This is a genomic window from Actinobacillus lignieresii, assembly GCF_900444945.1.
Taxonomy (GTDB): Bacteria; Pseudomonadota; Gammaproteobacteria; order Enterobacterales; family Pasteurellaceae; genus Actinobacillus; species Actinobacillus lignieresii.
The window spans coordinates 995,240-1,052,910 of the sequence record NZ_UFRM01000001.1; the positions used below are offsets into that span (position 1 = coordinate 995,240).

At 41.8% G+C, this 57,671-nt stretch carries 50 protein-coding genes and 1 pseudogene (2 of these 51 running past the window's edge); 33 read left to right on the forward strand and 18 right to left on the reverse strand.

The window, feature by feature from the left end:
• Positions 1-602, reverse strand: the 5' portion of a protein-coding gene (locus DY200_RS04485; RefSeq protein WP_115587072.1) for an extracellular solute-binding protein. The gene continues 481 nt to the left of window position 1, outside the view; only the first 602 of its 1,083 coding nucleotides appear in the window; its start codon is at positions 600-602; its stop codon lies beyond the left edge, outside the window.
• 245 nt (positions 603-847) lie between these two features.
• Between DY200_RS04485 and grpE the strand changes: the two genes are divergently transcribed.
• The 5 genes from grpE (at position 848) to DY200_RS04510 (ending at position 10,112) form a co-directional block, all read left to right on the forward strand.
• Positions 848-1,444, forward strand: coding sequence for a nucleotide exchange factor GrpE (gene grpE, locus DY200_RS04490; protein WP_115587073.1), 597 nt, complete (start codon positions 848-850; stop codon positions 1,442-1,444).
• A 195-nt stretch (positions 1,445-1,639) separates the two neighbouring features.
• Positions 1,640-2,092 carry a DUF441 domain-containing protein gene (locus tag DY200_RS04495; protein ID WP_115587074.1) on the forward strand — a complete coding sequence of 151 codons (453 nt, stop codon included), beginning with the start codon at positions 1,640-1,642 and terminating at the stop codon, positions 2,090-2,092.
• A gap of 137 nt (positions 2,093-2,229) precedes the next feature.
• On the forward strand, positions 2,230-6,129 hold the full coding sequence (hrpA, locus tag DY200_RS04500) for an ATP-dependent RNA helicase HrpA (RefSeq protein WP_115587075.1): 3,900 nt from the start codon (positions 2,230-2,232) through the stop codon (positions 6,127-6,129).
• Between the two features lie 220 nt (positions 6,130-6,349).
• Positions 6,350-9,148, forward strand: coding sequence for a S8 family serine peptidase (locus DY200_RS04505; RefSeq protein WP_115587076.1), 2,799 nt, complete (start codon positions 6,350-6,352; stop codon positions 9,146-9,148).
• Positions 9,149-9,242: 94 nt separating this feature from the next.
• Positions 9,243-10,112, forward strand: coding sequence for a VirK/YbjX family protein (locus DY200_RS04510; protein WP_115587077.1), 870 nt, complete (start codon positions 9,243-9,245; stop codon positions 10,110-10,112).
• A 101-nt stretch (positions 10,113-10,213) separates the two neighbouring features.
• Here the strand turns inward: DY200_RS04510 and ung are convergent, their stop codons facing one another.
• Positions 10,214-10,891, reverse strand: coding sequence for a uracil-DNA glycosylase (gene ung, locus DY200_RS04515; RefSeq protein ID WP_115587078.1), 678 nt, complete (start codon positions 10,889-10,891; stop codon positions 10,214-10,216).
• A gap of 173 nt (positions 10,892-11,064) precedes the next feature.
• Here ung and grcA point away from each other — a divergent pair, with 173 nt between their 5' ends.
• Together grcA and DY200_RS04525 are read left to right on the forward strand one after the other, a co-directional pair.
• Positions 11,065-11,448, forward strand: a complete 384-nt coding sequence (gene grcA, locus DY200_RS04520; RefSeq protein WP_027074339.1) for an autonomous glycyl radical cofactor GrcA — start codon at positions 11,065-11,067, stop codon at positions 11,446-11,448.
• Between the two features lie 224 nt (positions 11,449-11,672).
• The gene (locus DY200_RS04525; RefSeq protein ID WP_005596354.1) at positions 11,673-12,128 is read left to right on the forward strand and encodes a LexA family protein; all 456 of its coding nucleotides are present in this window, start codon (positions 11,673-11,675) and stop codon (positions 12,126-12,128) included.
• Between the two features lie 48 nt (positions 12,129-12,176).
• On the opposite strand, the gene DY200_RS04530 is transcribed toward DY200_RS04525, so the two are convergent.
• Positions 12,177-12,773: an NlpC/P60 family protein gene (locus DY200_RS04530; RefSeq protein WP_115587079.1), complete on the reverse strand. Its 597-nt coding sequence runs from the start codon at positions 12,771-12,773 to the stop codon at positions 12,177-12,179.
• Between the two features lie 120 nt (positions 12,774-12,893).
• Positions 12,894-13,736, reverse strand: coding sequence for a deoxyribonuclease IV (gene nfo, locus DY200_RS04535; protein ID WP_115587080.1), 843 nt, complete (start codon positions 13,734-13,736; stop codon positions 12,894-12,896).
• Between the two features lie 57 nt (positions 13,737-13,793).
• On the opposite strand from nfo, the gene DY200_RS04540 reads away from it, so the two are divergent.
• Both DY200_RS04540 and DY200_RS04545 read left to right on the forward strand, forming a co-directional pair.
• On the forward strand, positions 13,794-14,363 hold the full coding sequence (locus DY200_RS04540) for a TorD/DmsD family molecular chaperone (RefSeq protein WP_115587081.1): 570 nt from the start codon (positions 13,794-13,796) through the stop codon (positions 14,361-14,363).
• Positions 14,364-14,433: 70 nt separating this feature from the next.
• The gene (locus DY200_RS04545) at positions 14,434-14,820 is read left to right on the forward strand and encodes a hypothetical protein (RefSeq protein WP_115587082.1); all 387 of its coding nucleotides are present in this window, start codon (positions 14,434-14,436) and stop codon (positions 14,818-14,820) included.
• 45 nt (positions 14,821-14,865) lie between these two features.
• On the opposite strand, the gene DY200_RS04550 is transcribed toward DY200_RS04545, so the two are convergent.
• Both DY200_RS04550 and rsuA read right to left on the reverse strand, forming a co-directional pair.
• Entirely contained in the window at positions 14,866-16,062 is a 1,197-nt protein-coding gene (locus DY200_RS04550; protein ID WP_115587083.1) for a Bcr/CflA family multidrug efflux MFS transporter, read from the reverse strand.
• Positions 16,062-16,754 carry a 16S rRNA pseudouridine(516) synthase RsuA gene (rsuA, locus tag DY200_RS04555; protein WP_115587084.1) on the reverse strand — a complete coding sequence of 231 codons (693 nt, stop codon included), beginning with the start codon at positions 16,752-16,754 and terminating at the stop codon, positions 16,062-16,064. Before rsuA ends, DY200_RS04550 begins: the two co-directional genes overlap by 1 nt.
• 116 nt (positions 16,755-16,870) lie before the next feature.
• On the opposite strand from rsuA, the gene DY200_RS04560 reads away from it, so the two are divergent.
• Positions 16,871-17,032: a DUF1232 domain-containing protein gene (locus tag DY200_RS04560; RefSeq protein ID WP_005596340.1), complete on the forward strand. Its 162-nt coding sequence runs from the start codon at positions 16,871-16,873 to the stop codon at positions 17,030-17,032.
• Between the two features lie 35 nt (positions 17,033-17,067).
• Here DY200_RS04560 and menC read toward each other — a convergent pair whose 3' ends face one another.
• Entirely contained in the window at positions 17,068-18,078 is a 1,011-nt protein-coding gene (gene menC / locus DY200_RS04565) for an o-succinylbenzoate synthase (protein WP_115587085.1), read from the reverse strand.
• Positions 18,079-18,196: 118 nt separating this feature from the next.
• On the opposite strand from menC, the gene metG reads away from it, so the two are divergent.
• Together metG and ndk are read left to right on the forward strand one after the other, a co-directional pair.
• The gene (gene metG, locus DY200_RS04570; protein WP_115587086.1) at positions 18,197-20,233 is read left to right on the forward strand and encodes a methionine--tRNA ligase; all 2,037 of its coding nucleotides are present in this window, start codon (positions 18,197-18,199) and stop codon (positions 20,231-20,233) included.
• A gap of 58 nt (positions 20,234-20,291) precedes the next feature.
• On the forward strand, positions 20,292-20,708 hold the full coding sequence (gene ndk, locus DY200_RS04575) for a nucleoside-diphosphate kinase (protein ID WP_115587087.1): 417 nt from the start codon (positions 20,292-20,294) through the stop codon (positions 20,706-20,708).
• A 111-nt stretch (positions 20,709-20,819) separates the two neighbouring features.
• Here the strand turns inward: ndk and DY200_RS04580 are convergent, their stop codons facing one another.
• The 5 genes from DY200_RS04580 to glgB all read right to left on the reverse strand — a co-directional run bounded on the left by DY200_RS04580 (position 20,820) and on the right by glgB (position 30,550).
• Positions 20,820-23,324 carry a glycogen/starch/alpha-glucan phosphorylase gene (locus DY200_RS04580; protein ID WP_115587088.1) on the reverse strand — a complete coding sequence of 835 codons (2,505 nt, stop codon included), beginning with the start codon at positions 23,322-23,324 and terminating at the stop codon, positions 20,820-20,822.
• Positions 23,325-23,353: 29 nt separating this feature from the next.
• On the reverse strand, positions 23,354-24,790 hold the full coding sequence (gene glgA, locus DY200_RS04585; protein ID WP_115587089.1) for a glycogen synthase GlgA: 1,437 nt from the start codon (positions 24,788-24,790) through the stop codon (positions 23,354-23,356).
• A gap of 102 nt (positions 24,791-24,892) precedes the next feature.
• The gene (gene glgC / locus DY200_RS04590; protein ID WP_115587090.1) at positions 24,893-26,209 is read right to left on the reverse strand and encodes a glucose-1-phosphate adenylyltransferase; all 1,317 of its coding nucleotides are present in this window, start codon (positions 26,207-26,209) and stop codon (positions 24,893-24,895) included.
• Positions 26,210-26,224: 15 nt separating this feature from the next.
• Positions 26,225-28,210 carry a glycogen debranching protein GlgX gene (gene glgX / locus DY200_RS04595; protein WP_115587091.1) on the reverse strand — a complete coding sequence of 662 codons (1,986 nt, stop codon included), beginning with the start codon at positions 28,208-28,210 and terminating at the stop codon, positions 26,225-26,227.
• Between the two features lie 6 nt (positions 28,211-28,216).
• On the reverse strand, positions 28,217-30,550 hold the full coding sequence (gene glgB / locus DY200_RS04600) for a 1,4-alpha-glucan branching protein GlgB (protein WP_115587092.1): 2,334 nt from the start codon (positions 30,548-30,550) through the stop codon (positions 28,217-28,219).
• A 260-nt stretch (positions 30,551-30,810) separates the two neighbouring features.
• Between glgB and fruB the strand changes: the two genes are divergently transcribed.
• The 16 genes from fruB (at position 30,811) to DY200_RS04680 (ending at position 46,564) form a co-directional block, all read left to right on the forward strand.
• Positions 30,811-32,319 (forward strand): fused PTS fructose transporter subunit IIA/HPr protein, encoded by a 1,509-nt coding sequence (gene fruB, locus DY200_RS04605; protein WP_115587093.1) that lies wholly within the window; start codon positions 30,811-30,813, stop codon positions 32,317-32,319.
• A gap of 14 nt (positions 32,320-32,333) precedes the next feature.
• Entirely contained in the window at positions 32,334-33,281 is a 948-nt protein-coding gene (gene fruK, locus DY200_RS04610; protein WP_115587094.1) for a 1-phosphofructokinase, read from the forward strand.
• 81 nt (positions 33,282-33,362) lie between these two features.
• Positions 33,363-35,024, forward strand: a complete 1,662-nt coding sequence (locus DY200_RS04615; protein ID WP_115587095.1) for a fructose-specific PTS transporter subunit EIIC — start codon at positions 33,363-33,365, stop codon at positions 35,022-35,024.
• Between the two features lie 153 nt (positions 35,025-35,177).
• On the forward strand, positions 35,178-35,762 hold the full coding sequence (locus tag DY200_RS04620; protein ID WP_115587096.1) for a LemA family protein: 585 nt from the start codon (positions 35,178-35,180) through the stop codon (positions 35,760-35,762).
• Positions 35,763-35,828: 66 nt separating this feature from the next.
• A complete protein-coding gene (locus DY200_RS04625; protein WP_115587097.1) occupies positions 35,829-36,278 on the forward strand; it encodes a TPM domain-containing protein in 450 nt (149 codons plus the stop codon).
• Positions 36,275-37,114 (forward strand): TPM domain-containing protein, encoded by an 840-nt coding sequence (locus tag DY200_RS04630; RefSeq protein WP_115587098.1) that lies wholly within the window; start codon positions 36,275-36,277, stop codon positions 37,112-37,114. The genes DY200_RS04625 and DY200_RS04630 overlap by 4 nt, the downstream gene beginning before the upstream one ends.
• A gap of 214 nt (positions 37,115-37,328) precedes the next feature.
• Entirely contained in the window at positions 37,329-39,968 is a 2,640-nt protein-coding gene (gene ppc, locus DY200_RS04635; RefSeq protein ID WP_115587099.1) for a phosphoenolpyruvate carboxylase, read from the forward strand.
• A gap of 159 nt (positions 39,969-40,127) precedes the next feature.
• Positions 40,128-40,724, forward strand: a complete 597-nt coding sequence (gene lptC / locus DY200_RS04640) for an LPS export ABC transporter periplasmic protein LptC (RefSeq protein ID WP_005596294.1) — start codon at positions 40,128-40,130, stop codon at positions 40,722-40,724.
• A gap of 24 nt (positions 40,725-40,748) precedes the next feature.
• Complete coding sequence (gene lptA, locus DY200_RS04645; RefSeq protein ID WP_005596292.1) at positions 40,749-41,252, forward strand: lipopolysaccharide transport periplasmic protein LptA; 504 nt, start codon at positions 40,749-40,751, stop codon at positions 41,250-41,252.
• Positions 41,253-41,261: 9 nt separating this feature from the next.
• Positions 41,262-41,987 carry an LPS export ABC transporter ATP-binding protein gene (gene lptB / locus DY200_RS04650; protein ID WP_009874654.1) on the forward strand — a complete coding sequence of 242 codons (726 nt, stop codon included), beginning with the start codon at positions 41,262-41,264 and terminating at the stop codon, positions 41,985-41,987.
• Between the two features lie 49 nt (positions 41,988-42,036).
• The gene (locus DY200_RS04655; protein WP_043993273.1) at positions 42,037-42,552 is read left to right on the forward strand and encodes a PTS sugar transporter subunit IIA; all 516 of its coding nucleotides are present in this window, start codon (positions 42,037-42,039) and stop codon (positions 42,550-42,552) included.
• Positions 42,553-42,570: 18 nt separating this feature from the next.
• Entirely contained in the window at positions 42,571-43,431 is an 861-nt protein-coding gene (gene rapZ, locus DY200_RS04660; protein WP_005607088.1) for an RNase adapter RapZ, read from the forward strand.
• Between the two features lie 87 nt (positions 43,432-43,518).
• On the forward strand, positions 43,519-44,700 hold the full coding sequence (locus DY200_RS04665; protein ID WP_115587100.1) for an FAD-dependent monooxygenase: 1,182 nt from the start codon (positions 43,519-43,521) through the stop codon (positions 44,698-44,700).
• 135 nt (positions 44,701-44,835) lie between these two features.
• Positions 44,836-45,315 (forward strand): PM1805 family lipoprotein, encoded by a 480-nt coding sequence (locus DY200_RS04670; RefSeq protein ID WP_005596282.1) that lies wholly within the window; start codon positions 44,836-44,838, stop codon positions 45,313-45,315.
• A gap of 80 nt (positions 45,316-45,395) precedes the next feature.
• The gene (locus tag DY200_RS10710) at positions 45,396-46,031 is read left to right on the forward strand and encodes a PM1805 family lipoprotein (RefSeq protein WP_162882209.1); all 636 of its coding nucleotides are present in this window, start codon (positions 45,396-45,398) and stop codon (positions 46,029-46,031) included.
• Between the two features lie 56 nt (positions 46,032-46,087).
• Entirely contained in the window at positions 46,088-46,564 is a 477-nt protein-coding gene (locus DY200_RS04680) for a PM1805 family lipoprotein (protein ID WP_115587101.1), read from the forward strand.
• Between the two features lie 28 nt (positions 46,565-46,592).
• Here the strand turns inward: DY200_RS04680 and ubiH are convergent, their stop codons facing one another.
• Genes ubiH through selD form a run of 3 tightly spaced genes read right to left on the reverse strand, consistent with a single transcriptional unit; the run spans position 46,593 to position 49,305 of the window.
• Entirely contained in the window at positions 46,593-47,792 is a 1,200-nt protein-coding gene (ubiH, locus tag DY200_RS04685; RefSeq protein WP_115587102.1) for a 2-octaprenyl-6-methoxyphenyl hydroxylase, read from the reverse strand.
• A 9-nt stretch (positions 47,793-47,801) separates the two neighbouring features.
• A complete protein-coding gene (locus DY200_RS04690) occupies positions 47,802-48,257 on the reverse strand; it encodes an NUDIX hydrolase (RefSeq protein ID WP_115587103.1) in 456 nt (151 codons plus the stop codon).
• 4 nt (positions 48,258-48,261) lie between these two features.
• Positions 48,262-49,305: a selenide, water dikinase SelD gene (gene selD, locus DY200_RS04695; protein WP_115587104.1), complete on the reverse strand. Its 1,044-nt coding sequence runs from the start codon at positions 49,303-49,305 to the stop codon at positions 48,262-48,264.
• Between the two features lie 140 nt (positions 49,306-49,445).
• Here selD and prfB point away from each other — a divergent pair.
• Together prfB and DY200_RS04705 are read left to right on the forward strand one after the other, a co-directional pair.
• Positions 49,446-50,544, forward strand: a protein-coding gene (gene prfB, locus DY200_RS04700) for a peptide chain release factor 2 (RefSeq protein ID WP_115587105.1) whose coding sequence is annotated in 2 segments (ribosomal slippage) — positions 49,446-49,520 and positions 49,522-50,544 — 1,098 coding nt in all. Because the reading frame shifts where the segments join, the coding sequence is not laid out codon by codon here.
• Positions 50,545-51,591, forward strand: coding sequence for an AEC family transporter (locus DY200_RS04705; protein ID WP_115587106.1), 1,047 nt, complete (start codon positions 50,545-50,547; stop codon positions 51,589-51,591). It begins immediately after the preceding gene.
• A 40-nt stretch (positions 51,592-51,631) separates the two neighbouring features.
• Here DY200_RS04705 and DY200_RS04710 read toward each other — a convergent pair whose 3' ends face one another.
• Both DY200_RS04710 and fadR read right to left on the reverse strand, forming a co-directional pair.
• Positions 51,632-52,702 (reverse strand): PhoH family protein, encoded by a 1,071-nt coding sequence (locus DY200_RS04710; RefSeq protein ID WP_115587107.1) that lies wholly within the window; start codon positions 52,700-52,702, stop codon positions 51,632-51,634.
• 8 nt (positions 52,703-52,710) lie between these two features.
• Positions 52,711-53,439, reverse strand: a complete 729-nt coding sequence (gene fadR / locus DY200_RS04715) for a fatty acid metabolism transcriptional regulator FadR (protein WP_005603595.1) — start codon at positions 53,437-53,439, stop codon at positions 52,711-52,713.
• Positions 53,440-53,602: 163 nt separating this feature from the next.
• Here fadR and nhaB point away from each other — a divergent pair, with 163 nt between their 5' ends.
• The 3 genes from nhaB to metC all read left to right on the forward strand — a co-directional run bounded on the left by nhaB (position 53,603) and on the right by metC (position 57,046).
• Positions 53,603-55,144, forward strand: a complete 1,542-nt coding sequence (gene nhaB / locus DY200_RS04720) for a sodium/proton antiporter NhaB (protein WP_115587108.1) — start codon at positions 53,603-53,605, stop codon at positions 55,142-55,144.
• A 95-nt stretch (positions 55,145-55,239) separates the two neighbouring features.
• On the forward strand, positions 55,240-55,779 hold the full coding sequence (dsbB, locus tag DY200_RS04725) for a disulfide bond formation protein DsbB (RefSeq protein WP_005596251.1): 540 nt from the start codon (positions 55,240-55,242) through the stop codon (positions 55,777-55,779).
• Between the two features lie 76 nt (positions 55,780-55,855).
• Entirely contained in the window at positions 55,856-57,046 is a 1,191-nt protein-coding gene (gene metC, locus DY200_RS04730; protein ID WP_115587109.1) for a cystathionine beta-lyase, read from the forward strand.
• Positions 57,047-57,122: 76 nt separating this feature from the next.
• Here the strand turns inward: metC and DY200_RS04735 are convergent.
• Positions 57,123-57,671, reverse strand: a pseudogene (locus DY200_RS04735) (5-methyltetrahydropteroyltriglutamate--homocysteine S-methyltransferase); it runs 539 nt beyond the window's last position.

The window sequence follows — 57,671 nt, forward strand, 5'->3', positions numbered from 1 at the left end:
GGATTGGTTGTGTTAGGGTTTTTACCTAATTTTAATAACGCAATGTTAAATACTTCACGTGCGTCATCTAATAATTGTACTTTATTGGCAAACTCAGGTTTCCATAAGTCGCCCCAAGATGTGAACGCATCACCTTGGTAATCCGCTGTATTAAATGCAATACCCGGTGCACCTAATAATTGTGGTAAAGAGTATTTGTTACCTTGGTCATAAGGTTTGTTTAACCAATCTTGGTTTAACTCTTTGATTACCGGAAGTTGTGCGTGATCTAATTCCGCTAACATACCTTCTTTCGCCATTTTTGAAACGAAGTAGTTAGAAGGTGCGATAACATCGTAACCGCCGTCTTTACCTTGTAATTTCAATTTCGCATACATGGTTTCGTTAGATTCAAGGCTTGAAACCTCTACTTTGATACCGGTTTGCTTTGTGAATTCATCTAACAAGCCTTCAGGCACATATTCAGTCCAAGTATAAAGGTGAACTGTTCCCGCTGCTGCCGGTTGAGCCGCTGCTTCAGCTGCTTTTGGCTTTTCTTCATTACACGCTGTTAATGCAACTGTTGCTAAACCTGCTGCAAATAAACCCGCTAATTTTTTCATTTAAGTTTTCTCCGTTAAAGAAAAGATGAGTAAAAAATATAGCCTTGCCTAAGGGCTTAAAAGACGAGGGCGATTTTAAGCCACCCCCTAGATTTTGCAAGGATTTTCTAATTAAAAAGGCAATTTTTTGCAAATTATTTTTTAATAATTCGCCGGTATAACCGCTTTTGCCTTGAAATCGGCAAATTTAACGCTATATTAGTAACGATTTTTCATTGATATATTTGAAACAAAGAGGATTTAAAATGACAACTCAAAACGAAAATGCACAAGCTCAAACGGAAGAAATTGAAGTTGCGCCCGAAACACAATTAGATCAAGGTACGGAGCAACCGCAAGAACAACCTGTCGAAGCTGAATTAGCAGCGGCTTATGCACGTATTAATGAGTTAGAAACTTATATTGCGGAAGCGGATAGCCGTGAAAAAGATATTCAATTACGTGCGCAAGCGGAAATCCAAAATATCCGCCGCCGTGCCGAACAAGATGTTGAAAAAGCGCATAAATTCGCACTCGAAAAATTCTCCAAAGAATTACTAACCGTGGTGGATAATCTTGAACGCGGCTTAAATGCGCTTGATACGGCAGTCACCGATGAAAAAACACAAGCATTGGTGGACGGAGTGGAAATGACCCATAAAGAATTTATCTCGACTCTGGCTAAATTCGGTGTGGAAGCGGTCGGTGTCGTCGGCGAAGCGTTCAATCCGGAAGTGCATGAAGCGATTTCAATGCAGCCGGCGGAAGGTATCGAAGCAAATCATATCAGCGTAGTTTTACAAAAAGGCTACACCTTACAAGGTCGTGTCCTTCGCCCGGCAATGGTAATGGTTGCAGGCTAAATTTTACTCTCGCCCGCTTGCGGGAAAGAGACAGCCGGTGAAGCGTTCAGCGAACCGGCAGAGAGAGGGATAGCGGTCCAAATTTGATAAAATCAGCAAATCCCTCTCTACCTGAAAATCATTGATTTTCTTCCCCTCACTTACTCACTTTTGAGAGAAACGAGGATAATATTTTAATTTCATTCATATCAAGCTATGTCCCTACAATTCAGCCCTATCTCACTTTTCCTAGTCGCCCTGATTTTCCTCGGTGTAGTCGGAAACAACAATTCTATTACTATTGCAGCAACAGTATTATTACTGGTACAACAAACGTTCCTGAGCAAATATCTGCCCTTTTTAGATAAACACGGCTTAAGTGTCGGGATTATCATTCTGACTATCGGCGTATTAAGCCCCATTGTGTCCGGCAAAATTTCCCTACCGTCCTTTTCTGAATTTTTAAATTGGAAGATGTTGCTTGCCGTAATTGCAGGCATTGCGGTGGCTTGGTTAGGTGGCAGAGGGGTAAGTTTAATGGGGGGGCAGCCGTTGCTCGTCACCGGATTACTGGTCGGGACGATTATCGGTGTGGCGTTACTTGGCGGTGTGCCGGTCGGCCCGTTAATCGCTGCTGGAATCCTATCGCTATTAATCGGCAAAGGCTAATTGGTAAAATTTATGCAAAATCAGACCGCTTGTTCCTCTCCCCTATTAAGTGAGTGTTGCAAGCGATTTCTTCTTCCTACTGTTTCCCCTCAATTTAGGCTATAATTCCTGCCAAAATAGTTAGTTAAGACAAGACAATGAAACCTTCGCAAAAAAATTTCAAAAATAGACCGCTTGATGAGAGCCAGAAAGCATTAATCGCAAATTTAAAAGAACTCACCAATACCGATTACCGCCGTTTACGTTCTCGTATTCACGGCATTTCCGCCATTAAAAAACAAGAAGCCAAAAACAATGTGATTGCGGAAATTGAACGTGAAATTCTCTCGGCACAAGCAGCCTTCCAAGCTAGAAAAGCACAACATTCTAATCTTGAGATCACTTATCCCGATTTACCGGTTTCCGCTCGTCGTGAAGAAATCTTAAAACTGATTACAGAAAATCAGGTAGTGGTGATTGCCGGTGAAACCGGTTCGGGTAAAACCACTCAGCTCCCGAAAATGTGCTTGGAACTCGGGCGTGGCGTAAAAGGCTTGATTGGACATACTCAGTCCCGCCGTTTGGCGGCGCGTTCAGTGGCGAATCGTATTGCCGAAGAATTAAAAAGCGAAATAGGGGAAACTGTCGGTTATAAAGTGCGTTTTAATGATCAAGTGGGCGAAAACACCCTAGTGAAATTAATGACGGACGGTATTTTGCTTGCCGAAATCCAAAACGACCGCTATCTCAATCAATACGATACGTTAATTATTGACGAAGCTCACGAACGCTCGCTCAACAACGATTTTATCCTCGGTTATCTGAAACAAATTCTGCATAAACGCCCGGATCTAAAAGTGATCATTACCTCGGCGACCATTGATGTCGAGCGTTTTTCTCGCCATTTCAATAATGCGCCGATTATTGAGGTTTCCGGACGAACCTTTCCGGTGGAAGTGCGTTATCGTCCAATTGTGGAAGAAGATGATCAAGACCAATTACAAGGGATTCTCAACGCTGTTGATGAACTTCAAGCCGAAGGTCGCGGCGATATTTTGGTTTTTATGAGCGGTGAACGTGAAATTCGTGATACTGCCGAAGCCCTACAAAAACAAGAGCTAAGATTCACTGAAATTCTACCGCTTTACGCACGCCTCTCGGCTGCCGAGCAGCAACGCATTTTCCAGCCAAGCGGTCTAAATCGTGTGATTTTAGCCACCAACGTAGCAGAAACCTCACTCACCATTCCGAATATCAAATATGTGATTGATACCGGTACGGCACGTATTTCTCGCTACAGCTACCGTACCAAAGTGCAACGTTTGCCTATCGAGCCGATCTCTCAAGCCTCCGCCAACCAGCGAAAAGGGCGTTGCGGACGAACCAGCGAAGGGATTTGTATCCGCCTCTATTCAGAGGAGGATTTTAACGCACGTCCGGAATTTACCGATCCGGAAATTCTGCGTACGAATCTCGCTTCGGTTATTTTACAAATGACCTCGCTCGGTTTGTCGGATATTGAGGCGTTTCCATTTGTTGATCGTCCGGATACCAGACAGGTGCAGGACGGTATTCGTTTACTAGAAGAATTAGGCGCGATTAATGGCAATAAATTAACCGCAATCGGTCGTCAACTTGCCCAATTCCCCATCGATCCTCGCTTAGGTCGTATGGCCATTTCCGCGGCACAAAACGGTTCATTACACGAAGTGATGATGATTGTCTCTGCGCTTTCGATTCAAGATCCGCGTGAACGTCCGCAAGAACGCCAACAAGCGGCGGACGAAAAACATCGCCGTTTTGCTGACAAAGACTCCGATTTCTTGGCGTTTGTGAATTTGTGGCATTACATTCAAACTCAGCAAAAAGAACTGACCAAAAACCAGTTCCGCAAGCAATGTCAAAAAGATTTTCTCAACTATTTGCGTGTCCGTGAATGGCAGGATATTTATCATCAACTACGTCTTTCTGTACGAGAAATGGGCTTGCCGATTAATAGCGAAGATGCAAATTATCAACAAATTCACACCGCTTTACTGACCGGTTTGCTGTCACATATCGGGCTGAAAGACAGCGAAAAAATGCACTACCTCGGGGCGAGAAATGCGCATTTTTATGTGTTCCCAACTTCGGTGCTTTTCAAAAAGCAACCGAAGTGGCTTGCTGCGTCCGAATTGGTGGAAACTACCAAATTGTGGGCAAGAACCGTGGCAAAAATCGAACCGGAATGGATTGAGCCACTCGCCGGACATTTAATAAAACGTAGTTACAGCGAACCACATTGGTCGAAATCCAAAGGCGCAGTGATGGCGTATGAAAAAGTCTCGCTCTACGGTATTCCGGTGGTAGCGAATCGCCTTGTCAATTACGGTTCAATTGATCCGACTGTCAGCCGTGAAATCTTTATTCGTTCGGCAATGGTTGAGGGCGACTGGCACAATAATTACAAATTTTTCAAAGAAAATAACCGCTTGATCAAAGAAGTGGAAGACCTCGAGCACAAATCTCGCCGCCGAGATATTTTAGTGGACGAACAAACCCTATTCGACTTCTACGATCAACGCATCGGAACAGAAGTGGTATCTAGCCGCCATTTTGATACATGGTGGAAAAAAGCAAGTCAGAAAGATCCTGAATTGCTCAACTTTGAAAAATCATTCTTAATGAATGAAAACGCTAATACGGTCAGCGATTTGGATTTCCCGAATTTCTGGTATCAAGGTCAGCTTAAACTAAAATTGAGTTACCAATTTGAAATCGGTAAAGATCACGACGGCGTAACCATACATATTCCATTGCCGTTGCTCAACCAAGTGGAACCGGAAGGCTTTGATTGGCAAATTCCGGGGCTTCGCCATGAGCTAGTGGTGGCGTTAATTAAATCGTTGCCGAAAGCGACTCGCCGTAATTTTGTACCGGCACCGAACTATGCGGATGCGTTTTTAGCTAGAGCCGAACCGTATCAAAAACCATTGCTAGAAAGTTTGGCTTATGAGCTTCGCCGTATGACTGGGGTAACGATTGATCCGGAACTGTGGGATTTGTCGCAACTTGCACCACATTTACGTATGACATTCCGTGTGGTGGATGAAAAAGGTAAAAAACTACAAGAAAGCGAAAACTTGGACGAACTGAAATTTGCCCTGAAAGATCAGATGCAAGAAAGCCTTTCGACGATTGCCGATGACGGTATTGAACAAAGCGGTGTACATTTGTGGAATTTCGCTAACTTACCGCAATTCTACGAGCAGAAAAAAGCCAATTTCAGCGTAAAAGCCTACCCGGCAATTGTCGATGAGCAAACCGCAGTGGGCGTAAAATTATTTGAAACCGAATTTGAGCAAACTCGTGCAATGCAAGCTGGTTTACGCCGTTTACTATTGCTCAACGTGCCTTCGCCAATCAAATACTTACACGAAAAATTACCAAACAAAGCAAAACTTGGACTTTACTTTGCCCCATTCGGTAAAGTGTTGGAATTGATCGATGACTGTATCGCTTGTGCGGTGGATAAATTGGTGGACGAATTCGGCGGCTTTGTTTGGACCGAAGAAAAATTCAATGAATTACACGAATTTGTGCGAGCAAACCTAAATGATACAACGGCTGAAATAGCGTTACAGGTTGAAAAATGTCTGACTCTCGCCTTTGAAATTAACAAGCGAATGAAAGGCAAAATGGATTTTACGATGGCGTTTGCTCTCTCAGATATTAAAGCTCAAATTCAAGGGCTAATTTACCCCGATTTTGTCACTAAAACCGGTCATCAACGCTTGGGTGATTTATATCGTTACCTTAGTGCCATTGATAAACGTTTGGATAAACTCGGTACCGACACTAACACCGATAGAGCTAAAATGCTCAGAATAGAGCAAATGCAAAATGCTTATAAGCAACTATTAGCAAAACTGCCAAAATCTAAAGCAATTCCAGATGAAATATTAGAAATTCGTTACATGATTGAAGAACTGAGAGTGAGCCTATTTGCCCAGCAAATCGGCACCAAATATCCTATTTCCGATAAGCGGATTTTGAATGTCATTTCTGCAATAAATTAACATTCCTATAGCATACAAGCGGCCAGATTTGCAAAAAATATTGCAAATCTGACCGCTTGGATCTCTTACCTTATATCAAGCATCCCACATAAATTCTTTCACTCTCAAAATATAAGTTTAATTATCCATAAAAAACTTGAGGTAAATCAAAAAAGATGAGAACTATTTGCAATAATAGACATCATAGATATAATCCCATTTTTTTATAAGGAGACTATAAATGCTTGAAAAATATTATTTTAATAAAAGCTGTATTGCAATCGCCATTTCCACTTTCTTATCTACTAGCGTAGCCTACGCAGACTCTTTGGAATCGCCTCATTCCAGCATTAACCTTTCGGATGAGCTCGGCTCTAAATACAGCGGTAAAGGTGTGAAATTAGGTGTACTCGATGGTGGTTTTGTGGTCAAACATCCATTACTGCCACAAAACCTGCATCCATCTATCTTTCAATTAACTACCCCAGATGGTGAAATCCGCACCTACGATCCGAATTATTTACAATTTGAGGTAAAATATATTGAAAAAGAAGGAAAAAAGGTACTTGTTCCACTATTTGAAACGCATGGTTTAGGTGTTTCAGGCTTAATTGTCGCAAAATCTGATACTAAGCTCGGATTTAAAGGTGGTGTGGCAAAAAATGCTGAGCTGTATATTGCCACTAATATTCATAAACAGAGCCTAGAGAAATTGCTGGCTGAGGCTCAAAAGCAAGAATCAGAGGGAAATGAAGAGAAAAAACAAGAAAATGAAAAACCTAATTTTAAGGAATTGGAAAAATCAGATCTATTGGTGAGTAAAGATAAAGGAGCCATTTTTGAACGTTTGGAATGGGCTACCACACTAAGCAAACTGATCGAGAAAAATCTGTTTGCAATTAATAATAGCTGGAATATCGATCCTATTAGTAATGATATTGCCGACTTCGATAAGCTCTATAATTCTCTCAGAAAAGACAAGCAAAATACCCTACTACGTGCTGTGTTAAGTGCAAAAGAAAAAAATACACTACTGGTTTTCGCCGCTGGCAATGAGAGTAAACAACAACCTGGTGTTATGGCAATGTTGCCACGCTATTTACCTGAGTTAGAAAAACATTATCTAGCGGTTGTATCTGTTGATAAACAAAATAAATTAACAGAGTACTCAAACTATTGCGGTATGAGTAGAAACTGGTGTGTAGCAGCTCCTGGAGATTTACATGTCTTAAATGCCGTTCCAGATAAAGCACTAAAAGCACAATATGGTTTATCCGAAAGTCAAGGTACTTCTCTCTCTGCCCCCGTAGTAACAGGCTCCTTAGCTATTCTAAAAGAACGCTTTGGCTATCTGACTCCAACCCAAATTCGTGACACGTTACTAACCACTGCAACTGATCTCGGTAAAAAAGGGATCGATGAAAAATATGGTTGGGGGCTCATTAATATCGCTAAAGCAATTAACGGCCCAAGCCAATTTTTAAATGATGAAGCGGTTAATGTGACACAAGATGATCGCTGGAAAAATGATTTCTCCAGTAAATTTAAATTTACCAAGCAAGGTGAAAAATCATTAGATTTAGCCGGTAAAAATAATATTGCCCGAATTGATGTTGAACAAGGCAGACTCAACTTAAGCGGAATTACTCAATCCAAACAAGTGAAAAATAATGCTCATTTAGGCGTAAATCAAACTGAAATTAGGCAAGGTTATATGGCTACTGAAAATAGCCAATTAACCTTATTGGATAGTAATGGTTTAATTGGTAAAGATAAAGCAATCATTCAGCTAAATGGTTCGTTAAAAATTGCTGATAAATTAACGGAAAATAGTAAACAAGGTAGTATTTCAGCTACTGTTGTAAAACTTCATGATAAGGCGAGCTATCAAGGTGGGTTCACAAAACTAATTGATAATAAAAATTTAGCCAATAAAGGCTTAATGCAAGATCTCTATTTTAAACAGTCTGAAATTATTGCGAAAGTCAATTCAAATAAAGCCTTTACTGATCCTAGTGCCAGTGATAATGCCAAGTCTGGACTGAGCCTATTAAATCAACTTAGAACCAGCTCATTTGCATATCGTCAGGGGGTATATAATGACTGGCTACAATCTGCATTAGAGCAAAAGAAATTAGGTCAGCTACATTATGCGGTTTCTAATCATATTTATGCTGATGCTTTAGCATTATTGCGTCATCAAAATGCAAAACAACTTAGCCATGTTCAGCATAATTTATTTACTGCAGCCTATTCACCACAAAAAACGTCAGTTTGGCTTGAGCATAATGGCCAAAAACATTCTAAAGTGGCAATTAAACAGAACTCATCTGCTCTCGGTTTGAGCCATAAGTTCAATGATAACGCATTATTGAGTGCAACATTAATGCGAAAAAATCATCATATGGACAAAGATTTTGCTCATGCAGACCTAAAACAGACAAGCTTAAATATTGGATTACGTTATCCTTTAGCCGATCATTGGTTTAGTGAGTTAGCACTGCAATTTGGGCAGCAGAAATACAACCAACGCCGTTGGTACAAAAAATCTCAGCTCGGCCAGGCTCAAAACAAAGGGCATCATATGGGGGGAGAAATTCGTGTAGGTTATCAATTTATGCCTCAAACTTGGATAATTGAACCTAGCCTAGGAGTTCAGTTCATTCAAACGAGAATGAAAGCTCTCAATGAAAAAGGCGAACTTGCAACAAATACCGCAGCTCTTCGCTATAACGATATTAATCTCACACCGAGTGTGAAATTAAAATACACCGTTAAATTTGAGCAAGGCAGTTTTTCGCCTTATGTTGGTTTGAACTACTTACATCGAGTAAAAGGAAAAGAAAGTAAAATTACCAGTCAACTCAATGGCTACCCATTACAAAGCTATGCGACACAAAAACGTAACCATGCTTTAAATCTTGAAGCCGGCATGCAGTTCCAATATAAAAATTGGTTCGTTTCTGCGAATGTTGATTATGATCGCATAAAATCAACGAATGCTTTTGGTTGGAAAACCAATATCGGCTTAACTTTCTAACTAATTATTCCAAACCTAAAAGTGGCACAGGCTTGCTTTGCTTGTGCCTATATCCTTTTAACTCTAATTATAGTATTTACATTCAAACAATCTTATGAAGAAGTTCTTTCATTTCCCCAAATTTAGTGAAACATTTCCAAATGAAAAAAGACCATCTAAGCTACTAAGAGAATATTTTCGTTATAGCTTCCGTAAGGTATGGTGTTCAACCCAATGTATTCAATTGACAAATTACTTAAACAATTCGCCTTTATGGGCAAAATTATTTAATCAAAACTTATATCGGGTTAATACACTTTTAGATACTTACTGTGATAAAACTTTTAATAAAAAACAAAGATTAAAAGCTATCAAAGAAAACTTTACACGTTTTGAAAATTTATTCAGAATAAATTTTTGCAATCAGCTTGTAACACAGCAAGAGGTTTGTATTGCCAAATTAAGTGATGAACTGAATTTATATCTTAGCATTAATCAAATCGATCCCCTAGAAGGTTTCTTTTCATTAAATATTAGAAATAATCAAAAAGAGCATATCTACGATGCTTCTTTTACCTTATTAGAGGCAAATAAAATTCTAATTTCCTCAATACAAGGACCTAACAGTAAATCTGCACAGGATCTTATAAAATCAGCTACTAAACAACTATATGGTATTCGCCCTATGTTTATGCTAATTTATATATTTAAATTAATTGCTGCGAAATTTAATTTAGAATTACTCGGAATCCCTCATAAAAAACAAGCAAAATACCGTTGGAATGACCATTCCAGATTATTATTCAATTACGATATTTTTTGGCAAGAGAATAATGCTATTCTTATAAAAAATGATTATTGGTTATTGAATAATAATATTGAGAGAAAACCACTAAATATCATACCGAGCAAAAAACGTTCTATGTATAAGAAACGTTACCAATTGCTCGATGATATTAAAGAAAAAATAAATTTAATATTTTAATTAATATAAACATAATAATCTAGACAAATTTATTTCTCTTACATAAAAGACCGATCTTTTATTAGATTGGTCTTTTACGTAAATATTATGCAATACTGTTATTAATAATCTATTTCTAGCCGTAATTGCCAATTAATCGGAGCTATTCCTTTCGAAAGCAAATATCTATTGGTTTTTGAAAAATGCCTACATCCAAAAAATCCACGATAAGCAGAAAGTGGCGATGGATGAGGACAAGTCAGAACCAAGTGACGGTTACGGTCAATAAACTGCCCTTTTCTCTGAGCATGGCTTCCCCAAAGCAAGAAAACTAAATTTTCACGGTAGGTATTTAACTGTGCGATCACTTTATCGGTAAAAATTTCCCAACCAATTTGAGCATGAGAGTTAGCTCTGCTTTGTTCAACTGTCAATACCGTATTCAACATAAACACGCCTTGTTTTGCCCAATCAACTAGATAACCATGTTGAGGAATTTGAAATCCTTCAATATCATCAGATAGTTCTTTATACATATTAAGCAAAGAAGGAGGAGGAACAATCGGCGGTTTTACTGAAAAAGCCAAACCATGTGCTTGATTCGGCCCATGGTAAGGATCTTGCCCAAGAATGACTACTTTCACCTCGCTAAATTCAGTCAAAGCAAAAGCACTAAATACCTCATTTTGCGGCGGGTAAATGACCTTACCAGCTAACCGTTCATTATGCACATATTGCAAAATATGCTGAAAATAACTTTTTTGTTTTTCTTCGCCTAAAGCTTCTGTCCAAGTTTTCATAACAACACCCCAAATGACTACTTTTTAATCAGTTAATATATTTATCTTCAAATTTGGTTAAATTTTTATCGCTTTTTATCTCAAAAAGGGTAAAATGGCTTCAAATAAATTTGAATATTTAAAATTTTTTTGTAATTTTCACTTTAACTGCTATTTTATTAGGAGAAATTAAAATGATCAAAGGTGTACAAATCACTGAGTCAGCAAACAGCAACTTATTGAATTCATTCTGGTTATTAGATGAAGCTAAAAACGAAGCTCGCTGCCTAGCTGCTAAAGCAGGTTACCAAGAAGATCAAATTGTTGCAATCAGTGACTTAGGTCAAATTGCATATCGTGAAGTACCGGTTAATGTTGCACCAACTATTAAAGTTGAAGGTGGTCAGCACTTAAACGTAAATGTTTTACGCCGTGAAACATTGGAAGATGCAATCAAAAACCCAGAGAAATATCCTCAATTAACTATCCGTGTTTCTGGCTATGCAGTTCGTTTTAACTCATTGACCCCAGAGCAACAACGTGACGTAATCACTCGTACTTTCACAGAAAGTTTATAATAACAGCTTTCTGTTCATTTTCTTAAAAAAGCACCTTCGGGTGTTTTTTTATTGCTTCTGTTTTACAAATTCTCTCCTAAATTCCACCGCTTGCTAAATACGCCTCCCAAAACGGAATTAACATACTGGATATTTTTACAAAAAATAGTAAAAACAGGATTGACACTGTTTTTTTAATCAGTAAAATCACCTGTATAAACACACAGTTTTAGAGGATGTAAAAAATGGCTTCAATTCGACCGCTTACCCGTGAGTTACCATATCAACCGTTACCGATGTACCGAGATATGAATAGTGAACGTTCAATCAAATTAGATCTGAATTCACTTTGTATTAAACGTCCGACCGAAACTTTTTTCATTCAAGTGAAAAACCCGAATTTAATCGCTTGGGGAATCGAGTTGGACGATTTACTTATCGTTGAGCAATCCGAACAATATTTAGTTAATGATCTGATTGTGATTGAGAAAAATGGAGAATATAAGTTTTATCAATTTTTTAACGAAATTGAGAATAGCGTAGGAACTCGAGAAATCATTCTTTTCTCACTGGATGTCAGAGAACCTAATTTACGCATTACCGACTGGCAGGAAATTGAGATTGCAGGCGTGATCACGAATGTAGTACACCAAATGCGCCATAAATCCGCACAAACGGCAGCAAGAAAATATGCGGCATAGAAAAAAGTCGTCAAATAACCTCTTTGACGACTTTTCATATAAACGTAATTAGAGAACGCGACGAGATTGCGTATAATTTCTCGCCCAATAACGTTCAGAAAGAGAACTGGTAGTTACTCCTTGGCTGGTACTGGCATGAACAAATTTACCTGCACCGATATAAACACCGACGTGATTATTGCGGCGGAAAAAAACTAAATCGCCGGGACGTAAATCCGATTTGGAAATAGAACGACCTAAATGGCGTTGCTCTGCGGTAGAGCGAGGTAAATCAAGATTAAAAGCACCGCTCATGGTTTTCTGTACGAAAGCCGAACAATCAATACCGCCGCGACCCTCACCGCCTAAGCGATAGCGAGTTCCCGCCCATTTACGATAGATGCTGTGGACTTTTTTAGCGGCATTACCGCCGTCGGTGGAAAGTTCTTCACGATGAGATACACGGGCTTTCATACCCTGTTTATAAGAAATTTGAGCTTCGATTTGCTCGGCGGTCGCTGCTTTAGCGACGATTTTAATTTGGCTTGGCGTGGCGGGATGACTACTTAAACTAGCGGAAGCGATTGAAGAATAACTACCGAATATTGCAAACAGTGATGTAATAAATAATGGCTTTAGCCTTGTTAAAGTAGGGTGTTTTTTCATAATAATTTGTCTCGCCAGAACAACTACAGCGGTTGATTCCTATTAAAAATCTTAAAGTTAATAAATTTGGCGACCTATTTTACCTAGGTCGCAACAATCAAACTTTGGCAGTATAACGGATTATTTTGCTAATGTCCGCAAAAATTTTATTTCGTCTGTCCAAATTTCAGGCTGAATTGTTTCTAAAATAAGCGGAATATTGTCAAAGCGGTCGTCTTGCATGATAAATTTGCAAAAATCCGTTCCAATTGTGCCTTCTCTTAATGTGTGATGTCGATCTACTCGGCTACCTAACGGCGTTTTTGAACCGTTTAAGTGCATACCTCGTAAATACTGAAAACCGACCGTCCGTTCAAATTCGGAAAATGTTTGTTCGCAAGACTCTAAAGAACTGATGTCATAACCTGCTGAAAAGAGATGACAAGTATCTAAACAAACACCGACTCGGTTTTTATCCTCTACTTGGTCAATAATTTCGGCTAAATGTTCAAAACGATAACCGAGATTGGAACCTTGACCGGCAGTATTCTCAATTACCGCAATCACATTAGGCACTTTATCTACCGCAATATTAATCGACTCGGCAATTCGGGCTAAACATTCGCTTTCCGAAATTTTATTTAAATGTGCGCCGGGGTGAAAATTCAGTAATTTTAATCCTAACTGATTTGCCCGTTCCATTTCATCGATAAAGGCTTCGCGTGATTTGGCTAAATTTTCCGCTTCAGGATTACCTAAATTAATTAAGTAACTGTCGTGCGGTAAAATATGCTCCGGCGAAAATTGATGCGCTTTACAAAAACGCTTAAATTTTTCAATCGTATCCGCCTTTAATGCCGGTGCCTTCCATTGACGTTGGTTTTTAGTAAATAATGCAAAAGCATTTGCGCCGATTTCAACCGCTCTTAATACGGCGTTCTCCACACCGCCCGAAGCACTCACGTGCGCACCAATATATTTCATCTTCTTATCCTATTCGTGTAAAATGACTAACTTCTTAACCTTTATAAATCATTACTTATGAGCGAAACAACCATTAACGATTTCTCACTTCTCTGCCGTTTATTCGGCAATTTATTCTACCGTTCTCCGACCGATCCGATTCTTGCCGGCACCTTTGCTTGGCTTGCACAAGGCGGTTTACGTCGGCAATGGGCGTTATCCACCGATGCACAAAGCGAATCGGCTTTAACGGTGTTAGAAAAAAATTCTAACCCTACGCAATTACAAGCAAGCTATCAAGCACTTTTTGCTGAGGATGGAGCTATTGCTACAACAATTTCCGCCTATAACATTTCGGTCGAAGACTTTATCAACTTCCGCCGAACACGCGCAATGCCGGAATTAGAAAAGCCTGACCATGTTGCGCTTTTATTACTGACCGCTTCTTGGATTGAAGATAATTTAGATTCGGATGCCGCACAACAAGCCTTTTTCGAGCAATTTCTATTACCTTGCTCCGCTAAATTTTTAGGTCAAATCGAAGCACACGATAACGGATTTTATAAAGCACTCGCACAACTTTGTCGTGATGCGCTCGGCGCAATGGCGGACGAATTGGAAGAATTATCCGAAGCAGAAGTCGAATAATACTATTGATTTAAGCTCTTTGAGTGATAAACTCAGAGCGCTTAATTTTTAAGCGCAATAGGAGGCTAAAATGAAAAAGGCAACATGGACGATCGCAATTACGATTTCATTCCTACTTTCCGCTTGTGCCGTCACGCCGCAGCAACAGGCACAGCGCCAAGCTCGGCAAATTAAAGCGCAACAAGATTTATCGGTAGCGCTTGCCAAACAATGTGATGTGGAAACGGCTGAGATGATGGCGCAATTATATAATCCGCCAATTGCTCAAACCGAGAAAGAAAAAGCCGAGTTTACTCAGCGTTATCAGAAAAAAGTCAATGATCCGCTGTTTCAGGCTTGTCATAAACTCGCTTGGGAAAACTATAAACACCAAGAAGAGTTAGAACAAATACAGCGTTATTACGATTTTGAGCGCACTCGCTTCCATCCTTGGCATTACTGTTATGCCTGTTGGTAAAAAAAGCGGACACTTAAGTGTCCGCTTTTCCGTTTTTACATAAAATCAGATCGCTTGTTTCGACTTATTTTTACATAGTAGGTAATAAACTATAGAAGCGGCTATCGTACACATCGCCATAGCATATAGCATAGGGCGTTCGCTCGTAACGGCAATGTGCGATAACATTGCACCGACTAAAGAAGCGATACCGAAGCGTGCGGTTCCGGCTAAACCGTTTGCCGTTCCCGCCATTTGCGGATAACGATCTAAAATCGCTGCAGTCGCATTACTACCGATAGTCGAAAGCATGCCGACATAAAACGGAATACCGATTGCCATCGCCCAAAAACCTAATTTAAAAATTGCAACGCACGCCAACCAAATACCGGCTAACAATTGAACAAGCAAGCCGATTTTCAACATTTTTTCCGAGCCGACTTTAACCACAATCCGTCCGTTTAATGCGGTCATAGAAACCATTACAATCATATTCAAACCGAAGAAGTAGCCGAAATACTCTTGCGAAACGCCATAAATACCGATGTAAACCAACGATCCGGAGGTTAAGAAACAGAACATTCCGGCAAACGTTAAACCGCCGACTAAAACATAACCTAAGGTCGCTTTATCGGATAGCAACGCCCAAAAGTTTTTAAAAACAATGCCGAATCTCAGCGGTTGTCGTTTTTCAATCGCTAAGGTTTCCGGAATCTTCCAACTGATAAGTAGCACGCAACTTATGCCCATTAACACCAACGTATAAAAAATAGAGTGCCAATGGAAGTATTTCGCAATATAACCGCCTAAAATCGGTGCTAACAACGGCGCAAGCATCGAAATAATCATAATGACCGACATCATTTGTGCAAACATATTACGATCAAACAGATCTCGTACTAAGGCTCCCAATACTACCGCCGGCGCCGCCGCACAAAGTCCTTGTATCAGTCGAAGCAAATAAAAGTTTTCAATAGTCATGACTTGCGTCAGGAAATAGGCGGCTAAAGCGGAACCTGTTAAACCGAACAAAATAATCGGCTTACGTCCGAAGCTGTCCGCCGTCGGTCCCCAAAAAAGTTGCCCTACGGCAAAACCGAAGGTAAAAACAGCCAATGTGGTTTGTACTTTTTCCTGTGAAACTTGTAAATCTCTCGCGATATCAAGAAACGACGGCAAATACATATCAATCGCTAAAGGCGGTAACATCGCCATCATACCGAGAATAATAAAAAAGCACGGATGCGGTCTTTGTGTTGCCATTAAAAACTCTCCACTTCTTGTGCGCTAAGCGGACGATATTCACCTTCTTCAAGATTTTCGTCTAAAACCACATCACCGATACGCCAACGATGTAACGCTTCCACTTTATTACCCAATGCGGCAAACATCCGTTTCACTTGATGATAACGCCCTTCACTAATGGTTAAATTTACATTGTAATCGTCAATAATTTCCATTTTCGCCGGTAAGCAAGGCTCGCGTTCGCCACGTAATAAAATGCCTTCCGCTAATTTTTTCGCATAAAAATCTTCCACCGGATCGGCAAGCGTCACCAAATAGGTCTTTTCACAATGATGTTTCGGCGAGGTGATGCGATGCGACCATTTACCGTCATCGGTTAATAACACCAAACCGGTCGTATCCACATCCAAACGCCCTGCGGTATGCAGTTTGGTCATCAGCGGATAGTCAAAAAATTGGAATACGGTCGGATATTCGCCGTCATCATGCGAACACACATAGCCTTGCGGCTTATATAGCATAAAGTATTGACCTTCATCGACCCATTCCAAACGTTCGCCTTCGTAACAAATTTCATCCGTATCACCAATTTTGACCGAACCGCTTTTTTCTAACTTTCCGTTTACGGTAACTAAACCGCTTTTTAAGGCTCTTGCCGCTTGAGAACGAGTTAATCCCGTATTTTCGGCAATAAATTTATCTAAACGCATATTTTCCTCTTTTGTTATACTGTTTTATTATACGCTTTAGCGTGGTGAAGCGTGAACTTTTTCCGCAGAAAATAACCTAATTGGCACTTGATTTCTTATGAGTAAAAGGATTCGCAATGTTGAATATGCCGAAACAAAAATGGATTAAAATTATAATCATCTTAATTTATTTGTTCAGCCCGATTGATATTCTGCCCGAGGCGGTATTAGGTCCGCTCGGTTTGGTTGATGATGCGGCGGCAATTTTGCTGTTAATTCAAACCGTGTTGAAAAAATAACACTAAGCCGGTCTTAACTTATATAAAACAAGCGGTCAAATTTCAGCAATTTTTTGCAAAAACCGACTTTGTAATCCCGCTAAAGGTAAATCCGACCCCTGCCACGCTCGAACCAGCTGTACTTGCATTAAGCCGAGCGTGTCTAGCCCCGCTACCGTTTCCGGTGTGTATTGTGCGGCAATTCTTGCCAACTGCGATAATCCCAAACTGCTTTCAAGGCTAGAACTGATAACCGCTTTCAATCCTTGCGTATGTGCCTGCTTGATTAAATTCACACATTTGGCAAGCGAGCCGGTAAGGGTCGGTTTAATCACTATCGCTTTCAAATAATCTTCCGCTTTTACGCTGAATCCCGCTTCACGTACGCTTTCATCCCACGCTATCGCAATACCGGTTGCTTGTGCGAATTGACGAGAGAACGAGGGGGTAAAACAGGGTTCTTCAATAAATTGGATACGCAAGCGGTTCGATTTTGCAATTTTTTTACCAAATCCGACCGCTTGCGCCAACGAAAAACTGCGATTGGCATCCAAACGCAAGGTAAGATGTGGGAATTGTTCCAACAACCTATTTGCCAACTCGCCTTCCTTTTCCGGCTCGAAGCCGATTTTGATTTTGCCGAGCGGCTGCGGAATTCGTGCGATTTTTTGCGCAAACTGCGTAAAATTACCGTCGCATAAAATTGCCGAAGCAAACTTTCCCTGAGTAATCAATTCATTACGCAATTCAGCCAATGCACAACTAATACCAAACGCAACCGAAGGAAATAATTCTTCCAAATCATCGGTTTGATTCGCTAACCACATCTTCGCTTGCATTTCCGCATCGGCTAATGTTTCTTGACTAAAACCGGGCAAGGGAGCAATTTCGCCTAAGCCGATTTTGCCGTTTTCTTCCAGTTTAAGAATCAGCCCTTCTCGTTGAATGAGCGGTTGCTTGCGTAATACCACGCCGGTTTGACAAGGAATCGCATAGCGGTAAAGTTCGGCTTTTCTCATTTTCTGTCCGTTTGTAAAATTTTGCCTAAATTCTACCGCTTGCCGCATATAATTGAAACTGGAAAAAAAAGCCCGTTTAAGCTAAAATTAAAAGAATATTTTTAAATTTCCTATTCCCCCTCTTTACACAAAAGGGGGATTTTTTCCGATTGCAGAGAAACAAATAATGTCTAGAAAAATGCTGGTTACTTGTGCCTTGCCTTACGCTAACGGCGCAATTCATTTAGGTCATATGCTCGAACATATCCAAGCGGATATTTGGGTTCGCTTCCAACGTATGCGCGGTAACGAAATTTACTTTGTCTGTGCGGACGATGCACACGGCACGCCGATTATGCTTAATGCGGCAAAACAAGGTATTACGCCCGAACAATTAATTGAAAAAGCCAAAGCGGATCACGTTGCAGATTTCAAAGGCTTTAATATCAGTTTCGATAACTATCATTCGACACACAGTGAAGAAAACCGTGAAATTACTACCGAAATGTATAAAAAATTACGTGCTAACGGTTTTATCAAAAGTCGTGTGATTTCTCAGTTATTCGATCCTGAAAAACAAATGTTCCTTCCGGATCGCTTTGTCAAAGGCACTTGCCCGAAATGTAAAGCGGAAGATCAATACGGTGATAACTGTGAAGTCTGTGCTTCGACCTACAGTCCGATGGATCTTATCAACCCTCGTTCTGCAGTTTCCGGTGCAACACCGATCGTGAAAGAATCCGAACACTTTTTCTTCGATTTACCGAGTTTTGAAGGTATGTTGAAAGAATGGACGCGTTCCGGCTCATTACAATCGGAAATTGCCAATAAAATGCAAGAATGGTTCGAAAGCGGTTTACAACAATGGGATATCAGCCGTGACGCACCTTACTTCGGTTTCCCGATTCCGGATGCGGAAAATAAATTCTTCTACGTATGGCTTGATGCGCCTATCGGTTATATGGCGTCATTTAAAAATTTATGTGATCGCAACGGTTTAAACTTTGACGAATTCTGGAAAAAAGATTCAGAAACCGAGCTTTATCATTTTATCGGTAAAGATATCGTTTACTTCCACAGTCTTTTCTGGCCGGCAATGCTGGACGGTTGTGAATTACGTAAGCCGACTAATGTATTTGCACACGGTTATGTGACGGTGGACGGTGTGAAAATGTCCAAATCACGCGGTACCTTTATTCAAGCAAGCACCTATTTGAAACATATCGATCCGGAATGTTTACGCTATTACTATGCGGCAAAACTGAACGAACGTATTGAAGACTTGGATTTAAGCCTTGAAGATTTCGTACAACGTGTAAACAGCGATATCGTCAATAAATTAGTGAATCTCGCTTCACGTAATGCGAGTTTTATCGCCAAACGTTTTGAAGGTAAACTGGCCGATAAATTAGAAGACGAAGCACTTTTTGCAGAATTTATCGCACAATCGGAGCAAATCGCCGCACATTATGAAAATCGTGAATTTAACAAAGCGATTCGTTTAATTATGGATCTTTGCGATAAAGCGAATAAATATGTCGATGATAAAGCGCCTTGGGTAATTGCAAAACAAGAAGGCTGTGAGGCGGAATTACAAGCGGTTTGTTCAATGGGTATTGAATTATTCCGTGTGTTAATGAGTTACTTAAAACCGGTGTTGCCACAGTTAGCGGAACGTGCCGAAGCTTTCTTACAATCGGAATTAACCTGGGATAACATTCAGCAACCGTTATTAGGTCAAAATGTTGCGCCGTTTAAATCATTGTTCTCTCGTCTTGAGAAAAAACAAATTGATGCGGTGATTGAAGAAACCAAAGCGCTGTTTGCAGCACAAAATAAAGCGGAAGATAAAAAAGTGGAAAATACTGAAAATACGGCTGTGGAGCCTATCGCAGCGGAAATTACGATTGATGATTTCGCAAAATTAGATTTACGTGTGGCAAAAGTAATTAGCTGTGAAGCCGTACCGGAATCAAACAAATTATTGAAATTCCAATTGGATTTAGGCGATCACCAACGCCAAGTATTATCCGGTATTAAAGCGGCTTACAATAATCCGGAAGAATTAGTCGGTCGTTTTGTGATTATGGTAGCAAACCTTGCACCGCGTAAAATGAAATTCGGCGTATCGGAAGGGATGATTTTATCCGCAGGCACAGGCGGTGCGGATTTATTCCTACTTTCAGCGGATGAAGGTATCCGCCCGGGTATGCAAGTAAAATAATAGCTATAGTAAAAAAGGCGGTAAAAATTACCGCTTTTTTTGCGAACAAGGAGAAAAAATGATTCAACAAACACTCTGTTTAATTAAACCCGATGCGACACAACGCAATCTTATCGGTAAAATTCTTAGCCATCTGGAAGAAGCCGGTTTAACTATTAAAGCACTTAAAAAAGTACAGCTTAATCAAGAACAAGCGGAAGGTTTTTACGCCGAGCATCAAGGTAAGGAATTTTTTGCGCCGCTCGTGGAATTTATGATTTCCGCACCGATTATCGCGGTCGTGCTTGAAGGCGAAAATGCAATCGCTCACTACCGTGAATTAATGGGCGCAACCAATCCGGAACAACGTAAAGCCGGTACGATTCGCGCCCTTTACGCTATCAGCGGACGTGAAAATTCGGTACACGGTTCGGACTCCGAGCAATCGGCAAAACGTGAAATCGCTTATTTCTTCACGCCGAATGAAATTCTCTAAACGATAGCCAAAAAGAAAGCCGTTTGTCTTACACAAACGGCTTTTTTATCACTTATACAAGCAGTCCGTTTCTTGCAAAATCTTACGAAAAACAGACCGCTTAAATTTCTGCTATTTACGAGAACCTAACAGTTTATTCGAACTTTCAAGAATGCTTTTGAGATCGGCATTATCTTTAAGTTGTAATTCGTCCATCGGCTCAATATGCCAAATATCACGAGCGTAATCCAGCACCGAACGATCCGATGAGAAATACCCCATATTCGCAATATTGATAATTGCCGAACGCGTCCAAGCTTTCTTATTACGATAAGCCGCCGCTACTTTTTCCTGCGCTTCCGCATAGCTGCGGAAATCCGCACAAGCTTGGTAATAGTCGCCCGAATTGAGAATCAGATCTTGATAACGATACGGATCATCCGGCGAGAATTTACCGTTTAAGATTTGTGAAACCGCTTCATTTAACTCCCCGTCCGTTTCATAATAATGATACGGCGAGTAGCCGTTACGACGCAATTCTTCCACTTGTTCAACCGTATTACCGAAAATAAAGATATTATCTTTACCGACACAATCAAGAATTTCTACGTTCGCACCGTCTAACGTGCCGATAGTTAAAGCGCCGTTAAGTGCGAATTTCATATTCGAAGTACCTGATGCCTCGGTACCCGCCAATGAAATTTGCTCTGAAACGTCCGCCGCCGGAATAATCATTTGCGCCAGTGATACGCCGTAGTTCGGAATAAATACTACCTTAATTAAATCGCGAATACGTTCATCATTATTGATGACATTTGCGACATCATTAATTAAACGAATCACTTTCTTCGCCGCATAATAAGCACTTGCCGCTTTACCGGCAAAGATAAACACACGAGGCGTCCAATCCGCATTCGGATTTTTTAAGATACGGTTATATAACGTAATAATGTGTAATACGTTTAGCTGTTGGCGTTTATATTTATGAATACGTTTTACTTGTACGTCAAAAATCGCTTCAGGGTTAAGCGTAATCCCTAAGTTTTTCTCAACATAATCCGCTAATTTACGTTTGTTCTCATATTTTACCGCCGCAACTTCGGCTTGGACGTCCGCATCATCAATAAATACGTTGAATTTTTCTAATTCGCTGAGGTTTGTCAGCCAATTCGTACCGATGCGTTTATCCAAGATATTCGCTAAGCCTGGGTTGGAAATTCTTAACCAACGGCGAGGCGTTACCCCGTTTGTTACGTTAGTAAAACGATCCGGATAAATACGCGCGAAGTCGGCAAAAATGGATTCGACCATTAAATCCGAGTGAATTTTCGCTACGCCGTTTACCTTGGTTGAAGCGACTACCGCCACCCAAGCCATACGAACTCTGCGATCACCGTGTTCATCAATTAATGATACGCATTGCACCAAATCTTCATCGCCTGGGAATTTTTCACGCACTTCATTTAAGAACCATTCGTTAATCTCAAAAATAATGCCTAAATGGCGCGGTAAAATACGACCCAACATTTCCACCGGCCAAGTTTCTAACGCTTCGCTCATTAACGTATGATTGGTATAGTAGAAAATTTTACGCGTCATACTCCACGCTTGATCCCAACTATACCCTTTCTCGTCAATCAGAATACGCATGAGTTCCGGCACGGCAAGTGTCGGGTGAGTATCGTTTAAGTGAATCGCCACTTTATCGGCTAAATTGACACAAGATCCGCATTCTGTTTCGTGACGGCGAATAATATCTTGCACGGAAGCGGAACAGAGGAAATACTCTTGGCGTAAACGTAATTCACGACCGTTATAGGTTGAATCGTCCGGATAAAGTACGCGAGAAACGTTCTCTGATAAATTTTGATGGCTCATCGCAGAGAAATAGTCGCCGCGGTTAAAGTCCGCTAAGCCGAAGCCTTTGCCCGAAGCGTGTGCCGACCATAAGCGTAAACTATTAGTTGCGGTGGTTTCAAAACCCGGAATCAATTGATCGTGTGCCTGCGCAACAATTTCTTCGTCCGGTTGCCATACTACTTTCGAACCTTCATTCCATACTCGTCCGCCGAAACGAATCGGGAAACGTTTACTGGAACGTAAATACGGCCATGCAAATTCGTTTTCCAACCATTGATCCGGCTGCTCTACCTGCTCGCCGTTACGAATCTCTTGGCGGAACATACCGTATTCGTAACGAATACCGTAACCGATCGCCGGAATTTTCATTGCAGCAAGGCTGTCCATATAACAAGCCGCTAAACGACCTAAACCGCCGTTACCTAAACCCGGATCACCCTCTTCGTTAATAATATCTTCCAAATTTTGACCGAGTTCTTTTAACGCCGCATCAATCAACTCATATACGCCTTCCGCAATCATCGCATTGGAGAAAGTACGTCCCATTAAGAATTCCATTGAAAGATAATATACGCGACGACTACCGTTCGCCATTTGGCTACGACGAGTTTGTAACCATGATTCGGTCGAGAGATCTCGCACGACACGTAATGCTGCATTCAGCCAGTTACGTTTACTCGCTTCACGCGGCTCGACCCCTAACGCAAACACCATTTTATATAAAATAGCGTCTTTAACTTGTTGAATATTCTCAGGACTTAAAACCTTATTGCCCATTTGTCACTCCTAAATATAAATAAAATCCGTTATACGATTTCTTGATAAATCGCCTGATATGAAGCCGCCGCTCTCGCCCAGCCGAAATCTTGAGCCAATGCATTTTGACGAACGCTTGACCATAATTTATTTTTCTTCCATAAATTGACCGCTCGTCGGAAAGCCTCAAGGAAATCGTCGCTGCTCGGATAATTAAACACAAATCCCGTCGCAGTACGTTGTTCAATACTTTCTTTATTACTATCCACCACCGTATCGGCCAATCCGCCGGTACGACGCACTAAAGGAAGCGTACCGTATTTTAAGCCGTATAGCTGGGTTAATCCGCAAGGTTCAAAACGGCTTGGAACTAAAATAACGTCCCCACCGGCAATAATTTGATGAGAAAGCACTTCATTATAGCCGATGTAAATACCAATTTGTTCCGGATGACGACTACGCGCTTCATTCAATAAATATTCCAAATGAGGCGAGCCGCTTCCTAAAACGACTAATTGAACACGTTCTTCCATTAATTCATCGATACGATCCAGAATAAAATCCGCACCTTTTTGCTCGGTTAAGCGGGTAACCATCACCATAAGCATCGCATCTTTATCTTCCGGTAAATGGAACATTTGTTGTAATTCCGCTTTATTCTTCGATTTACCTTGCATATAACTCGGCTTATAGGTTGCAACGATATTCGTGTCGGTTTCCGGATTCCACACCGTATCGTCCACACCGTTTAACACCCCGTGTAATCGACCTTGCGCTTTGCGGGTTTGTAATAAACCGTGCATACCGCCACCGGCAATTTCTTCGGTAATTTCCAATGCGTAAGTCGGACTGACCGTAGTAATTTTATCCGCAAAATATAAACCGGCTTTAAGATACGAAATTTCCCCGTAAAACTCTAAGCCTTCCGCTTGGAAGAAATGCCACGGTAAACCGAGTTCATGTAAATGGTAAGAGTGGAAACGCCCCGGATAAGCGATATTATGAATGGTAAACACGCTTTTTACCGGACTATTCCAACTTTTCAGATAAGCGCAAGCTAAACCGCCCTGCCAATCGTGCGCATGTAAAATATCCGCTTTACCCCACCATTGATCCAATCCTTCCGCAAGCTGTGCGCCTAAATAACCTAAAAGCGCGAAACGTTTATAGTTATCCGGATAATCCGCATAACCGGAATCGTGATAAGGATTACCCGAACGCTGGAATAAATGCGGCGCATCAATCACATAAACGCCGAGTCCGTTAAAATAAGTAAAACGAATGGTCACTAAACCGGCAAAAGTACCGATGGTCGCCACTTCATTGGTTTCGCCGATTTTTTCAGCCACTTGAGGATATAACGGAATCAATACTCTGACGTCATTGCCCGATTGTTGTTGCGCGTAAGGAAGTGCTCCCATCACATCAGCCAAGCCGCCTGTTTTGATCAAAGGATACATTTCCGAACAGATATGTAAAATTTTCATATAATCGCCCGTTTTGTTAATTTGTAAAAAAATAAAGAAATATGACCGCTTATAAAAACGCTCAAAGGACGCACTATGTGCGTCCTCGGCTAAACAGATTAATTAAATGGTATGGTGTAATTTAATATTGGAGGTAATACCTTGTAATTTATCCAACATACCTTGCGTAACAAGTACGATTCCGCCTTTACTCACTCGGAAATGTTTCGCATCTTCTTCCGGATTTACACCGATTTGTAAGCCGTCCGGAATCACACAATGACGATCGATTACCGCTCGTTTAATCACACAATTTTTACCGATACTTACCTGAGGTAAAATCACGGTATGTTCGATGATGGTTTCTTCCGCCACATGTACACGGTTAAATAAGACCGAATTACTGATTTCCGCATCGGTAATTACACACCCGCCGGCGATAAGCGAGTTATCTAAGGTACGTTGTCTTTGTTTATTGTAATAGAAACGAGCCGGTGCGGTTTGTTGCGGACGTCCGTGAATCGGCCAAGATTCGTCATATAAATCCAATTGCGGTTCTTCCGAAACCAAATCCATATGCGCCGCCCAATAGCTGTCAATCGTACCGACATCACGCCAGTAGATTGCGCCTGTTGCGTTTCGACCTTTACATGAACGTTCAAACGGATGAGCATATAACACGCCTTCTTCCACCGCTTTCGGAATAATATCTTTACCGAAGTCATGCGAGGTTCCCGGAACCGATGCTTCTTGCTCTAACATTTTGTAGAGATAATCCGCATCAAATACGTAGATTCCCATTGAAGCTAATGAGGAATCAGGACGTCCCGGCATTGCAGGCGGATCAGCGGGTTTTTCCACAAACTCTTTTACTTTTAATTTGTCATTGACCGCCATTACGCCGAATTCGACCGCTTGCTCACGAGGTACTTCGATACAACCTACCGTACATTTCGCTCCGCTTTCTACGTGGTCACGTAACATTTGGGTATAGTCCATTTTATAAATATGGTCGCCGGCTAAAATCACTACGTATTTAGGACGATAGTGCGATTTCATCATCGACATATTTTGATAAACCGCATCCGCCGTACCGCGATACCAAGTATTTTCATCCAATTGCTGACGAGCCGGAAGCATATCGATATATTGATTGCGCTCGTAAGGAAGGAACGACCAACCGCGTTGTAAATGGCGAAGTAACGAGTGTGCGGCGTATTGCGTAATCACGCCGATTTTTAATAAATTGGAGTTAATACAGTTTGAAAGTGCGAAGTCAATAATACGACGACATCCGCCGAAATATACGGCCGGTTTCGCACGTCTATCGGTTAATTCATAAAGGCGTGAACCTCGACCACCCGCTAAAATAAGTACTAACGTATCGTTAGTAATATCGAGACCAGATTTATTTAGGTCGTTTTTTTCTTGTGTAAGCATGTGATTTCTCCGGTATTAATATGAACTTAATTTTCTTTGAAGCACGCATACTCCCATCTGTTCGAACTGAAGAGCAACCGATTGCGTATTCGCTATCAAAGTCGCAATATTCTTACCGAGACAAATATGCCATTTACCTGTCGGTAGGAAAAATTGCTGGGTGGTTTTTTTGGCATTTATTAAGATCAGCCAATGATCTTGCAGTAGAATTTGTAACGCTTTGGACTCCGTATTATGCCAATCTTCAATCTCCATCACTTTCCCTTGCGATGAAAACCATTGAACGTCATTCTCCGTCCACCAGTGGTTTTGGTGAGAGAGTAAGGCAATACGTTTACGTAAGGCTATCCATTTTGCTACATACTCAATTCTTGCTTCATTTGCATTTTGCCAGTCAATCCAAGTCATCTCATTATCTTGGCAATAAGCGTTGTTATTACCCTTTTGCGAATGCCCCAACTCATCACCGGCACGTAGCATAGGTACGCCGTTTGAGAGAAATAAGGTCGCCAATAAGCTACAAGCGGTCTGATCTCGCAAAATATTTACAAATTCGTTATCGGTTTCGCCTTCAACACCATGGTTATTACTATGATTAGTGTTTTCACCGTCACGATTATTTTCACCGTTTGCTTCATTATGCTTTTTGTTATAACTCACGAGATCTTGTAGGGTAAAACCGTCGTGTGAAGCAAAATAGTTGATACTTTTTGCCGGAGAATATTGCCAATAAAGGTCATCGCTACCGGCTAAACGACGAGCAAACTCGCCTAGATTGCCACTCTCGCCTAAAAAGAATTCTCGCATCGTGGTACGGTATTTATCATTCCATTCCGCAAACTGAATCGGAAATCTGCCGACTTGATAACCGTTCGGACCAATATCCCAAGGCTCGGCGATTAATTTAATATGTTCTAATTCAGGCGTTTGCTTAATTTTTTCAAAAAACGGCGATAATTGATCAAATTCGGGGGTTCGTCCTAATGTGGTTGCCAAATCGAAACGGAATCCATCGACATGGCATTCACTTACCCAGTAAACCAAGCTGTCTATCGCCCACTGGCACACTCTCGGATGGCTTAAATTTAACGCATTACCGCATCCCGCCCAATTCTCATATTCCCCTTGCTGATTCAGCCAATAATAATTTTGGTTATCAATGCCTCTTTGACATAGCGTTAAACTGTCCGTACCGCCCTCTGCGGTATGGTTATAAACCAAATCTAAAATGACTTCAAAACCGTGTTTATGTAATGTTTTAACCAAATATTTAAATTCGGTAATCGGGTCTTCTTGATCCCAAGCCAACGCCGGTTCAATCGCAGAAGCTCCGATAACATTGTATCCCCAATAATTGGTTTTGCCCATTTTCTGCAAATGCACTTCATCAATATGATGACTGACCGGCTGTAATTCTATTGTGGTGACACCCAAACGTTTTAGATGCGCAATCGAAGCGGGATGCGCAAGCCCTGCATAAGTTCCGCGTAACGGCTCGGGAATCTGTTGATTTAACCGAGTGAAACCCTTTACATGAAGCTCGTAAATAATGGTTTCTCTCCACGGGTAATGCGGGCGTTCGTCATCTTCCCAATCGAAATTATCCGGCGCAACCACTACCGATTTAGGCGCTAAATGAGCATTATCACGTTTATCATCCCATTGAAAATACTTAATTTCATCCGCCGTATGCGCCGATACCGTACCGACGATACGTTTCGCATAAGGATCAAGTAATAACTTTTGCGGATTAAATAACGCGCCTTTTTGCTTATCGGTAATCCCTGCGACACGGAAACCGTATTCGATGCCTTCTCCGATATTTTCAACGAACAAATGCCACACATCACCGGTACGTCGCATCGCAAAACGTTGTTCTTGCGATTGCTTAAATAAACAGAGTTCGATAGCGGTCGCATTTTCTGAAAAAATTGCAAAATTCGTGCCGTTTTCGACCGCTTGCGCACCTAATGGAAAAGGACTTCCCGCTGTCACTTTCATATTTTGTTACTTCTTATTTTTATGAGCTTTTTTATGTGCTTTAGCTTTTACGCTTACCGTTTTTTTAGTGGGTTTTAATGCTTTTTGCATCGCAACTTCCGCCATTTTCACAATATCTTGTTCGGCTTCAACCGCTTCTTTAGGCTTAGGCTGACAAGCAATAAAAATGGTTGATAACGGCGGAATCGAAAGTTCAATAGAGAACGGTTTACCGTGCGATTCGATTGCTTCGCATTCAATCTCGCCGTAATTGCCTACGTTACTTCCTTCATAGTAAGCCGCATCCGAATTGAGGATTTCAGTATAAGTGCCGTCTTGACGCACGCCGATACGATAATTATGGCGAACGACCGGCGTAAAGTTACTGACTACGATCACACTCTCGCCGTTTTTGGCTTTACGTTCAAAAGCAAATACCGATTGTTGCCAGTCATCGACTACTAACCATTCAAAACCGGCAGGATCGTAATCCAATTGATAAAGCGCCGGATATTTTTGGTAAGTACGGTTCAAATCTCTCACCCAATTCAGCACGCCTTTATGCCAACCGCCGCCTTGTTCGCCTAACAGGAACCAATCGAGGCTTTCGTTGTAATTCCATTCACGACCTTGGGCGAATTCATTACCCATAAACAGTAATTTTTTACCCGGATAGCCCCACATATAACCGTAATAGGCTCTTAAGTTCGCAAATTTTTGCCAACAATCGCCGGACATTTTTCCGAGAATGGAACATTTACCATGCACCACTTCATCGTGTGAAAGCGGTAATACGAATTTTTCGCTATATTGATACATCATCCCGAAGGTCATCCAATCGTGATGATATTGACGATAAATCGGATCGAGCGACATATAACGTAAGGTATCGTTCATCCAGCCCATGTTCCATTTATAGTCGAAACCGACCCCGTTTTCCGTAGGGCTATGCGTAATACCGGCGAATGAAGTGGACTCTTCCGCAATCACAACCGCTCCGTGTCCTTCTTTTTTCAACATCCGATTGGTTCTACGAAGGAAATCAAGCGCTTCTAAATTTTCTCGTCCGCCGTATTGATTCGGAATCCACTCGCCGTCTTTACGAGAATAATCGCGGTAAATCATGGAAGAAACCGCATCGACACGTAAACCGTCGATACCGAATCGTTCCGTCCAATATAAGGCGTTACTGGAAAGATAATTAAACACCTCGTGACGACCGTAATTAAAAATTAAGGTATTCCAATCTTGATGATAACCTTCTCGCGGATCTTGATGTTCATATAAATGCGAGCCGTCAAACTCGGTTAAACCGTGCGAATCGGTCGGGAAATGCCCGACTACCCAGTCAAGAATCACATTAATACCCGCTTCATGCGCTTTACGAATCAAGGTACGTAAATCATCCGGCGAACCGAATCGGCTGGTCGGAGAGTAGAGTCCTGTCGGCTGATAGCCCCAAGAACCGTCAAACGGATATTCGGTAATCGGTAACAATTCGATATGAGTGAACCCCATATCTTTAACATAAGGAATTAATTCGTTAGCAATTTCTTCATAATTCAGCCAATAATTATTCTCAAGATGGCGACGCCACGAACCGAGATGCACTTCATAAATTGAAATCGGCTGGTCGGGATCATTCGCATGACGTAGTTTCGCATCCACTTCGATTTTTTCCGGTAAACCCGTTACTACGGATGCCGTATCCGGTCTGAATTGCGATGCGAACGCATAAGGGTCGGATTTCAAACGAATGTTACCGTTGCTATCTAAAATTTCGAATTTATATAATGCACCTTTCTCAACATTAGGTAGGAAAATATCCCAAATACCGCTTTCCGAATGGAAACGCATCGGGTTTACTCGCCCGTCCCAATAGTTGAAATCGCCGACAACCGATACACGACGGGCATTCGGCGCCCAAACGGAAAAATGTACGCCGGAAACGCCTTCTTGCGTTTTCAAATGCGCACCTAAGGTTTCGTATGGACGAAGATGAGTTCCTTCCGCCAATAACCAGTTATCCATCGGTAGAAGCGAAGAAGTAAAACGATAGGGATCTTCAAGGTCGATTTCCGCTAAAGAATAACCGACTCTTAAACGATAATTTAAGGAAGAATACTGCTGCGCCAATTGCGCTACAAACAAGCCTGAGTCGTCTATTTTCAAAGCTTCGGAAAGTATTTGACCGTCTGCACTCAGAATTTTAACCGTCGTTGCTTCCGGCAGAAAAACACGAATTACGCTCACATCACCCGCTTGATGTAAGCCGAGATAAGAGAAAGGATCTTTACAATACGCTTGAGAAAGTTGCTCAATAAAAGATAAATCTTGTTTAGAATACGTATATGTTTTCATGCTATAACCATCCTCGCTTTTTACACTTTTGACTATTTTCTTCCTGACTACGAAAACGTTTGCATCATAACATTTTCTAATGGTCTTCGGCGAAGCATTGTTCATTTTTGTGATTTAAATCATGTTTTTCTCTTGAGATATGCGAACCAGATCACACTTTCTGATATTTTTTTCGGCTTGCTAGAACGATTTAGCAGAATATAGGTTACAATATAGGACAATATTTTTATTTTTAAAATTAAATCTGATAAGGAGTTACGATGCTAAATTTATCGGCAAAAAATATCTGCTTAAATAGCTCGGTAAACAATAAAGATGAAGCGATTAAACTTGTTGCCGCCGGCTTAACGGCAAACGGTAATGTTGCGGAAGGTTATGAAGCCGGAATGCTTGCGCGCGAAACGCAAACCTCTACTTTTCTAGGTAACGGTATTGCAATTCCGCACGGCACATTGGATACCCGCCATTTAGTGAAAGAAACCGGTGTACAAATTTATCAGTTCCCGCAAGGTGTGGAGTGGGGTGAAGGCAATAAAGCCTATGTTGTGATTGGTATTGCGGCAAAATCCGACGAGCATTTAACACTATTGCGTCAATTAACCGGCGTATTAAGCGACGAAGCGGCGGCGGAATTACTCGCAACTACGCAAGATACGGACGAATTTATCAGCGTGCTGAGCGGTAAAAAATCCTTACCGAGTTTGACCGATACCCTCATTTCATTAAATATCGATTCTCCGAGCCTTATTACGCTTTCTGCGATTAATGCCGCAAAACTGCAAGAAAACGGTTATGTCAATCAGGCATTTATCAGCGAAGCGATTTCAAATCAGCCGCTTAATTTAGGCAACGACGTTTATCTTGCCGATGCCGCTCAAGGCAATCAATCAAACGGTATCGCCGTTGCACGTAACATGTCAGGTCAAACGGTAATTACCGTTGCGGCAACAGACGAGCATCTACAAAGCCATCTGGCTTACTTATTAAACGGCGATATTCGTAGCCAATTCGCAACCGCTTCCGCAGAACAAATTATTGCGCTTTTTAACGGTGAAAGCATTGCAAATTCCGCTCAAAATACCACCGCTTGCGTAAATCTTGCAACAGGTCAGGTTATCGGTACTTTCACCGTACGTAACGACAACGGCTTACACGCTCGTCCGAGTGCGGTATTAGTGCAAACCTTAAAACCGTTTGCGGCAAAAGTCACCGTGGAAAACTTAGATCGCGGTACGGCGCCGGCGAATGCGAAAAGCACAATGAAAGTAGTGGCGTTAGGTGCAAGCCAAGCACACCGTTTGCGCTTTGTAGCGGAAGGCGAAGATGCGCAACAAGCGATTGAAGCGTTAGCAAAAGCGTTTGTTGAAGGTTTAGGCGAAAGCGTGTCATTTGTACCGGCTGTTGAAGATACGATTGAAGGTGCGGCACAACCGCAAGCGGTTGAATCTGCAAAAAATTTTGCAAATCCGACCGCTTCCGAGCCTACGGTGGAAGGTCAAGTGGAAGGCACGTTCGTGATTCAAAACGAACACGGTTTACACGCCCGCCCAAGTGCAGTGTTAGTGAATGAAGTAAAAAAATATAACGCGACTATCGTTGTACAAAACTTAGACCGTAACACTCAATTAGTCAGTGCGAAAAGCTTAATGAAAATTGTAGCACTTGGCGTCGTAAAAGGTCATCGCTTACGTTTCGTAGCAACCGGTGACGACGCTCAAAAAGCGATTGACGGTATCGGTGCAGCGATTGCTGCGGGTTTAGGCGAGTAATTGAGGAACAAACAATGACACAACAATTACGAATTGCAACCGTTACCTTAAATCCAGCGTTTGACTTGGTCGGCCGCCTACAACGCATTGAAGTGGGCGAAGTAAACACGGTTGAAACCTTAGGTTTATATCCTGCCGGTAAGGGCATCAACGTTGCGAAAGTGTTGGCGGATCTTGGCGTTAAATTAGCGGTTAGCGGTTTTTTAGGTGCTGAAAATCAAGGCGATTTCGTTCAATCGTTTAAACAAAACGGTGTGGACGATCAATTCTATCGTATTGACGGTAAAACTCGTATTAACGTGAAAATTACCGAAACCGAAGCGGACGTAACCGACTTAAACTTCTTAGGTTTTGAAATTAGCGCCGAAGATTGGACGAACTTTACCGCTCAATCACAACAATGGGCAAAAGCGTTTGATTTGGTGGCGGTATGCGGTTCACTCCCTCGCGGTGTAACGGCACAACAATTCGCACAATGGTTGGAATCACTCCATCAACAAGGCTTAAAAGTCGTATTAGACAGCAGCAATGCGGCATTAACCGAAGGCTTAAAAGCACACCCGTGGTTAGTAAAACCGAATCGCCGTGAGTTAGAAGTTTGGGCGAATCGTCCGTTAAACAGCTTAGAAGAAGTGATTGCGGCGGCACAAGAATTGAGTGCCGGTGGTATTGAAAACGTGATTATTTCAATGGGTGCAGACGGTTCCGTATGGCTCAACAGCGAAGGCGTGGTTCAAGCTCAACCGCCTCGTTGCCAAAATGTTGTGAGTACGGTCGGTGCCGGCGATTCGATGGTGGCAGGCTTAATTTATGGGCTTTCTCAAGGTTGGGATAAAGCCAAAACCCTCGCCTTCGCAAGCGGTACATCGGCATTAGCGGTATCACAAAGCAATGTCGGTATCAGCGACCGAAATGCCCTATATGAGATTGTGGCGCAGGTGAAATTAACCCGATTAAGCTAATAATTTGTCATCAAATCTCCCCCTACCCCTCTTTACTAAAGAGGGGGGAATAAATTTTCTCAAACTTATAAGGATCTCAAAATGAATATTTCCTTTATATTCCCTCAATCACTGGGTAAAGCCCGTGCTTTCCTTGTGAATGAAGTATTATCGGCGGCAGCCAAGCAACAAGGTCATCAAGTTGTAAACGCTGAACAAGCTGATTTTGTCGTGTTATTTAACGATGAAATTCCTACAAGTGCTGCCGGCAAACAAGGTGCGGTAGTAAACTTAGACCAAGCTTTTGCTCAACCGGAAGCAACGCTTAAACAAGCGGTCGAAAATGCAAAAACTTTTGCAAATGCAACCGCTTCAAGCGTATCTACTTCAGGTGTAAAAAACATCGTTGCAGTAACCGCTTGCCCGACCGGTGTGGCACATACCTTTATGTCTGCGGAAGCTATCGAAAACTACGCTAAAGCACAAGGTTGGAACGTTAAAGTTGAAACTCGTGGTCAGGTTGGTGCGGGTAATCCGATTTCTGCGGAAGAAATTGCAGCGGCAGACTTAGTCTTTGTGGCGGCGGATATTGACGTGGATTTAGACAAATTCAAAGGTAAACCGATGTACCGTACCTCAACCGGTTTAGCGTTGAAGAAAACGGCACAAGAATTTGAAAAAGCTTTTGCACAAGCAACCGTTTATCAAGGTGGTGCAACGACTTCGCAACAAACTGAAAGTTCGGCAAGCGGTGAGAAAAAAGGTTTATATAAACACTTAATGACCGGTGTTTCTCATATGTTACCGTTAGTGGTTGCCGGTGGTTTATTAATTGCAATTTCATTTATGTTCGGTATTGAAGCGTTCAAAGACGAAACCATCGCCGGCGGCTTACCAAAAGCATTAATGGATATCGGTGGCGGTGCGGCATTCCACTTAATGATCGCTGTCTTTGCCGGTTATGTTGCATTTTCTATTGCAGACCGTCCAGGGTTAGCGGTCGGTTTAATCGGTGGTATGTTAGCCACGACAGCCGGTGCGGGGATTTTAGGCGGTATCGTAGCCGGTTTCCTTGCAGGTTATACCGTGAAATTATTAAACGGCGTGATTCAATTACCGGCAAGTTTAACTTCGCTTAAACCGATTTTGATTCTACCGCTATTAGGCTCTGCGATTGTCGGCTTAGCGATGATTTACCTCATCAACCCACCGGTAAAAGGCATTATGGATGCTTTAGTCGAGTGGTTAAATTCAATGGGTCAAACCAATGCGATCATCTTAGGTGCAATTCTTGGCGCAATGATGTGCGTAGATATGGGCGGTCCGGTAAATAAAGCGGCATATACCTTCGGTGTCGGCTTAATCGCTTCGCAACAATATACGCCGATGGCGGCGGTTATGGCGGCTGGTATGGTTCCGCCTATCGGTATGGCGATTGCAACCTTAATCGCACGTAATAAATTTACCACTAACCAACGTGATGCAGGTAAAGCCTCGTTCGTATTAGGCTTATGCTTTATTTCGGAAGGTGCGTTACCGTTTGTAGCGGCGGATCCGGTTCGTGTAATTGCAACCTCTATTATTGGTGGTGCGACAGCCGGTGCAATTTCAATGGCATTCGGTATTACGCTTCAAGCACCGCACGGCGGTTTATTTGTGATTCCGTTCGTTTCACAACCGTTAATGTATTTAGCGGCAATCGCAATCGGCTCAGTGGTAACCGGTGTGATTTATGCAACTATCAAACAAAAAGCATCAGAATAATTTTCTTGATGATAAAAAAACGGAGCTTTTTAGCTCCGTTTTTTTCTCCAATATATCTCGTTTTTTCTGAAAACTTTTGTAAGTTTGCTAGGAAATTAGACCGCTTGCTTATAAAATCCGCCCGTTTTTTAACCCTAAATAGGACTTTTTAATATGAAAAAAATTTTTTGGATCTTAGTAATTGCCGTACTTGCAATCGGCGGTTTCTCTTTAACCAAATATAACGACTTAATGCGTGCGGAAGAAGATATCAATTCAGTGTGGGGTAATGTGGAATCCGCTTACCAACGCCGTGCGGATTTAATCCCTAACTTAGTGAACACGGTAAAAGGTCAAGCCAACTTTGAAAAAGAAACCTTAACATCCGTGATTGAAGCGCGAGCTAAAGCAACGGCGGTAACCATTGATCCGAATAATGCGACTGAAGAACAAATGGCAAAATTCCAAGAAGCGCAACAAGGTGTAAATTCTGCCCTTTCTCGTTTATTAGTTTCCGTTGAAAAATACCCTGAATTAAAAGCGCACGAAGGCTTCTTAAATCTTCAAGCGCAATTAGAAGGTACGGAAAACCGTATCAATGTCGAACGTAATAACTTTAACGCTGCGGTAAAAGAATATAACAAACAAGTGCGTGAATTCCCGACTAAAATCGCTGCGATGATTATGGGCTTTAAAGCTAAACCGCAATTTAAAGCCGAAGCGGGTTCGGAAAAAGCACCGACTGTAAACTTTAATTAATCTCTTACCACGAAAAGCACGGAATGATCGGAAATCTTCCGTGTTTTCCGTGTTAGTGGTAACGCTATGAAATTATTTTCTTTTCTTTCGAACAAATTGCCTGTCGATACTCAACGAATCGAACAGGCAATTTCACATTTAGAACAACAAACTTCCGCCGAATTACGCGTAGTCGTCGAACGTAAAGCCAAAGGGAAAGCCGATGCAATCACTCGAGCCAATCAGCTTTTTGATGAGCTGAAGATGCGAGAAACAGAGGAACGTAACGGTGTTCTGATTTACCTCTCGTTCAAACCGCACAATTTAGCGATTGTCGGCGATAAAGCGATTCATGAAAAAGTCGGTCAAGTTTTTTGGCAATCGGTTTATGATGCGATGAAACAACAATGCCGACAAGCGGATTATACTCAAGCGATTTGTGAAGGCATTAAACAAGTGGAAGCACAGTTAGCCACTTATTTCCCTCGCCGTGATAATGATATGAATGAGTTGTCAAATGAGGTAGTGATTAAATGATAAAAGCGTTTTTTAAGCCGTTTTGGTTTATCTTATTGGCATTTTTCACATTAAAAGCAACGGCTGCGGACAATTACCCTGCCGCACCGAATCCTTTTTATTATGTGACCGATTACACTAAAACATTAACTCAACAAGAATGGCGAACCTTAGAAGATGCACTAATTGCCAACCGTGTAAAAACCAGTTCGCAAATTATTGTGGTGATTGTGCCGTCCACTAACGGAGAGGATGTCGCAAGTTATTCGCATAACTTATTTAATAAATGGGGCATCGGTCGTACTAAAAATAATGAAAATAACGGCATATTATTACTAATTGCCAAGAACGATCGAAAACTGTTTATTGCAACCGGCAGAGGATTAGAAGGCGCATTGCCTGATGCGATTGCTTCAACCATTATTCGCCATAATATTACGCCGTACTTCAAACAAAACTTATATGCGGAAGGGATTGCCAGCGGTTTATCCGCAATTATGGCGGCAATTAACGGTGAATATGCCGCTTATGACAGTTATGGTGAAGATAGCGGTGAAGAATCGTTAGATCAAATCGACGGTTTACTGTTCTTCTTGGTTGCCGGTATCGTGATTTTCTTAATCTTCCGACCGGGCAGAAACGACCAATACATCAGCCCGAGTGCAGCGGATCAATTAGGCAGAATTATCATCAATTCTTCTCGCCGTAGAGGCGGTTTTGGCGGAGGATTCGGGGGCGGCTTTGGCGGCGGTTCTTCCGGTGGATTCGGCGGAGGCTTTGGCGGCGGAAGTCGAGGCAGCGGCGATAGCTTCGGCGGCGGTTCTTCCGGCGGCGGCGGCGCAGGCGGTAGCTGGTAAACACTTTTAAGCCGATAACAAGCGGTTAAATTTCGGAAAGTCTTTGCAAAAAACTTCCAAAATTTAACCGCTTATTTTTTTATTTAAAATAAATACCTTTATTTATTGCGATTTATCATTATTTTATAAAATTAATTAATTCCTTATTGCTATTTTGACTCATTTTAGGTATATCTACCCCTAATTAAATTTATGCAATACATAGGAAAAAATTATGAATCAACCCTACTCCGCTATGCGTAACAACATCCATATGCTTGGTGATTTTCTAGGCGAAACCATCCGTGAAGCGCAAGGCAATGAAATATTGGAATTAATCGAAAGCATTCGAGTCCTTTCACGAGATTCCCGTGCCGGCGATGAAAAAGCCCGTGAACAATTACTGGATAAACTCGCCAATATTTCCACCGAAAATGTTTTACCCGTTGCACGCGCATTCAGTCAATTCTTAAATCTCACCAATATTGCCGAACAATATCAAACCATCTCTCGTCATCATCAGGACGAATCTCTCGGCAATCGTTCATTAAGTGCTTTATTTGCTCGTCTGAAAGCACAAAGCACACCGGTTGAAACCGTCATCAAAACCGTTGAGAAGTTATTAATCGAATTAGTCTTAACCGCTCACCCGACCGAAGTAACTCGCCGTTCGTTAGTACATAAACACGTTGAAATCAATAAATGTTTAGGGCAATTGGAACACGACGATTTAACCGAGGCGGAGCAAACCAAACTTAAACGCCGTTTAATGCAGCTGATTGCGCTTGCATGGCATACCAATGAAATCCGTGCGGCACGCCCGACGCCGGTGGATGAAGCGAAATGGGGAATGGCGATTATTGAAAACAGCTTATGGAAAGCCGTACCTGATTTTTGCCGTGAACTGAACTTTCAATTAGAAAAACATTTTGACGTACAGTATGAAGTCGCACTTTCGCCGGTACGCTTTTCTTCTTGGATGGGCGGCGACCGCGACGGTAACCCGTTTGTGACTGCCGAAATCACTCAAAAAGTATTAAGAATGAACCGTTGGAAAGCGGCGGAATTATTTTTAAACGATGTTAGCGACTTAGCCGAAGAACTTTCTATCGTACAGTGTACGCCCGAATTTCGTGAGAAATACGGTGATCATATCGAGCCGTATCGTGTTGTGGTTAAAGGTTTACGTAGCAAATTACAAAAAACTTTAACTTACTTCGGCGAATTGATTGAAGCGAAACCGACCACCGTTGATCCGAGCGAAATTATCACTTGCGATAATGATTTATGGGAACCGCTCTATGATTGCTATCAATCGTTGCACGCTTGCGGTATGCGTATTATCGCTAACGGTAGTCTGCTGGATTGCTTACGCCGTATTCGCTGTTTCGGCTTAGGTTTATCTCGTTTGGATATTCGCCAAGAAAGTACCCGTCACGAAATGGCGATTGCCGAAATCACTCGCTATATCGGCTTAGGCGATTACGCACAATGGACGGAAGACGATAAACAAGCGTTTTTAGTGCGTGAACTAAGTTCTCGTCGTCCGTTAGTACCGACCAACTGGACGCCAAGTCCTGAAACCCAAGAAATTTTAGACACTTGCAAAGTGGTAGCCCAACAACCTGAGGGGACAATTTCCGCTTATGTGATTTCTATGGCACGCGAAGCTTCCGACGTATTAGCGGTACATTTATTATTAAAAGAAGCCGGTTGCAATTATACCCTACCGGTCGCACCGTTATTTGAAACGTTGGACGACTTGGATCATAGTGAAAAAGTGATGACCGATTTATTTAATATCAGTTGGTATCGCGGTGTGATCAACAATTATCAAATGGTGATGATCGGTTATTCCGATTCGGCTAAAGACGCCGGTATGCTTGCCGCCAGCTGGGCGCAATATCGCGCGCAAGAAGCATTGGTTAATTTAGCGGAAAAGTATCATATTGAACTCGTGTTATTCCACGGGCGCGGCGGTACGGTCGGTCGCGGAGGTGCACCGGCACACGCTGCATTACTATCACAACCGCCTCGCTCGCTAAAATCCGGTTTACGTGTCACCGAACAAGGAGAAATGATTCGTTTCAAACTCGGATTACCTGCGGTTGCGGTCGAAACGTTAAATCTCTATGCCAGTGCAATATTGGAAGCTAACCTACTACCTCCTCCGGAACCTAAACAGACGTGGCGTGAGATTATGAATAAAGGCGCAGATATTTCCTGTGAAATTTATCGAGGTATTGTACGCGGCGAACCGGATTTCGTACCTTATTTCCGTAGTGCGACACCGGAGCAAGAATTAGGAAAATTACCGCTTGGCTCCCGTCCGGCAAAACGTAATCCGAACGGTGGTGTAGAAAGTTTACGTGCGATCCCGTGGATTTTCGCTTGGATGCAAAACCGTCTTATGTTACCGGCTTGGCTCGGTGCCGGCGCGGCACTGCGCCAAATGATCGAACAGGGCGAGGAAAGTACGCTTAAAGAAATGTGTAACGAATGGCCGTTCTTCTCTACTCGTATCGGTATGTTAGAAATGGTGTTCTCGAAAGCGGATTTATGGCTTGCGGAACATTACGACCAACGTTTGGTGGCAAAAGAGTTACACCGTTTAGGTAAAACGCTTCGTGCGCAATTATCGGCGGACATTCAAACCGTATTGACACTTGCGCACGACGGACAGCTTATGGCGGATTTACCTTGGATTGCCGAATCTATCGCCTTACGTAACGTCTATACCGACCCGCTCAATTTACTGCAAGTAGAACTGTTGCAACGTTTACGTAGCCAAGGTGAGGTAAGAGATCCGCAATTGGAACAAGCCTTAATGATCACAATTACCGGCATTGCGGCGGGTATGCGTAATACCGGTTAGCTTGTAAAATTACGAAAAAATCGGACCGCTTACGTTAAGCAAGCGGTCTGATTTCACTGAAAGTTTACGCACTCTTACGCGATTTCTCACTTCCCATTGCTATATCCCTTCCAAAAATTGTGTTAGTATTATCAATCCTTTTTACTCATTTAGATTTTTATGAATATCCGCCTAAATATCATTTTATTAATTATTGTAGCGGCTTTGGCTGGTTGGTATGTCAGCCAACAAAAACCGGAAAATGACGGCTTGGATCAATTAATTAAAAAAGAAGGAAATCCGGATTATACGGGCAATCGTATTACGACTTCTGTTTATGATCTAAAAGGTAAGCCGCAATATTTTGCCGAAGCAAAAGAAATCAAACGTTATCAAAATACCGAACTGACCGAATTCATTCAGCCCTTGGTGGAATTATTCGATGCGGAAACCGCGCTTAAGCAATGGAAAGTCAGTGCGGATTACGCAGAAATTACCAAAGAAAAAATACTGAATCTCGACGGTAACGTAAAACTTCAAGCGCTGGATAAGAATGCGCGTTTACAAAAAATTGAAACCGATAAACTTCGTATCGATTTAAATACGCAAGATATTTCTACCGAGAGCGTAGTAAAATCCGTCGGATTAGGCATCAGTACGACCGGTACGGGTTTAAAAGGTAATTTAAAACGGCAGGTGGCAACGATTACTAAAGATGTAAAAACGTATCTTGAACCGACAATCATTAAACAATCTAACGACGAACAAAAAAATTAGAGCATTTTCTCTGAAGGATACATAATGAAATTTGCAATTAAATCTATGGTGTTTACGGCTTTATTAAGTACCAGCCTCTCGTCCTATGCACTCAAAGGCGATACCGACCAACCGATTAATATCGACTCGGGTAGCCAATCGCTTGATATGAATAGTAATGTCGTGACATTTAGCGATAATGTCGTCATTACTCAAGGTTCGATTAAAGTTACCGCAGATAAAGTAACGATTATTCGTCAAGAGGGCAAAAAAGAGACCCTCGAAGCAAGCGGTTCTCCGGTCACTTTCCAACAAACGCTGGATAACGGTAAACCGGTAAACGGAAAAGGTAATAGCGTTCACTATGATTTAAATTCCGAATTTTTAACCTTAGTCGGTAATGCGGAATTAAAACAGCAAGGTAGTTTTATCAAAGCCAGTAAAATTACTTATGATGTGAAAAAACAACAACTTAAAGCTAACAGCGGAAATAAATCTCGTGTCAAAACGATACTTATTCCGAATGAATTAAACGATAAGAAAAAATAGGTAATGCCAATGCCAACGCTTTATGCCGAACATTTAGCAAAAAGCTATAAAAATCGCCAAGTGGTAAAAGACGTCAGCTTAAATGTTAAAGCCGGTGAAATCGTGGGACTGCTCGGTCCTAACGGAGCCGGTAAAACGACAACCTTTTATATGGTGGTCGGTTTAGTACGTCACGATCAAGGTCAAATTCGTATTGATGATCAAGATATCAGCCTGTTACCTATGCACGATCGTGCTAAACAGGGAATCGGCTATTTACCGCAAGAAGCGTCCATTTTCCGCCGTTTAACGGTTTATGACAATTTAATGGCGGTGCTTCAAGTACGTAAAGATTTAACTACGCAACAGCGCAAAGCCCGTGCGGACGAATTAATCAATGAGTTTCATATCGAACATATTCGTAACAGCCTCGGGCAATCGCTTTCCGGCGGTGAACGTCGCCGTGTTGAGATCGCCCGCGCGCTTGCCGCTAACCCGCAATTTATTTTATTAGACGAGCCGTTTGCCGGTGTGGATCCGATTTCGGTTATCGATATTAAAAAGATTATCGTGAATTTAAAAGAACGCGGATTAGGCGTTCTCATTACCGATCACAACGTACGTGAAACGCTCGATGTTTGCGAACGAGCTTATATCGTAGGTAGCGGGCAAATGATTGCAAGCGGAACACCGGAAGAAGTCTTAAATAACGCTGACGTAAAACGAGTTTACTTAGGCGATCAATTTAAGCTTTAAGCTGATTAAGCGGATAATTCGGCAGAATATCCGTTTGAATGTGAATAATATGAAATTAACCGAATTTCTCACCCCGGAAAATATTCGTCAGGGCGTGCTTGTTTCAAGTAAAAAAAGAGTGCTTGAGTTAGCCGGAAAAATCATTGCGGAAGCGGCGAATAAATCCACCGCTTGTGCTGACGATGAAGACCTTTGCCCGATAGAATGTTTCGGAAATTTATTTAAACGGGAAAAATTGGGCTCGACCGGTATTAGTAACGGTATTGCATTGCCGCATGCGAAATTCCCCGATTCGATTGCTCTAGCCGTCGATAAACCGATAGCCGCTTTTATTCAGCTGGAAAAACCGATTGATTACGAAGCGCACGATAATAAAGAAGTTGATCTCGTTTACGCGATCATGATCCCAAGCAGTTGCTGTGAACAATATAAAAACGGGTTGCAAGAAATCGCCCAACGTTTAAACGATAAAACCTTAACGAAACAGCTACGTTCCGCAAATAACGCCGAAGAAATCTGGCAATTATTGGTTTATGCGGATAACCAAATTCTTGAGCAAGAATAATTGTTTTTGAGGAAACCTATGGAATTAATCATTATCAGCGGGCGCTCCGGTTCCGGTAAATCCGTTGCGCTCAGAGCATTAGAAGATGTGGGATATTATTGTGTGGATAATCTCCCGCTTCCGCTTATTCCAGAATTAGCCGGTTTCTTATCCAACTCAGGTCGTTCCGCCGTCGTCAGCCTTGATATTCGTAATATTCCCGAAAATCCCGAAAGCATTGAAGCCTTGTTGGAGCAATTATCAAAACTGACGATTCAAACCAAAATCATCTTCTTGGATTGCGAACGCAATACGTTAATCCGTCGTTATAGCGACACGCGTCGTTTACATCCTTTATCAAACAAAGATCTCTCGTTAGAAAGTGCGATTGATTTGGAAAATACCTTGCTTGAGCCGCTCTATCAACAAGCTAACTATATTATTGATACGACCAATATTTCCTCGCACGAATTGGCGGAAAATCTGCGCGGCATTTTACGAGGCTCAACCGATAAAGCGCTTAAAATCGTCTTTGAGTCTTTCGGCTTTAAATACGGTTTACCTGCGGATGCCGATTATGTGTTTGACGTACGTTTCTTACCGAATCCGCATTGGAATCCGGAATTACGCCCGATGACAGGCTTAGAACAACCGGTTATCGACTTCCTTGAACGTCAAACCGAAGTACATAATTTTATCTATCAAACTCGTAATTACTTAGAAATGTGGTTGCCAATGTTAGAAAAAAATAACCGTAGCTATCTCACGATTGCGATCGGCTGTACCGGCGGTAAACATCGTTCGGTATTTATTGCCGAACAATTGGCGAAATATTTCCAAAGTCGAGATAAAGACGTACAAATTCGTCATCGCAGTTTAGAAAAACACCATAAGAAATAAGTTAATCTACCAAGCGGTCAAATTTAAATGGATTTTTACAAATTTATTTAAAAATATGACCGCTTATTATTTATAAACGATCTTTATATGAAATCAGCAGATATTGTGATTATTGGCGGCGGTATGGTCGGTCTGGCATTAGCGGCACTCCTAAAAAATACCGATAGTCAAATTAAGATTATTGAAAAGCAAATCCCGCAAACCTCGGAAACTTTTTCGAATCGAGTTAGTGCGATTAACGCAACCAGTGAAAAAATGCTTGAGCAAGTCGGTGCATTGCAGCTTATTCAAACCGAGCGTTTATCGCCTTATCAAAAAATGTCGGTATGGGAACAAGACAGTTTTGCTCACATTGAGTTTGATAATAGCGATCCGAGTATTCGGCAACTCGGTTTATCTCAACTGGGATTTATTATTGAAAATAATCAAATTCAATCGGCACTATGGCAACAAGTAAGCCGACAAGATAATGTAGAAATTATCTTAAGCGAGCCGAAAACCGTCGGCATCAACGAAAATGGTGCTTTCCTGACCTTAGCGAATAATGAAATGATTTCCGCTAAATTAGTGGTCGGGGCGGACGGTGCCAATTCTTGGCTTCGCCGACAAATGCATATTCCGCTTGTAAGCAAAGATTACGAGCAAACCGCATTAGTATGTAATGTCAAAACCGTTGAACCTCATCATAATATCGCTCGCCAAATTTTCTCTCCGAAGAGCATTTTGGCATTTTTACCGTTAGCCGATGAAAATTTATGCTCTATCGTCTGGTCTTTACCGCCGGAAAAAGCGCAACAATTACAACATTGCGAAGTGCAACAATTTAATCGGGAGCTCACCATTGCTTTTGACAACCGCTTAGGCTTAGTCGAATTACAAAGCGAACGAACGATTTACCCGCTTACCGCACGCTATGCAAGAGATTTCGCTCAACCTCGCTTTGCTTTAATCGGGGATGCGGCGCATACGATTCATCCGCTTGCCGGTTTAGGCGTGAACTTAGGTTTTGCCGATGCGATCACCCTTGCCCAAGAGATCAAACAACATTTAACGCTCGGCCATGATATCGGCGAATATCGTCATTTACGTCGTTTTGAACGAATCCGTAAAACGGAAGCAATAAAATTACTGGCTGCGATGGAAGGCTTAAAACAGCTGTTTCAGGGAGGTCACCCCGTCAAAAAACTGATACGAGGCATAGGTTTATCCGCAACCAATCAACTACCGGTATTAAAGAAATTATTGATTGCTCAGGCGGTGGGTATTTGACTTGTCTGTTTTTTAGTCAGATAATATTAACCGATAGATTTTTACTGAACTATCCTTTTCAGAAACAGTCTATTATCGGTACAATAGACTACGCCCTATAAAGGGAATTTTTCATCTTATTTTTAAGGACAACGAATGAAAAAATTAGCAACAATCGGTGCGGTTGCACTTTTAGCGTTTAGCGTAACGGCATGTAACAAAGCGGATCCTGCAGCGGATTACAAAAAATTCCAAGAATGGTACCAAGTTCAAGAGCAAACCCAAGCGACCGCTCAAGCCGAATTACAAAAACAATTAACCGAAGTAATGAGCCAAGCTCAAAAAGACCCTAAAGCATTAGAAGCGGTGTTAAACACTTTCGCAGGTAAAGTACAAGAAACGTTAAAAAGTTTAGACGCGGTTGATGTGAAAAGCGCGGAAATTAAAGCGTTAAAAGATAAAACTAAAGCGGTTTTAGGTTTATCAAACGAAGTAATTTCCGAACAAGTAAAAGTGATGGCGGCACCTACTGCGGAAGCGCAACAAGCTATTCAAGCGAAAGCGACTCAATTAAACCAAGCGGCGCAAGAGCTTCAAAAATTACAAGCCGATTTAAAAGCGAAATTTGAAAAATAATTCGGCTGATAAGTTAAAATATAACAAAGGTTAGAACGGAAAGGTTCTAACCTTTTTCCACATCATAAACAGGTAAGAAAATGACAAAATTCACAAAAATTAGTGCGACCGCATTATTCGCTTTATTTTTAACCGCTTGCGATAAACCGGCAAATAAGCCTGCGGCAGAGCAAGCGGCGGCAACACCGGCTCCGGCGGCTCAAGCGCAAACTGAAGCGGCCAAACCGGCTGAACCGGTTGTCGATACCGGTGCGGAAGATTACAAGAAATTCCAAGAATGGCAACAAGTGCAAGAAAAATCTATCGGTAACGCAATTAACACCGAAATTGAAAAATTAGGTGAAAAATCGAAAGATCCGGCAGTAGTTCAAGATACAATGAATAAAGCGATTCTTGCTCAAATCGAAAATATTCAAAAAAGTGCAGCGACTTTAGATATTAAAGATGCGCAAGTTAATGCACTTAAAGACAAAGCGCTTGAAGCGATGGCATTAGGTGCGAAAATGATTACCGAAAATGACAAACTTGCGAAAAACCCTACGCCCGATGCACATAAAGCATTCGGCGAGTTACAAGCGCAATTAGATAAAATTGCGGCGGAAGGGCAAAAAATTGAAGCCGAATTAGCAACCAAATACGGCCCAGCTCCAGCTCCAGCTCCAGCTCCAGCTCCAGCTCCAGCTCCAGCTCCAGCTCCAGCTCCAGCTCAAAAATAGTATAACTTGGCGGCTAGGATTTTCTAGCCGTTTTTATCTCCAATAACGACATCATAATGTTTAAAATTATAAAAATTATCCTTTCTTTTCCTATTGTTTTAGGTCTTATCGGTTGCTCGAATATACGAGAAAACCATTCTCCACAAGCGGATTTTCAGCGTTTTTATCATTGGGATGAAGTGTATGGAAACGACTATATACAAGCGACGTTACTGACGATGCACAGTCTGGAAGTGGCAAAAAATACGCCCTCCAGAATTGATGCGATACAGAACTATCTAGAAGAAGTGGATACGATCCAAGCCTCGCTAGATTATTTGGATATCCAAAACGATGAAATTTTACCGATTAAAAATATCGGCTTAAGAGCGTTACAATTAAGCCAAGAAACATTCAGAGATATGATTAAATTAGAATCGCAACCTAACGAAGCCTTGGCTCAATCGGTACAAGATAAAGGGAAAATAATTACTCAACTAGGTAATGAAATCTCGCATGAAAAATTAAAATTAATGAAAAAATATCAACTATAAAAAAGACGCCCAGTGCGTCCTTTTACTTTTATTGCCAGCCTAAGGCTTTATTCGCAATATTTTCTCTGAACAATTTGCTATGCGAAATCGCAAATAAGCCTAAATTTCTGACCGCTTGTAGCGGTAATAAATCGCAAGAAAACAGTGAAATCAGACCGCTTGTTAATGAAATAATTTGCGCTTGGTCGTGCTTTCTTGCTTGCTCGAATTGATTAAGCAATGCGAACGCACCTAAATCTTTTCCTTGTGCAAAGGCTTTGGCTAACAGCTGTGCAAGAGTAAACAGATCTCGCATTCCAAGATTAAAGCCCTGCCCGGCGACCGGGTGCAATAACTGTGCGGCATTCCCCACAATTGCCAAGCGATGATGAATATGCGATTGCGCTTTTTGCGAAGTGAGCGGATAAACAAACCGCTTGCTAACTCGCAAAAACCGCCCCAATTTCCAACCGAATTGCTGCTGTAATTGCGAAAGAAAATCTTCGTCGGAAAGCTCCATCAAATCTTCAGATTGTTTCACACACCACACTAACGACATTCGATTATCACTTAACGGCAATAAGGCTAACGGCCCTTGCGTCGTAAAACGCTCAAAAGCTTGCCCTTGATGCGGTTCACTAATTTCAACATTGGCAATCAAAGCCGATTGTTGATAATCCTTTAATAGCTCAGTTTCAACTCCACACTGCAGAGCGATTTGGGATTGGATCCCATCTGCCGCTACCATTAATTGCGTGCGAAGCCGCTCACCGTTTTGCAATCTAAGCAAAACTTCAGTTTGTAAACGTTCGAAACGAACTATTTGATTCGGACAAAACCAATGGATATTCGGCTGCTGCTCAATACAAGCGGTCAAATTTTTGCCTAATTTTGCCAGCTCCACCACGACACCTAATTGTGCTAAATTCAGTTCACTTGCTTTTAATGTCGTTTTACCGAAATGACCGAGATCCGACACCTGAATCTGTTGGATTGGCGTTGCAATTTGCTGAATTTGTTCGGCAAGTGAGCTGCCGGCAAGCGGTCGAATTTGCGCAAATTTTTGCAAACTGCCTTGTGCCAACGCAATACTACGTGCATCAAAACCGCCTTGTTGCGCATAATCAGGCAACTGTTTTTCCACGATCGCAATCCGCATTTTATGCTGCGACAAGCTACTTAACGCCAATGCCAGTACCGAACCGGTCACCGCACCGCCAACAATAACCACATCAAATCGCTCTGCCATTTCCACCTCTTATTCAAATACACGTAATACATCAAGCGGATAGCTCTCACCGCTCAAATAATCTTCGAGTGATTGAGTGACTAACGGATTTCGCTCACATTGCCCATCTTGCTGAATAAAGTGTTTAAACTCCTCCAAACTCAACCAAAAGCCTTGGGTAATATCGCTATCCTGCGGAGCAATCGGCACAAAATCGTCTAACTCAACCGCAAATACAAAACGTAAATAATCGGTCTGTGAACGAGGTGCGTGCCATTGATAAATCTTAATTAAACGTTGAGCTTCAGCACGAATCCCAGTTTCTTCGAATAACTCTCTACTCGCTCCTTCCAATAAGGTTTCATTTGCTTCCAAATGCCCTGCCGGTTGGTTTAAGGTTCGTTTACCGTATTCGATTTCTTCCACAAATAAAAACTTACCTTTGCAATGTACCACACAGGCTAAAGTGATATTCGGTTTATGCATACCCTTAAATAACCTCGATTAACGGCTTCATAGTGTCCGCTTCAAGTAAACGACCGACTCTAAATAAAGGTATGTTTGCTTGTTTTGCAATTTGTTGCACTTTTTCGACCGCTTGCGGACGCACTGCAATTAACAAACCGCCGGAAGTTTGCGGATCACACAAAATCGCCTTTTGTTCATCGCTCATGGCTGAAATTAGATGCCCATAACTGTCAAAGTTACGTTTAGTTCCACCCGGCACCGCACCTTGTGCGATATAGTCTTTCACACCGTCAAGCGTATGGATTTCGGCAGAATTCACTTCGGCACGTACATTAGAACCTTGGCAAATTTCACTTAAATGCCCTAATAAACCGAAACCGGTTACATCCGTCATCGCTGTAACATCAGCTAATTGAGAGAACTGTACACCAATTAAATTAATTTGACACATCACGTCACGTGCAAGATTCTGATGTTCCGCTTTCAATAAACCTTTTTTCTCAGCGGTTGTTAATACGCCGATACCAAGCGGTTTAGTTAAAAATAACTCACTGCCAACTTCTGCCGAAGCATTCTTTTTCACTTGCTCGGTACTAACCGTTCCGGTTACCGCCAGCCCGAAAATCGGTTCAGGCGAATCAATCGAATGGCCGCCGGCTAAGGCAATACCGGCTTGCTGACAAGCAAAACGCCCACCTTCCACAATTTTTTGCGCCACTTCCGCCGGCAATTTGTTTACCGGAAAGCCTAAAATGGCAATCGCCATAATCGGCTTACCGCCCATCGCAAACACATCACTTAACGCATTTGCCGCCGCAATGCGTCCGAAATCAAACGGATCGTCCACAATCGGCATAAAAAAGTCTGTGGTACTGATAATACCAATGCCATTACCGATATCATAAACAGCGGCATCATCAGCGGTTTCATTCCCCACTAATAAATTCGGATCAATAAATTTTTCCAGCTGACTTTGTAAAATTGTCCCTAACACCTTAGGAGAAATTTTACAGCCTCAACCGGCACCGTGACTGTATTGCGTCAAACGAATCGGTTCTTCCGCCATTTTATACCTCGTAATCTATCTCTGAATTCGGTTATTGTACGCCAACAAGCGGTCAGATTTGAGAAATTTTTTACAAAAATCCCCAAAAAAACGACCGCTTGAGCTATAATTCTCGGTCAATTTTAAAAGAGGGAAAAATAATGTTTGAACTAAATCCAATTAAAACTCAATTAGCCGATTTAACCGAGCGTACTAACGTACTTCGGGGGTATCTTTGACTTTGATGCCAAAGTCGAGCGTTTAGAAGAAGTTAATGCCGAATTAGAACAGCCGGAAATTTGGAATACGCCGGAAAAAGCGCAAGCGTTAGGTAAAGAACGTTCGGCGTTAGAAATGGTGGTCAATACGATTCGTGCGTTGGATCAAGGTGTGGAAGATGTCGAAGGCTTAATCGAATTAGCCGTAGAAGCGGAAGACGAGGATACGTTTAACGAAGCACAAGCTGAAGCGAATGAATTAGAAGAAAAATTAGCGAAGCTTGAATTCCAACGTATGTTTAGCGGCCAGCACGATGCGGCGGATTGCTATGTCGATTTACAAGCCGGTTCAGGCGGTACGGAAGCGCAAGACTGGACGGAAATGTTACTGCGTATGTATTTACGTTGGGCGGAAAGCAAGGGCTTTAAAACCGAGTTAATCGAGGTGTCGGACGGTGATGTTGCCGGATTGAAATCGGCAACTGTGAAAATCACCGGCGAATATGCGTTCGGTTGGTTACGTACCGAAACCGGTATTCACCGCTTAGTGCGTAAATCGCCATTTGATTCGAATAACCGCCGTCATACTTCATTTGCGGCAGCTTTCGTTTATCCGGAAATTGATGATGATATTGATATCGAAATCAACCCGGCTGATTTACGTATTGATGTGTACCGTGCGTCCGGTGCGGGTGGTCAGCACGTTAATAAAACCGAATCGGCGGTGCGTATTACGCATATTCCGTCCGGTATTGTGGTGCAATGCCAGAACGGCCGTTCGCAACATCAAAACAAAGATCAATGTATGAAGCAGCTTAAAGCGAAATTATACGAGATGGAAATGATGAAGAAGAATGCGGAAAAACAAGCGATAGAAGAAAGTAAATCGGATATCGGTTGGGGCAGCCAAATTCGTTCGTATGTGTTAGACGACTCTCGTATCAAAGATTTGCGTACCGGAGTGGAAAATCGTAATACGCAAGCGGTACTTGACGGTGATTTAGATAAATTTATTGAAGCCAGCCTTAAAGCGGGGCTTTAGTTGCAAGCGGTTAAATTTGTAAGAAATATTGCAAATTTGACCGCTTATTTTTTACTCGGGAGCCGGACTATGTTTTTCGAATCTTTGCAATTTAGTATAGGGGTAATGCTACCGACCATTCTTTTGATGTTATTGGGGATTTTTTTGCGCCGTCGCAAATTTGTGGATGACGACTTTTGTAATACCGCCTCAAAAGTGATGTTTAATTTCGCATTACCGACAATGTTATTTTTAAATGTGGTAAAGAGTCCGTTGGACTATTCCAAAGATCTTAACCTCATTTTTGCCGGATTAAGCGGTACGTTAATTATTTATCTGATAGCGGAATGGTGGGCGGCAAAATATATCCGTGAGCGGGGTTATCGTTGTATTTTTACGCAAGGCGTCTTTCGTACGAATGCGGCAATTCTAGGGCTTGCACTGACTATCAACGCTTACGGCGAAGCCGGACTTGCCACCGTTTCAATTTATACCGCTTCATTGGTCATTTTATTTAATGTATTAAGCGTCATTACCATTTTAAATTCATTAAGCGATCAAAAGCCTAGTGCCGCCAGACTTGCTGCCGCAGTAGCGAAAAACCCTCTTATTCAGGCAATAGTATTAGGAATCGTAGTCAATTACTTACAGATTCGGATTCCTAAGCCCTTAATGCAAACGGCACAATCTCTCGCTAATATTACTTTGCCGATGGCATTAATCTGTATCGGTGCGACCTTAGATTTTAAAGCGTTAAGTCAATTTCGCCAACAAACGGCGGAAAGCGAGCTGACTCGCGTGGTGCTTTATGCGTCCTTTTCGCGCTTAATATTGGCTCCGCTTTTCTTATTTATCTTAGGTAAGTGGGTATTTGTACTGAACCCGATGCAACTCGGCATTTTGTTTCTGACGGCTACGGCTCCGGTTGCCGCGGCAACTTATGCGATGGTACGAGCCTACGGAGGAAATGGTAAAGGTGCGGCAAATTTAATCGGTATAACCACTATCGGCTCAATATTTACCGCCAGTTTAGGCTTATTTATCTTACATCAATTAGCTTGGATTTAAAGTAAAAAAGCAGCGTATAAAAACGCTGCTTTTTTCAATTTTAAAGTTGTTCCGCTTGTTCTAAAATTTTCTGCTGTTCCAAAGCCAATTTTTCCAAACGGCGTTGCTCGCGCCGCTGTTCGTCTTCCGCTTCCCAAACATTATAAGCCTGTACGATTTTAGCTACTACCGGATGGCGCACAATATCATGGCTGTCGAAATAGTTAAAACTTAGATCAGGCACATCTTTCAACACTTCCATGGCATGTTTTAAACCCGATTTTTGACTACGAGGCAAATCGACTTGGGTAATATCGCCCGTAATGACCGCTTTTGAATTAAAGCCGATACGGGTTAAGAACATCTTCATCTGTTCCGTCGTGGTATTTTGGCTTTCGTCTAAAATAATAAACGCATCATTTAGCGTACGCCCGCGCATATAAGCAAGCGGTGCGATTTCAATCACATTGCGTTCCATCAATTTTTGCGCTTTTTCAAAACCTAACATTTCAAATAACGCATCATATAACGGTCTTAAATAGGGTTCGATTTTTTGCCCGAGATCACCGGGTAAAAAACCTAATTTTTCACCCGCTTCAACCGCCGGGCGAGTCAGTAAAATTCGACGAATTTCTTGCCGTTCAAGCGATTCTACCGCTGCCGCCACCGCAAGAAAGGTTTTGCCCGTTCCCGCCGGTCCGATACCGAAACTAATATCGTGGCTAAGAATATTTCTTAAATAGGCTTGTTGGTGTTCGCCGCGCGGTTTAATTACACCGCGTTTCGTTTTAATCGAAATCTCGCCTTGTGAACCGGATACCCATTGATTTTGCAATAACATTCGGCTTTCCTGAATCGCCAAATGAATATCTTCCAAATCAAGTTCTTTAATTTTGCCTTTAATCGGTGCAGTATCGGTATAAAGTCGTTTTAATAACTTTGCCGCATTTTGAATTAAAGTCGCCGAATAATGGCTGCCTTCAGCCGATTGAATCGAAAAAGAAAAACCGTTACGGGCAATAACCAGATTAAAACTTTTTTCAATTAAAGTTAAATGCTCGTCAAATGCGCCGCAAAGCGATTGTAAACGAGCGTTATCCTGTGGTTCTAAAGTGAAGAGAATTTCGTTCAAAACATATCCTATTTTAGTTCACCGAAATTTTCCGGAATACTTTGTAAAAGTTTTCCCCAAATTTCGCTGCTTGATTGGCGATTTTGCGCCATAATCAATGAGGCTTTCTCATGATCTTTTTCTACACACGCATTTAATAAGTCACGATAAAATTTTAATGTCAGCTGACGGCAAACGGGATCGGCAAAGAAAATACTTGCGACTTGATGATACATACCTTTAAAGCTGTTTAAAATCAAGGCATATACCGGTTTATTTGCGGTAAAAGTAAATTGTCTAAACAGTTTATAATCAAAAGTGGCAAATGCATCCGCCGTATCTTCCAATTCATCCAATTGATTAAAAAATGCGACACATGCTTCCGCATTTAATCTTACCGCCTCCGGAATATAAGATTCCGCCATACGAGTTCGTAGTGAAACTACATTCGCAATAATAACCGGAAGGTATGATCTATCTAATTTAATAATCGTGCTGATTATATTCGGCCCTGCCGTTTCCCACACGTCATTCACTCGGGTCGGTTTTCCATGCTGAATATGTAACCAACCGTCACGCGCCAGTCTTTGTAACACTTCTCGTAATGTTGTTCTGGTTACTCCGATTTTATCCGCCAACTCACGTTCGGCAGGCAAATCCGTCCCCGCCGGAAATTTATTATTCCAAATACTTCTGACAATATATTCTTCTGCCAGTGCCGCAGGACTTTGAGCTTTTAAAATATAAGAGTTGTCCATGTATAAAATTCCCTGCTCCGCAAAAGTGACCCAAAATTAAAAAAAGAAACAATTTTTATTCAAAATCAAAAAAAATCTCGTAAAAAATGAGATAAAGGCTATTATCCTTTAATCTAAACTGGATTACAATTAACAAAACTTATTATTTTAATGGAGGTTCTTAATGGATAGCTCGAACGCTATATTTAAAAGCTTTTTAGGTAAAGCTCCCGAATGGTACAAAATCTGTATTATCGCTTTTTTAGTTATTAATCCGTTAATTTACTTTTTTATTAGCCCTTTCGTTGCCGGCTGGGCATTAGTCGCAGAATTCATCTTTACCTTATCCATGGCATTAAAATGCTATCCGTTACAACCCGGCGGTCTGTTAGCAATTGAAGCGGTTTTCATCGGGATGACCTCCGCTCACCACGTTAAAGAAGAAATCATGGCTAACTTTGAAGTAATTTTATTATTAATGTTCATGGTTGCCGGTATTTATTTTATGAAGCAATTGCTTTTATATGTATTTACCAAATTGTTAATTGTTATCCATTCTAAGAAAATTCTTTCTCTTGCGTTTTGTTTAAGTGCAACGTTCCTTTCAGCCTTCTTAGACGCATTAACCGTTATTGCGGTAATTATCAGTGTCGGTACCGGTTTCTACGGTGTTTACCATAAAGTCGCATCAGGTAACAGCTTCGAAGATTCGACGGATATTAGTAATGACGAAAAAATTATTACGAATAAAGAAATTCTCGAACAATTCCGTGCCTTCTTACGTAGTCTTTTAATGCATGCTGCCGTCGGTAGTGCTTTAGGCGGTGTAATGACCATGGTCGGCGAACCGCAAAACTTAATTATTGCCGGTCAAGCGGAATGGGGCTTCGTTGAATTCTTACTACGCGTATTGCCTGTTAGTTTACCGGTTTTAATTTGCGGTGTAATTACTTGCATATTGTTAGAACACTTTAAAATTTTCGGTTATGGAGCGCGTTTACCGCGCCGCGTATGGGGCGTACTTGCTCGTTATAATTTATTAAAAGAGCAACGTATGACTCAACAAGATCGTGTAAAAATGGGCATCCAAGCGTTAGCGGGGATTTGGTTGATTGTCGGTCTGGCGCTCCATCTTGCCGATGTTGGTATTATCGGTTTAACTATCATCATTATCTGTACGGCGTTTTGCGGTATTACCGATGAACATGCAATCGGTCGTTCATTCCAAGAACCGATGCCGTTTACCGCGTTAATCGTAGTCTTCTTTACGGTTGTTGCCGTCATTGTCGATCTGAAATTATTCGAGCCGATTATCAGTTACGTGCTTTCTGCCGATCCTCATTCTCAATTGGCATTGTTCTATGTATTTAACGGCTTATTATCGATGATTTCGGATAACGTATTCGTCGGTACGGTGTATATTAACGAAGCGAAAACCGCACTCGAATCGGCAATTATTAGTCGTGAACAATTCGATTTAATTGCGGTGGCAATCAATACCGGCACGAACTTACCGTCTGTCGCAACACCAAACGGACAAGCGGCGTTCCTATTCTTGCTTACTTCACCGTTTGCACCGTTAATCCGACTTTCATACGGTAAAATGTTATATATGGCATTGCCTTATACGATCGTGCTTTCTATCATCGGCTTCTTATCATTAGAGTTTTTACTTCCGCCACTTACAGAGCTAATGTCTAACTGGGGTTGGATCATTACTCGATAATTCAAAGAATCTCCCCTAAAAGTGGGGAGATTTTTTACGAAAACCGAACAAAATCAGGTACAATGTAAAAATTATTCAGACCAGAGGTGCCTATTATGCTCAGTTACTTTAAAGAACTCTCATTAAATCGAACCGCATGGTTACTGCTTGCTTTTGTTGCTTTCGCACTTGAAGCAAGTGCCATTTATTTTCAATACGGAATGGGATTAGTGCCTTGCGTAATGTGCGTTTATGAACGTTTGGCAATTTTCGGATTACTTATCGCTGGGTTAGTCGGTGCCATTTCACCTCGTTTTTTCCTAACACGCTGGTTAGCATTATTACTTTGGGGATTTAGTGCCTTCAAAGGACTTGCTCTTGCAATCAAACATCATGATTACCAAGCGAATCCTTCCCCTTGGAACCAATGCGAGTTTAAACCCGAATTCCCGCAAACGATGCCGTTTGATCAGTGGTTCCCAAGTATCTTTGCCCCGGGTCCGGTCAATTGCAGTGAAAAACAATGGGAAATGTTCGGACTTGGTATGCCGGAATGGCTTATCCTCGCATTTTCTATTTTTGCTCTTATGTTCGTTATCGTATTGCTTAGTCAATTTAAACGAGCAAAACCTCAGTACCGTAGCGTATTCAGATAATCTTACAAGCGGTCGAATTTTTGCAAAATTTTGCTGAAATCCGACCGCTTTTTTATAACTATAATAAGGAAATACAATGTCAAACTTATCTCAATTAGAAACTAAATTAGTTCATGCCGGACGTAAATCGCGTTATACCCAAGGTTCTGTTAATCCTGTCGTGCAACGCGCTTCATCTTTAGTATTTGAATCGGTATCACAAAAAAAGCATGCCACTCGCAACCGCTATAAAGGCGAATTATTTTACGGCAGACGAGGCACGCTCACCCACTTCGCTCTACAAGACGCGATGTGTGAACTAGAAAGCGGAGCCGGTTGTTATCTTTATCCGTGCGGCGCGGCGGCCGTGACTAATTCCATTTTAGCTTTCGTATCACAAGGCGATCACGTATTAATGACCGGTGCGGCTTATGAGCCGACCCAAGATTTTTGTAACGTTATCTTAAAAAATATTGGTGTAAGCACTACTTATTACGATCCGCTCATCGGTGAAGGCATTCGTGCACTTATTCGGCCGAATACTAAAGTGCTATTTTTAGAATCGCCAAGTTCACTGACAATGGAAGTGCCGGATATTCCGACTTTGGTTCAAGTGGCTCGTGACATCAATCCGGATATGGTGATTATGATTGATAATACTTGGGCGGGCGGTGTGTTATTCCCTGCGCTTGAATTCGGGATTGATATTTCGATTCAAGCCGGAACAAAATATTTAGTCGGTCATTCCGATGTGATGATCGGTACGGCGGTATCCAATGCCCGTTGTTGGGATCAACTTCGCGAACGTTCGTATTTAATGGGTCAAATGGTTGATACCGATTCCGCTTATACTACGGCGAGAGGTTTACGTACGCTCGGTATTCGATTGAAAGAACACCAAGAACGCTCTATTCAAGTGGCGCAATGGCTGGCACAACGTCCGGAAGTTAAAGCGGTCTTCCACCCCGCACTTCCAAGCTGCCCGGGTCACGAATTTTTCAAACGTGATTTTAAAGGAGCAAGCGGTCTGTTTTCATTCGAACTTAACCAAAAGTTAAACGACGAACAATTAGCTAACTTTTTAGATCATTTCGAATTATTTACCATGGCATATTCTTGGGGCGGTTTTGAATCGCTCATTCTCGCTAACCAACCGGAAGAAATCGCTCGCATTCGTCCTGCAATCGAAAGAAAACTTAGCGGCACACTGATCCGTATTCATGTCGGCTTAGAAGCGGTCGAGGATTTGATTGCCGATTTAGAAAAAGGTTTCGAGCGTTTAAAATAACTTCTCTTATACGATAAAAAAGTGAATTAGGATTATGCCTAATTCACTTTTTCTCACTATCTATGCGAAGTCGAAATTAATCTTCGCCCCACACTTCTTTCGCAATTTCTTCCACGTGACGTACTTTTGCCCATTGCTGCTCTTCGGTCATCACGTTACCTTCCTCGGTTGAAGCAAAACCGCATTGCGGGCTTAAGCAAAGTTGCTCAAGCGGGACATATTTCGCCGCTTCGGCAATACGCGCTTTAATCGCTTCTTTATCTTCCAATTCCGGGAATTTAGAACTGATTAAGCCTAACACCACGCGACCTTTATTATTCGCAAAATGTTTTAACGGCTCGAAACCGCCTGAACGTTCATCATCATATTCTAAGAAGTAACCGTCATAATTGGTTTGACCGAATAAACCGTCCGCAATCGGGTCATAAGCGCCTTCTAATAAATAAGAAGATTTATAGTTACCGCGACAAACGTGAGTCGTGATGGTTAAATCGGCCGGTTTGTCCGCTAAAATCGCTTGAATATTGGCAACCGCTTGCGCTTTATCCGCTTCAAAGATCGGTTGTTGGTAATTGTTACAGAGAGATCCCCAATATACGTCATCAATCTGTAAGTAGCGACACCC

Coding starts and splice junctions, on each gene's coding strand:
- grpE (WP_115587073.1), top strand. CDS start 848: ATGACAACTCAAAACGAAAATGCACAAGCTCAAACGGAAGAAATTGAA.
- DY200_RS04495 (WP_115587074.1), top strand. CDS start 1,640: ATGTCCCTACAATTCAGCCCTATCTCACTTTTCCTAGTCGCCCTGATT.
- hrpA (WP_115587075.1), top strand. CDS start 2,230: ATGAAACCTTCGCAAAAAAATTTCAAAAATAGACCGCTTGATGAGAGC.
- DY200_RS04505 (WP_115587076.1), top strand. CDS start 6,350: ATGCTTGAAAAATATTATTTTAATAAAAGCTGTATTGCAATCGCCATT.
- DY200_RS04510 (WP_115587077.1), top strand. CDS start 9,243: ATGAAGAAGTTCTTTCATTTCCCCAAATTTAGTGAAACATTTCCAAAT.
- ung (WP_115587078.1), bottom strand. CDS start 10,891: ATGAAAACTTGGACAGAAGCTTTAGGCGAAGAAAAACAAAAAAGTTAT.
- grcA (WP_027074339.1), top strand. CDS start 11,065: ATGATCAAAGGTGTACAAATCACTGAGTCAGCAAACAGCAACTTATTG.
- DY200_RS04525 (WP_005596354.1), top strand. CDS start 11,673: ATGGCTTCAATTCGACCGCTTACCCGTGAGTTACCATATCAACCGTTA.
- DY200_RS04530 (WP_115587079.1), bottom strand. CDS start 12,773: ATGAAAAAACACCCTACTTTAACAAGGCTAAAGCCATTATTTATTACA.
- nfo (WP_115587080.1), bottom strand. CDS start 13,736: ATGAAATATATTGGTGCGCACGTGAGTGCTTCGGGCGGTGTGGAGAAC.
- DY200_RS04540 (WP_115587081.1), top strand. CDS start 13,794: ATGAGCGAAACAACCATTAACGATTTCTCACTTCTCTGCCGTTTATTC.
- DY200_RS04545 (WP_115587082.1), top strand. CDS start 14,434: ATGAAAAAGGCAACATGGACGATCGCAATTACGATTTCATTCCTACTT.
- DY200_RS04550 (WP_115587083.1), bottom strand. CDS start 16,062: ATGGCAACACAAAGACCGCATCCGTGCTTTTTTATTATTCTCGGTATG.
- rsuA (WP_115587084.1), bottom strand. CDS start 16,754: ATGCGTTTAGATAAATTTATTGCCGAAAATACGGGATTAACTCGTTCT.
- DY200_RS04560 (WP_005596340.1), top strand. CDS start 16,871: ATGTTGAATATGCCGAAACAAAAATGGATTAAAATTATAATCATCTTA.
- menC (WP_115587085.1), bottom strand. CDS start 18,078: ATGCGGCAAGCGGTAGAATTTAGGCAAAATTTTACAAACGGACAGAAA.
- metG (WP_115587086.1), top strand. CDS start 18,197: ATGTCTAGAAAAATGCTGGTTACTTGTGCCTTGCCTTACGCTAACGGC.
- ndk (WP_115587087.1), top strand. CDS start 20,292: ATGATTCAACAAACACTCTGTTTAATTAAACCCGATGCGACACAACGC.
- DY200_RS04580 (WP_115587088.1), bottom strand. CDS start 23,324: ATGGGCAATAAGGTTTTAAGTCCTGAGAATATTCAACAAGTTAAAGAC.
- glgA (WP_115587089.1), bottom strand. CDS start 24,790: ATGAAAATTTTACATATCTGTTCGGAAATGTATCCTTTGATCAAAACA.
- glgC (WP_115587090.1), bottom strand. CDS start 26,209: ATGCTTACACAAGAAAAAAACGACCTAAATAAATCTGGTCTCGATATT.
- glgX (WP_115587091.1), bottom strand. CDS start 28,210: ATGAAAGTGACAGCGGGAAGTCCTTTTCCATTAGGTGCGCAAGCGGTC.
- glgB (WP_115587092.1), bottom strand. CDS start 30,550: ATGAAAACATATACGTATTCTAAACAAGATTTATCTTTTATTGAGCAA.
- fruB (WP_115587093.1), top strand. CDS start 30,811: ATGCTAAATTTATCGGCAAAAAATATCTGCTTAAATAGCTCGGTAAAC.
- fruK (WP_115587094.1), top strand. CDS start 32,334: ATGACACAACAATTACGAATTGCAACCGTTACCTTAAATCCAGCGTTT.
- DY200_RS04615 (WP_115587095.1), top strand. CDS start 33,363: ATGAATATTTCCTTTATATTCCCTCAATCACTGGGTAAAGCCCGTGCT.
- DY200_RS04620 (WP_115587096.1), top strand. CDS start 35,178: ATGAAAAAAATTTTTTGGATCTTAGTAATTGCCGTACTTGCAATCGGC.
- DY200_RS04625 (WP_115587097.1), top strand. CDS start 35,829: ATGAAATTATTTTCTTTTCTTTCGAACAAATTGCCTGTCGATACTCAA.
- DY200_RS04630 (WP_115587098.1), top strand. CDS start 36,275: ATGATAAAAGCGTTTTTTAAGCCGTTTTGGTTTATCTTATTGGCATTT.
- ppc (WP_115587099.1), top strand. CDS start 37,329: ATGAATCAACCCTACTCCGCTATGCGTAACAACATCCATATGCTTGGT.
- lptC (WP_005596294.1), top strand. CDS start 40,128: ATGAATATCCGCCTAAATATCATTTTATTAATTATTGTAGCGGCTTTG.
- lptA (WP_005596292.1), top strand. CDS start 40,749: ATGAAATTTGCAATTAAATCTATGGTGTTTACGGCTTTATTAAGTACC.
- lptB (WP_009874654.1), top strand. CDS start 41,262: ATGCCAACGCTTTATGCCGAACATTTAGCAAAAAGCTATAAAAATCGC.
- DY200_RS04655 (WP_043993273.1), top strand. CDS start 42,037: ATGAAATTAACCGAATTTCTCACCCCGGAAAATATTCGTCAGGGCGTG.
- rapZ (WP_005607088.1), top strand. CDS start 42,571: ATGGAATTAATCATTATCAGCGGGCGCTCCGGTTCCGGTAAATCCGTT.
- DY200_RS04665 (WP_115587100.1), top strand. CDS start 43,519: ATGAAATCAGCAGATATTGTGATTATTGGCGGCGGTATGGTCGGTCTG.
- DY200_RS04670 (WP_005596282.1), top strand. CDS start 44,836: ATGAAAAAATTAGCAACAATCGGTGCGGTTGCACTTTTAGCGTTTAGC.
- DY200_RS10710 (WP_162882209.1), top strand. CDS start 45,396: ATGACAAAATTCACAAAAATTAGTGCGACCGCATTATTCGCTTTATTT.
- DY200_RS04680 (WP_115587101.1), top strand. CDS start 46,088: ATGTTTAAAATTATAAAAATTATCCTTTCTTTTCCTATTGTTTTAGGT.
- ubiH (WP_115587102.1), bottom strand. CDS start 47,792: ATGGCAGAGCGATTTGATGTGGTTATTGTTGGCGGTGCGGTGACCGGT.
- DY200_RS04690 (WP_115587103.1), bottom strand. CDS start 48,257: ATGCATAAACCGAATATCACTTTAGCCTGTGTGGTACATTGCAAAGGT.
- fadR (WP_005603595.1), bottom strand. CDS start 53,439: ATGGACAACTCTTATATTTTAAAAGCTCAAAGTCCTGCGGCACTGGCA.
- nhaB (WP_115587108.1), top strand. CDS start 53,603: ATGGATAGCTCGAACGCTATATTTAAAAGCTTTTTAGGTAAAGCTCCC.
- dsbB (WP_005596251.1), top strand. CDS start 55,240: ATGCTCAGTTACTTTAAAGAACTCTCATTAAATCGAACCGCATGGTTA.
- metC (WP_115587109.1), top strand. CDS start 55,856: ATGTCAAACTTATCTCAATTAGAAACTAAATTAGTTCATGCCGGACGT.